Raw genomic sequence first — 56472 nt, forward strand, 5'->3', positions numbered from 1 at the left:
CCCTGGGCGACGGCGGTGGTGACCTCGGCGATCGCGCGGACCTGGGTGGTGAGGCGGCCGGCGAGCTCGTTCACGCTCTCGGTGAGGCCCTTCCAGATGCCCTCGGCGCCCTCCACCCGGGCCTGGCCGCCGAGCTGGCCCTCCGAGCCGACCTCGCGGGCCACGCGGGTGACCTCCGCGGCGAACGAGGAGAGCTGGTCGACCATCGTGTTGATGGTGGTCTTCAGCTCCAGGATCTCGCCCTGCGCGTTCACGTCGATCTTGCGGGTCAGGTTCCCCTTCGCGACCGCGGTGGTGACCTCGGCGATGTTGCGGACCTGGGTGGTCAGGTTGTTGGCCATGACGTTGACGTTGTCGGTGAGGTCCTTCCAGACCCCCGAGACGCCGCGCACGCGGGCCTGGCCGCCGAGCTGGCCCTCGGTGCCGACCTCGCGGGCCACGCGGGTGACCTCGTCGGCGAACATCGACAGCTGGTCGACCATGGTGTTGAGGGTGTCCTTGAGCTGGAGGATCTCGCCCTGCGCGTCGGCGGTGATCTTCTTGCTCAGGTTGCCCTGGGCGACCGCGGTGGAGACCGCCGCGATCTGGCGGACCTGGGTGGTCAGGTTGTTGGCCATGAAGTTGACGTTGTCGGTGAGGTCCTTCCAGACCCCCGAGACGCCGCGCACCTGCGCCTGGCCGCCGAGCTGGCCCTCCGAGCCGACCTCGCGGGCCACCCGGCTCACCTCGGAGGCGAACGAGGAGAGCTGGTCGACCATCGTGTTGATGGTGGTCTTCAGGGCGAGGATCTCGCCCTGCGCGTCCACGTCGATCTTGCGGGTCAGGTCGCCGTTGGCGACCGCGGTGGTGACCTCGGCGATGTTGCGGACCTGGTAGGTCAGGTTGTTGGCCATGAAGTTGACGTTGTCGGTGAGGTCCTTCCAGACCCCCGAGACGCCGCGCACGCGGGCCTGGCCGCCGAGCTGGCCCTCGGTGCCGACCTCGCGGGCCACGCGGGTGACCTCGTCGGCGAACATCGACAGCTGGTCGACCATGGTGTTGAGGGTGTCCTTGAGCTGGAGGATCTCGCCCTGCGCGTCGGCGGTGATCTTCTTGCTCAGGTCGCCCTGGGCGACCGCGGTGGAGACCGCCGCGATGGCGCGGACCTGGGTGGTCAGGTTGCCCGCCATGACGTTGACGTTGTCGGTGAGGTCCTTCCAGACCCCCGAGACGCCGCGCACCTGCGCCTGGCCGCCGAGCTGGCCCTCGGTGCCCACCTCGCGGGCCACGCGGGTGACCTCCTCGGCGAAGGCGGAGAGCTGGTCGACCATCGTGTTCACGGTGTTCTTCAGCTCGAACATCTCGCCGACCGCGTCGACGGTGACCTTCCGGCTCAGGTCGCCCCGCGCGACCGCGGTGGTGACCAGCGCGATGTCGCGGACCTGGGCCGAGACGCGGCTCGACATGGTGTTCACGGCCTCGGTGAGGTCGCGCCAGCTGCCCGACATGCCCCGCACGTTGGCCCGGCCGCCGAGCCGGCCCTCGGTGCCGACCTCGCGCGCCACGCGCGTCACCTCCGAGGTGAACAGGGAGAGCTGGTCGACCATCCCGTTGATCGCCTTGCCGAGGCGGCGCACCTCGCCCCGCGAGCCCCGGTCGAGGTCGATGCGGCGGGACAGGTCTCCCTTGGCCACCGCGTCGATCACGTCCGCGGCTCCGGTGACGGGCCCCACCAGGGCGTCGATCAGGGAGTTGACCGAGTCGACGCTCTCGGTCCACGAGCCCACGCCGGGGCCGGGGGAGAGGCGTTCGCCGAACCGGCCCTCCCGGACCACCTCGCGGCGGACCCGGTGGAGTTCGTTGGCCAGGTGCTCACGGCGGTCGGCGACCTCGTTGAGGAGCAGCCGGATCTCGCTCAGGATCCCGGGAGGCGCGTGCGGGACCCGCCGGCGGAAGTCTCCGTCCCTCCACGTGATGAGTGTCTGGAGGATCGGCTGCAGGTCTGATTCGCTGTAGCGCCTCTCCTCGACGTCGGGCATCGCGTCGGCCGTGGTCATTAGACCTCCTTGACTCCCGTGGGGGGCAACCGCGGGCAAGCCCAGTCTGTCACGATGCGCAACTCGTAGTCCCGACATCGATTTACCGCATGTCAGCCCGGAGTGTGGTAGTCAGGGAACAGTGACCAGTGTTCCCCGGGCCGTCCTGGCCGCGACCTTCGCCCCAGGAGACACGGCCGTGCCCGCGGCCAGGCGGTTCACCAGGGAGGTGATGACCGCCTGGGCCGCCGTGTCCGTGCTGGACGCGGCCGAGCGGCTGGCGGCCGAGCTCTCCGCCCAGGCCGTGGACGGCCCGTTCGAGGTGGTCTGGAACCACCTGGGCGACGGCGTGCAGGTCGAGGTGCGGCAGAAGAGCGTCCAGGAGGCGGGGCCCGGCAGCCCCGGCGTGGCGGTCGAGGAGTGGGGGGTGTCCTTCGCCGGGCAGCACCGCACGCACTGGGCCCGGCTCGCGCTGCCCGGCGCCTTCGGGCAGGTGACCACGGAGTGGGCCGAGGAGGAGCAGCGCCGCGGGCCGATCGGCTGGCTGGGCTTCCTCGCCGACGCCAGCGACCTGCTCGCCGGCACCCTCAACCCGGACATGGTGCCCGCGATCATCGCGCAGATCGCCGTCCCCCGGCTGGCCGCCTGGTGCGCGGTCTACATGTGGACCGAGAGCGGCGGGCCGCAGCGCCCGGCCTACCTGTGGCACACCGACGAGGCGCGCATCGACGGGCTGCGCGAGGAGCTGGCCGGCGTCCGGGTCCCGGAGACCGGGGGCTCGATGCAGCTCGGCGACTCGCACGTGCTGGTCGTCCCGCTCCTCGCCCGCGGGCGGGCGCTCGGCGCGATGTGCCTGGGCCGGTCCGACCGGTTCACCGACGACGTCATCCAGTACGCCGGCGACATCGGCCGCCGGGCCGCGCTCGCCATGGACAACGCCCTGCTCTACGCCCAGCAGGCCGAGGCCAACCGGGCGCTGCAGCGCAGCCTGCTCCCGCCCGACGAGCCCCGCGAGATCCCGGGGCTCGACTCCGCCGTGGTCTACGAGCCGGCGGGCGAGACCAACGAGGTCGGCGGCGACTTCTACGACCTGTTCGCGGCCGGGGACGGCAGCTGGCGGTTCGCGGTCGGCGACGTCTGCGGGACCGGGCCGGTGGCGGCCGCGGTCACCGGGCTGGCCCGCCACACGCTGCGCCTGCTCGCCCGCGAGGGGTACGGCGTGGCCGCGGTCCTGGGCCGCCTCAACCAGGCGATCCTGGAGGAGGGCGACCGGGCGCGGTTCCTCACCCTGCTGCACGGGGAGATCACACCCGTGTCCACCGGCCTGGAGCTGCGGCTGGTCTCGGCCGGGCACCCGGAGGCGCTGCGGCTGAAGCCCAACGGCGCGGTGGAGCCCGTGGTGACCTCCCAGTCGCTGCTGGGCGTCTTCCCCGAGGCGACGTTCGAGGCGGACCTGGTCCACCTGGACCACGGCGACGTGCTGCTCGCGGTGACCGACGGGGTGACCGAACGGCGCCAGGGCAGCAGGCTGCTCGACGACGACGGAGGGCTGGCCAAGCTGCTCGCCGAGTGCGCGGGCCTGTCGGCGGGGGCGGTCGCCGCGCGGATCCGCCGGGCGGTGCAGGAGTTCGCCCCCGAGCCGAGCGCGGACGACATGGCGATCGTGGTGCTGCGCGCCCGCTGAGTCCCCGCGCGGCGCCGGCGCCCGGCAGGGCGGCGCCGGGATCAGCCGGCCGGCTTCAGGTGCCTGCGGGCGAAGTCCAGCTGGGCCGCCATCTGGGCGATGCGCTCGGAGACGACGAGCGAGCCGTGACCGGCGTCGTACCGGTAGACCTCGTGCTCGTGCCCGCGTCCGGCGAGCCGGGCCACGTAGCTCTCGATCTGGCGGATCGAGCAGCGGGGGTCGTTCTCCCCGGCCAGGATCAGCAGCGGCGCCTCGACCCGGTCGACGTAGGCGATCGGCGAGCAGTCCGCGTAGCGCTCGGGCTGTTCGGCGGGCGACCCGCCGAACAGCGCGCGGTGGTAGGCCCGCAACGACTCGGGCTCGTCCTCGTACGCCACCAGGTGGTCGGCGATCGGCACCGCCGCGATGCCCGCGGCCCACGCCTCCGGCTGCGTGCCCAGGCCCAGCAGGGTGAGGTAGCCGCCCCAGGAGGCACCGGCCAGCACCAGCCGCTCCGGGTCGGCCAGGCCCCGCCGGACCATCGCCTCGCGGACCGCGGCCACGTCGGCCAGCTCCATGTGGCCGACCTCGCCGGCCAGGGCGTCCCGCCAGGCGGAGCCGTACCCGGTGGAGCCCCGGTAGTTGACCCGCACGACCGCGAAGCCGTGGTCCACCCAGGCCGCCACCTGCGGCACGAAGGAGTCGTCGTCCTGCGAGAACGGCCCGCCGTGCAGGAGGAACACCGTGGGGTACGGCCCGGCGCCGCGCTCGGGCCGGGAGACCAGGGCGTGGATGCGCCCGCCGGGACCGTCCACGTCCACGTCCTCGGCCGGGACGGACGGCGGTGCGGACGACCCCGCGTGGTTCACCACCACCTGGCCGTTGCTCGATCGGATCACCGGCGGGTGGGCGCCGCTGGACCAGGAGTACTCCACCGAGCCGTCCGGGCGGGGCGCGGCCGCGTCGATCATGCCGTGCCTGGTCTCGATCGGGGTGAGCACGCCTCCGGCCAGGTCGTAGCGGTGCAGGTGGGTGCGGCCGCGGTTGGCCCGGACCACCAGCAGGGAGCGGGCGTCGCCGTACCAGTCGGCGGTGATCTCACCGGGGTCGGGCAGCCAGATCTCCCGCTGCTCGTCGCTGACCGGGTCCCAGACCAGCGGCTCGCGGCGGCCCCGGCGCTCGTGCAGGGCGAGCAGCCGCCGGTCGCCGAAGACGGGGGCGAAGCGCAGGCCGACGATGCCGCTGCCGGGGCCGTCGCGCAGCTCGCCGACCGTCTCGCCGCACTGCCGTACCACCTTCAGCGAGGGGTGCCGGGCGTCGCCGTGCTCGCTGTGGTTGATCGCGATCAGGGCGCCGTCGAGGGAGACGGCGGCGACGGAGGCGTCCTCGGCGTGCTCGTAGACCACCTTCGCGGGGGCGCCCGGCCGTACGACGCAGACGGTGAAGCCCCTGCCGGGACGGGCCATGCCGATCACCGCGTCGCCCGTGGCGGCGAGCGCGATGCCGACGGGGTGGCCGGGTTCGAGGTCGACGGGCTCGTCCGGGCCGCCGGTGAAGGGCTGGCGCATCCAGCGGCCCCACTCGTCGCCGTCGGTGTCGGCGAACCACCAGATCCACTGGCCGGTGGGGTCGATCGTGCCGTGGGAGGTTCCCTTGGGGCGCGAGGTGACCTGGCGGGCGGTGTTCTCCGACCGGTCCCAGGCGTAGACCTCCCAGGCGCCGGAGGCGTTGCCGCGGTACACGGCGCGGGTGGGGGCCTGCCGCGCCCACACGGGGAGCGTCACGCGCGGCGCACGGAACCTGGCCTGCCAGCGTTCCTCCGCCTTCATATGGCGCGTCCCTCCGTCAAGGCGTCGATCGTGCCGGACGGATGCCGGCCCGCCGGATTACCGTCCAGTATGTCGTTCGTAGAGGTGATTTGCGCTGGGAATGTAGGAATTTCGGACTAAATGCCACTTCAGTAACATGCGTCACGAAGGTGCTTGTCAAGGAAGCCGCTTGATCATGGACGGCGTTCAAAGGTAGACAGGCGGAAAGAAGCAGTCACTTCGCTACTTTCGGTTAATTCTGTGATTTTCCTCCGTATGTCATTCGATTCCGTGTGCCAGGCGCTCGGCCCCATGCCCACGACGGCCTCGACCGCGGCGCGGTCCAGGGCCATCGGGAACTCGTGCGTGCTCCGGCCGGTCTCGGCGAAGTGGCCGCTGAGGCTCTCGGCCATCCGGCGCTCCTTCGACTCGTCCACCGAGAGCAGGCCCAGCCGCTCCACCAGCGGCTCCAGATGCCGCGACGTGGGAGTCACGACGACGAGCGCGCCGCCGCGCCGCAGCACGCGCGCGAACTCCGCCCCGTTGCGGGGGGCGAAAACGTTGATCAGGACGTCGACGGAGCCGCCGCGGACCGGGAGCGGCCGCCACACGTCGGCCACCACCGCCCCCAGCCTGGCGTGCGCCCGCGCGGCCCGCCTGGCCGCGTGCTTGGAGACGTCCAGGGCGATCCCGGCGGCCTGCGGCAGGCGGTCGAGCACCCGGGCCAGGTAGTAACCCGTCCCCGCCCCCGCGTCCATCACCACGGCGCGGTCCGCGTCCCGTCCGCCCGCGATCTCCCCCGGACCGCCCCCCGCGCCGCCGCCCGTCGTACCGCCGCCCCCCGCGCCGCCGTCTTCCCCGCCGCCGGGCCCCTCCCGCTCCGCCGATCTCCCGCCCGCCGTCCGCAGGGCCGTACGGCAGGCGTCGGCGACCGCGTCCGCGAGGGAGGCGAAGTACCCCGCCCCCAGGAAGCCGTCCCGGGCGGCCACCATGGCCGCGCTGTCGGCCGTCCCCGGGACCTGGGAACCGGTCAGCAGGCTGACGTAACCCTGGCGGGCGACGTCGAACGCGTGCCCCCGCGGGCAGCGCAGCGCCCGCTCCCCGGTCTCCAGTCCGTCCCCGCAGACCGGGCAGGCGAGGTGTTCGACGATGTCAGACAGCATGTCTTCATCATCCCGTCTCCGGAGGGCGCGACCGGACCGTCGTCCCGCGCCTCTACGATGGCTCGCCGCGCCATGAACCGATCATGGCGGTCCCGACGGGAGAGGAACCCGCCATGCCCGAGAGCCCCCCGGTGCCCCCCGCCGGGACGGCGGCGCGTCTGCGGCCCCGGAGGGCGGCGTGGTTCCAGTGGGCCGCCGCCTTCGCCGTCGCGGTCGCACCGGCCTTCTACTGGACGTTCATCGGCCCCGACTCCTACAGCTACGGCTACGGCTGGGTCGGCGAGCCTCCGAGGTGCCCGGGGCACGCGTTCATGGAGGAGCGCGGCTACGGGATCCTCGGCGCCGTCTACGAGGTGCCCTTCTTCGGGTTCGGCGGCTCGCCGCTCATGGCGGGGGCCCTCGCGGCGTGGCTGGCGGGGAACCGGCAGGGCATGCCGCGGATCGGCCGGACCGCCGCCCGCCTCGCCGCCGCCGTGATCGGCCTGATCACCCTGCTCCCCCTCCTGCCGACGGGGCTGGACATCGCGCTGAACGCCGAGTGCCTGGATGTGTGGGGCGGTCCCTTCATCGTCCTCACCGGCGTCGCGCCGGGGCTGACCGCCTCCGTCTCCGTGGCGCTCATGCTGCGCGCCGTACGGCCGCCGCACGCCCGCCGCTCCCACGCGGTCCGGGCCGCCCTGGTCCTGCTCATGCTGCCGCTCCCGGCCTTCCTGCCGGTCTCCGACACCGTTCCGGGCAAGGTGTCCGGTCGTGAGGAGTGCTTCTCCACCGGCCTCGGATTCCCCGAGGACGCCGCGGCGGAGGGCGGGGGCGCGGGGGACGGGGACCTCGAGAAGCGGTTCGTCTGCGTGGCGCGCGAGGGCCCGTGGGGGCAGGGAGGGGTTCCGGAGTTCGCCGGAATGCCCGACGAGCAGGTGCTCTCCTACGGCCGCCACCTCTGCGCCGCGGTGGTGCGGGCCGGCGGGGACGCGCGCGATCGCGCGCCGTACGCGTCGCTGGGGCTGACGTACGAGGTGGGGCTGGCCGAGTCGCTCAAACTGATCTGCCCGCAGGTGGTCGCCGTGGAGAAGGCCAGGGCCGAGCAGGAGCGCCTGGCCGAGGAGCGCAGGCAGGAGGCGCTCGAGGCCAAGTGCGCGGCGTATCCGCCGCACCGGCCGCGCATCCGGCCGGTGCGGCGGGCGGCGGGCGCCGTGCACACCGACTACAACGCCCTCGTCGCCCTTGAGGACGAGGACGTCGAGATGATCGAGGCCGCCCCCCTCTGGGTGGAGGGCCTCGCCGGGGCCGAGGCCGGGGTCCTCCAGGTGACGGTGGCCAACGAGTTCGCGACCGTCTGCGTCACGGCGGAGGCCTACGACCGGCGGCCCCCGCTGGAGCGGCGCGGCTGGGACCTGGTCAGGGAGATCCCCTACCGGAGCACCCGCGGGAAGCTGACGTTCGTCGACTTCTACGGGGGCAGGAGGCTCGTCAACCTCACCGTCGCGGGCAGGGGCGACTACCGGGTCCGCGTCCACGTGCGCGGGAGCGGGAAGGCGGCGGCGAACTGGGAGGAGGACGCCGTCGAGCAGTTCTTGATCATGGTTTATCCGGCTGGCGGCTCGTTTCGAAACGAATGACGTGCCGGCTGGTGACAGCCGCACCACCCGCGGAAGATCAGCGGCATGTCTTCCCCCGGCCTTGTTCCCGGCGGTCCATGGGAACGCACAGCCCCGGGATCGAACGCCCTGTCATCCGGACAGGCAGGTGAAGAAGCGGCGGATGTCCTCGCCGAGCAGGTCCGGGGCGTCGTGCGCGGCCCAGTGGCCGCCGCGGTCGAACTCGTGCCAGGACACGATGTACCGGTGGTCCCGCTCGGCGAGTCTCCGGACCGGGCGGAAGTCGTGGGCGAAGCTCGCCAGGCCGATCGGGAACGTGGTCGGGTTCGGATACGCCGAGGCGCGGTCGTTCTCGTGGTGGAAGCGGGCCGCGGACGCCGCGGTGCCGGTGAACCAGTAGATCGAGGCGTTGGTCAGCACCACGTCCAAGTCCACACCGGCCAGCGACCGGCAGATCCAGGCGAGCTGACCGGCCGGTGAGCCGGTCGGCCCGTGGCGGAGGACCCGCGGTCGCTCCTGCCGAGCCCCGTCGTGGACGGCGGCGCCGACGGAGGAGTGCGGGAGGTCCGGGTACCCCATGCCCTCCGGAGGAGGACCCTGCGACTCGGCGGGGTCACCGGAGGGGAAGATCTGGTTGACGTGCACGGCGATCACGTGTTCGGGATCGATCCGGCCGAGCACCGGCGAGATGACCGAGCCCGCGTCGTTCCCGTGCGCGCCGTACCGGTCGTAGCCGAGCCGCCGCATCAGCTCGGCCCAGGCCCGGGCGACGCGCACGGCGTCCCAGCCCTTCCCGCGGGTGCGCCCGGAGAAGCCGAACCCGGGGATGGACGGGATCACCAGATGGAAATCGCGTGACAGCGGCTCGACCAGGTCCAGGTACTCCACGAAGGTGCTGGGCCAGCCGTGCGTGAGGATGAGCGGCGTCGCCGCGGGGTCGGCCGAGCGCACGTGCACGAAGTGGACGGTCTGGCCGTCGATGACGGTCGTGAACTGCGGATAGGAGTTCAGTCTCGCCTCCTGCGCCCGCCAGTCGAAGGAGTCGCGCCAGCGCTCGGCGAGGTCCCGCACGTACGCCGGAGGCATGCCGTACCACCGGTCCGGCCGCACGGGGCCGGACGCCGGCCGGTCGGCCGGTTCCGCGGGCGGCGGTCCAGCGGTCCAGCGGGTGCGGTCCAGGCGGTCGCGTAGATCGTTGACGGCGGCTTCCGGGATCGCGATACGGAACGGCCTGATGTCCTCTGCCATGCCTCCACGATCCGGGTTCGGGCAGGCATGGCGGCAGTGCCTGGTGCACCGGTCCATCTGCCCATCGCATGACATCCACGTGCAAAATGCACATAATCATGAATTCCGCGGGTGATCGGGGGCCGGATGAGCAGGTTCGGCTGGACGCTCGTCCTCGCCATGATGTGCACCCTCGCCGTCGCCCGCGTGGGAGACTTCCTGCGCGAACCCCTCCCCGCCCGGGACACCGCGCTCGGTGTCGCCGCCATCGCGGCGGTCGCGGTCCTCCACGTGGTGATCGTCATGCGGCCGTGGCGGCCGCAGCTCCTGCTGGCGGCCCAGGCGTTCCTGGTCTTCGCGCCGTACCTCGCGCTCGGGAAGGCGTGGGGCCCCCTCTCCGGCTTCCTGGGCGCGGCGGTCCTGCTGACCGTGCCCGCCCCGCTGTCCTGGCCGCTGTTCGCGCTCACCACGGCCACCGACACCGCCATCGGCGCCTACCGCGGCTCCGATCCGCTCTCCGCGGCGGGCATCGCGATCGTCGTCCTCAACACCGGTCTCGGCATGTTCGCCGTCACCCACCTGGCAAGACGGCTCGACCAGGCGACCGGGCAACGTGAACGACTCGCCGCGCTCGCCGCTGAGCGCGAGCGGCTGGAGAGCGCGGCCCGCCTGCGCGGCACGCTCGGAGCCGAACTGTCCACGATCATCCAGCTGATCCACGACGGCCTGACCGCGCCGACCACGGGGCGGCTGGTCCGCGTGGCCGACCTCGGCCGTACGGCGCTGGCCACCGCACGCACGATCGTCGACGCCCAGCGCGTGGTGGTGCCGGCCGTGCCGCCGGCGCCGGACACCGACCGGACGGCGCGGATCCGGCCCCGCCTCGCCTGGTGGTTCCTGGTCCTCATGCTGGCCGACCACTCGGCCATCGCCGTGATCAGCCTCGCCCTGGAGCCCCGGACGGAGGCGGGCGTCTGGGCGCTGGCCGGCTCGTTGACGGCGGTCTCGGTGGGGCTGCAGCTGTATCACGGGGCTCCCCGCGCGCCCGGCTCCGAGCCGCGGGCCTGGCCGTGGACCCTCACCCTGCACGGACTCGTCGTGGTCATCGCCGCGGCGATCCCGTTCTGGTCGCCGCAGTCCATCCTGGCCCCGCTCCTCCCCGTGGCCGGCGCCGCCGTCGTCCGGCTGCGCCGCCTCTGGGCATGGGCGATCCCCCCGCTCTTCGCCCTCATGCCGACCCTCGTCTCCGGCCGGCACTGGACCGGTGCCGGCGACTACGTCTACTGGAGCGCGGGCGTCATCGTCATCACCATCCAGGTATACGCCCTGTGCCGCATCCCCGAAGTGACCCGCGAGCTCGAGGAGACCAGTGGCGACGTGGCCCGTGTCGCGGCCGTCACCGAACGCCTGCGCCTGGCTCGCGACCTCCACGATCTGCTCGGCATGAGCCTGTCGGGGATCAGCCTCAAGGCCGAACTCGCCGCCCGCCTGCTGCCGACGGACCCCGATCGCGCCCGGCGCGAACTCTCCGAACTGCTCGTCCTGGCCGAACGCGCCCGCGACGAGGTCCGCTCCCTCACCACCGAGCTCTTCCTGCCGGAGGAGCTCGCGGCCGCCCGCTCGATCCTGGAGGCCGCGGGCCTGCACGTCACCGTCTCGACGTCCGGACCGCCTCCCGACGCCCCGCTCCTGGCCGTCGCCCTCCGCGAGGCGGTGACCAACGTCATCCGCCACTCCGCCGCGCGCACCTGCCGCATCTCCGTGGTCTCGGTCCCCGGCGGGGTACGGCTGCGCGTCACCAACGACGGCCTCGCGCCGGCCGTACCAGAATGCCCGGGAACCGGGCCGGTGACCGCACCGGAACGCCGGGGGACCGGGCTGGCCGGCCTCACCGAGCGCATCACCCGGGCGGGCGGGCGGCTGGACGCCGGTCGGCGCGACAGCACGTTCACGCTCACAGCCAGCCTGCCGCAGTAGCGATGCGGATCGCGTCCACCCGGTTGCGCGCTCCCAGCTTGGTCACCGCCGAAGCGAGGTAGTTCCGTACGGTGCCATAGCTCAGGTGGAGCTGCGCGGACACCTCGCGCGGTGTCGCGCCGGACGCGGTCAGGCGCAGCACGTCGGCCTCCCGGGCGGTCAGCGGGCTGCCCGCCACGGCCAGCGCCGCGTAGGCGAGCTGCGGGTCGACCACCCGCCCGCCCGCGGCCACGGTGCGGATCGCGTCGGTCAGGTCCTGCGGCCGGGAGTCCTTCACCATGAAGCCCGCCACCTGCGCGGCGATCCCCCGGCGCAGGTTCCCCGGCTGTCCCACCGCGGTCAGGATCAACGTCCTGCAGTCCGGGAGCCTGTCGCGCAGCTCCGCCGCCGCCTGGAGGCCGTCCATCCCGGGCAGCTCGATGTCGATCACGGCGACGTCCGGCCGGTGCTCCAGGGCGGCGGGGACGATGCGGTCACCGGACTCGACGGCGGCCACGACCACCATGTCGCTCTCCAGCCCCAGCAGGCCGCACAGCGCCTCACGCAGGATCCGCATGTCCTCGGCGATGAGCACCCGAATCATCCGCACCTCATCGCTCAGATCGCACTCGGCAGCCGCATCCGCCGCAGCCTATCGACCTACGGGCCGCTTCCCCAGCGCACCGGCAGCGCCCGCCCGCCGCCCTGGACGGCGTCGGCGGCCGTAAGAGGCGATAAGCAGGACGCAAGCGACTTTCAAGTGGCTGCCGGTACAAATGGTGTTCATGAGGAAGAGAACTGTCATCGGTAGCGGGTTGCTGGCGCTCGTGCTCGCGGGAGGACTGACCGGGACGGCGCAGGCCGCCGCCGGGGACCGCGTGCACCACTGGGGCCCGGTCCAGTCCAAGAGCGGACACGGCGGTTACGCCAAGGCCGACGTGTGGCTGAGCGACTTCCGCTCCGAGCGGTTCGTCGTCTCCGGCAAGCTGTACGACCGCGACGGCCACTCCGGCCACTGCGCCTACATGCGGGTGCGGTTCCACTACAAGAGCGGCGGCACCGGCTGGTCGCAGGTCCGCTACACCTGCTCCACCAAGGGCAAGTCCTTCAAGCTGTCCTCCGACGGCGAGGTCACCCGGGCGGACGTGCGGGTCTGCCTGGTCAGCTACCGCACCAACGGCATCTTCAGCTGCTACACCGACCCCATCAAGGCCTCCACCGTCGCCAACTGGCCCCGGTGAGCCGGACCGGCTCCCGCCAGCCGAGAGGAGGGAGGTAGCGGAAAGTAATGCGACATTCACGTTGAGGTCAACGCGGTGTATCCTGGTTCCTGTGACCGCACAATGTACGTACGCTGACGTCGTGACCAAGGACGAGCGCATCAGCCTGCGAGTGGACACCAAGACGAAGAGGCTGTTCGAGGCCGCGAGCGAGGCGGCGGGTACCTCTGTGTCGGCGTTCATCTTGGATGCCGCGACCCTGGCGGCCCACCACGCGCTGGCGGACCGTACGGTCTTCCGGCTGAACGAGGAGCAGTGGGCGGCCTTCGACGCCATGATGAACCGGGAACCGCGCGACATGCCCAAGCTCCGTGAGCTGCTCAACACGCCGACCATCCTCGACGGGATCGAGTGAAGCTCACATCCGTCGAACTCCTCAACCGGGAGCACCGACTGGAGGAGTTCGACTGCGGTTCGCAGGCGCAGAACGACTGGTTGCGGCGTCACGCGTTGCAGTCCCAGTTCGGAGGGATGTCGCGGGTCTACGTGGTGCGCGATGTGGACGCCGACGAGGTGGTGGGCTACTACGCACTGGTGGCGGGGCAGATCAGGCCGGATGAGGTCCCGGCGCGGTTACTGAAAGGCGCTGGACTGCATGCCCAGCCCGTGGTGCTCCTGGCCCGGCTGGGCGTTGATCTTCGGGTGCAGGGCATAGGGCTCGGTCGGGCACTGGTTACGGATGCGATGCGCAGAGTGACATCGGTGGCGGACCAGATCGGCGTGCGCGCTCTGCTGGTTCACTGCGAGGACGACTCGGCCCGGGACTTCTACCTGCGGCTGGCGGAGTTCGACGTCAGTCCGGTGGATCCCCTCCATCTGGTTCTCCCGATCAAGAACATCCGGCGGTTCGGCGCACCGAAGAGCTGAGCCGATGCTCCGGGGGCCGAGGAGCAGCAGTGTGCCGTGCCGGTCCGGGCCGCCGAGCGTGTCCAGGTACGAGGCGGGCCGGACCCCCCGAATAGGAGATGAGTAGCGGGCCGGTGCGAGACACCGTCAGATGCTCTGGCGGATCTGGTCGAGGAAGGCGGCGTTGGAGGGCGTCTCGCGGAGGCGGTCGGTGAGGAGTTCCAGGGCCTGCTGCCTGTCCAGACCGCCGAGGGTGCGGCGGAGCCGCCAGGTGAGCCGCCGCTCCTCGGAGCCGAGGAGGATCTCCTCGCGGCGGGTGCCGGAGGCGTCCAGGTCCACGGCGGGGTAGAGCCGCCGGTCGGCGAGGTCGCGGCGCAGGCGCAGCTCCATGTTGCCGGTGCCCTTGAACTCCTCGAAGAGGGCGTCGTCCAGCCGGGACCCGGTCTCCACGAGGACGGTGGCCAGGATGGTCAGCGAGCCGCCGCCGCGGAGGTTGCGGGCGGCGCCGAAGAACCTGCGCGGGGGCAGCGTCGCGGCGGCGTCCAGGCCCCCGGAGAGGGTGCGGCCGCCGCCCGGGGCGAGGTTGTTGTAGGCGCGGGCCAGCCGGGTCAGCGAGTCCAGCAGCACGACCACGTCCCGGCCGCTCTCGGCCAGGCGCTTGGCCCGCTCGACGGCGAGCTCGGCGACGGCCGTGTGGTCGCGGTCGGCGCGGTCGAAGGTGGAGGCGGCGACCTCGCCCCGGACGGACTCGCGCAGCTCGGTCACCTCCTCGGGCCGCTCGCCGACGAGCACGACCATGAGGTGGACGTCCGGGTGGTTGCGGGAGACCGCGGCGGCCAGGTCCCGCAGGACCATGGTCTTGCCCGCCCTGGGCGGGGCGACGATCAGGCCGCGCTGGCCCTTGCCGACCGGGGCGAACAGGTCGACGATCCGGCCGGTCAGCGACTCGTCCTCCAGCCGGAGCCGGTCGCTGGGGTGGACCGGGGTCATGTCCGCGAAGTGCGGGCGCGTCCCGGGTCCCGCGCCGGTCCCGACGCCGTTCACGGCCCGGACCTCGACCAGCCGGTCGTACGGCCTGCGCGCGGTGGCGGCGACGTGGTCGCCGGGGCGCAGGCCGTACTGCCTGACCTGGGCGAGCGGGACCTTCACGTCATCGGGGCCGGGGAGGAACCCGCCGGTCCTGAGGTGGGCGATCTTGTCGCGGACGTCGAGGAGACCCGACACGGTCTCGGCGGGAGCGGGAGCGGGAGCGGGAGCGGGGCTGGGACTGGGGATGAGGGCGGAGGCGTCGCGCTTACGGGAGCGCGGGGGCCTCTTGGCGATGGTTTCCGTGGTCATGTGCGACCTTTCGGGAGGGAGCTCGAAGAGCTCGGGGAACGCGGAATGCGGGGAGTCCGGAGAACACCGGGGTGCGGGGACGGAGACCGTCCCGGGCATCGCGTCGGACGTGGACGCGCCGGGCGTGCGGGTGGAAAACCGTCTGCCATGACAGGCGCGGGTGGAAAACCGTGTGCCGCGACAGGCGCGGTCGTGGGAGAAAAGGGGCGGATCGTTCGCACGCGGCTTGGCCGGAAGTGCGTCACACCCGCTATCACAGTAACATGCCCGTCCACCGCCGCAAGGAGATCGCATGCCGTACCAGCCCATGACCGTCGCGGGTGTCGAGGTGTTCCCGCTGAGGGACGCCGTGGGGCCGATGGGCGAGAGCATCCGGCGGCCGCTGCCGGAGATGTTCCCCGGCGGCTGCCACCACGACGGTGACTGGGTCCTGCACTTCCGCTGCTACCTGCTGCGCGACGCGGCGGGCCGGACCGTGCTGGTGGACACCGGCATCGGACCGGAGGACTCGCCCGCCGCGAGCTGGGCCCCCGTCCCGGGAACGCTGGCGGCCGAGCTCGCGCGCGTGGGGACGGCTCCCGGGGACGTGGAGGCGGTGGTCATCACCCACCTGCACAGCGACCACGCGGGCGGGGCCGTGGCCGACGGCGCGCCCGCCTTCCCGAACGCCGAGTACGTCCTGCAGCGGGCCGAGATCGACGCGGCCTCCGGGGCGGTCCTCGACCGCATCGTCCGCCCGCTGGGCGAGCGGGTCCGGGTGGTCGACGGGGACGCGCAGATGTTCTCCGGCATCGGGGTGGTCCACGCCCCCGGCCACACGCCGGGCCACCAGATCGTCCGGGTGGGTGAGCTGGCCCTCACCGGTGACCTGCTGCTCCATCCCTCCCAGCTCGCCGACCCGAAGGTGCCCTACCTCTACGACGACGATCCCGAGCTCGCCACCAGGACCCGTATCGAGGTGCTGGACCGGGTCAGAGCGGAGGGCGGCCTGATCGGCACCGCCCACTTCCCGGAGCCGTTCACCCGGCTCTCCTGACGCCCTCCACCCGTCCGGCCGTCACTCCGACCTGGTTCTGTCATGGGGATTTCACGGTCCATTGACACTGGGAAAACGCTTTCCCTATGGTGTCCCCTGCATGCCTGCACGCATGTGTTCACTCCTGTGAACGGTGAGTACTCGCTGGGGGGAATCCAGAGCGCGGGTCGTGAGACCCGCTGGACCAGCAAGGAGCTCGGCAGTGAAGAGCAGATTCAGCAGGAGGGCGGCCGGCGCGGCCGTCGCCGGCGCGGTCGCCGCCTCCGGATGGGCGGTCGCCGCCTCGGCGTCCGCCGCCGCGGCCCCGGCACCCGGCGCGTACACGCTCGTCAACGTGGGCAGCGGCCTGTGCCTGGAGGTCCCCGGCGCCAGTGCGTCCGCCGGCGTGCAGCTCGCGCAGTCCGCCTGCGACGGCGCCTCCGAGCAGACCTGGAACCTGGTCGCCTCCGGCGGCGGTTTCCAGCTCGGGGCCGCCCACAGCGGCAAGTGCGCCGGCGTCGCGGGCGCCAGCACCTCCGCGGGCAAGGCCGTCCAGCAGGAGAACTGCACCGGCGCCGCCTCCCAGACCTGGAAGCCGACCGCCTCCGGCGCCGACTGGCAGGTCGTCAACGCCAACGGCGGCAAGTGCCTCAACATCAAGGACAACTCCACCGCCTCCGGCGCGCCGGTCCAGCAGAACTCCTGCGACTCGGCCGCGACCAAGCAGTGGAAACTGCTCCCGGCGGGCTCCGGCACCCCCACGCCCACCCCGACGGTGACGCCCACGGCGACCCCGACCGCGACGCCCACAGTCACCCCGACGGCGACCCCGACGGTCACCCCGACCGGCTCTCCGGGCAGCGCCGCCGGCCTGGTGGGCTTCGCGACCCTGAGCGGGCACGGCCGTACCGGCACGAACGGCGGGGCCGGCGGTGAGACGGTGACCGTCGGCACCTACGCGCAGCTCGCGGCGGCCGTCTCCGACGACGTGCCGCGGATCGTCCGGGTGTCGGGCACGATCACCGGCACCGGAGCCAAGATGCTGGACGTCGGCTCGAACAAGACCGTCATCGGTGTCGGGACGACCGCGACGATCAGCGGGTTCGGGCTCGACGTCAACGGCTGGGGCCCGGACGAGGTGGCCTGGGGCGGGGACCTCTGCGACCCCGCCGAGAAGGACCGGTTCACGCGCGTCCAGAACGTGATCATCAGGAACCTGACGTTCCGGAACTCCGCCGACGACTCGGTCAACGTGCAGTGCTACTCGCACCACGTGTGGGTCGACCACAACACCTTCCACACCTCCTACGACGGCTCGGTGGACGTCAAGCGCGGCTCCGACCTGGTGACGGTCTCCCGCAACCGGTTCATCGCCACGGACAAGTCGATGCTGCTGGGCCACAGTGACGGCAACGGCGCGCAGGACAGGGGCTACCTGCGCGTCACCTACCACCACAACTGGTTCGACGGGTCGAACACCCGCCACCCGCGGGTGCGCTTCGGCTACGCCCACGTGTTCGCCAACTACGTGGACGTCGAGGACTACTTCATCGGCCTGGGCGCGGGCGGCCAGGTCTACGCCGAGAGCAACCACGTGAAGGGCGCGAAGACCATCACGGAGGACTTCGGCGACACGAGGCTGACCTGGACGGGCAGCAACGTCTACGACGAGGCCACGATCACGCGGGCGCAGGACAGCGGCAAGACGCAGAGCGACTGGCTGCGCGCCGACGGCAGCGTCCCGCCGCCGCCGTACGCCTACTCGGCCGGTTCCGCGTCCTCCGCTCCGCCGGCCGCGGGCGCCGGCGTCGCCGGCGCGGACCTGATCCCGTAGCGGTCCCGCGTCCCGGCCGCCTCCCCGCGCGTCCTGACCGTGCGCGGGGAGGCGTCCCGTACGGGCCTCCCCCCTTCGCACCCTGACCGTGTGAAGGAGGGAGGCCCTGCTCTGACCGGCGCCCGGCCGCGGGCGGCCTCAGGCGCTCGGCTGGACGGCGAGCAGGCGGCGGGTGATGGTCCGGTAGCGCAGGACCTGCACCGCCCCGAGCACCCAGAAGGGATACTGTACGGCGAACGCCCAGCGGAAGGCCTCCGGGCCGGTTCCCCCGGCCAGGTCCAGGGCGATGCCGACCAGCGCGATGACCGACATCGACGCCACGAAGCCGCCGCCGTTGACGATGCCGCTCGCCGCGCCGATCCGGGCGGCGGGGTTGAAGGTCCTGGCGTAGTCGAAGCCGATCATCGAGCCGGGGCCGTTGGCGGCCAGGACCACCACGAGCACCACGAGCAGCCAGAGCGGAGCCCTGCCCGGCCAGGCGAGCACGGCGGTCCACGCCCCGGCGGTGGTGCCGATCACGCCGAGGACCAGCCGCGAGCGGTGGAACGGGAAGCGCCCGGCGAGATAGCCGAGCAGCGGCCCGCAGGCCATGCCGCACAGCGTCAGCGTGGACAGCAGCACGCCCGCCGTCTCGGGGGTGAGGCCCTGGGCCTGGACCAGGAACGGGTATCCCCACAGCAGCAGGAACGCCGCCGCCGAGCACTGGGTGGCCACGTGGGTCCACATGCCCAGGCGGGTGCCGGGTTCGGCCCAGGCGGCCTTCAGCCCCGGCGGCTCCTGCCCGTCCCGGGCCGGGCGGGAGTCGCGCAGGACCGCCAGGAGCAGGACCACGGCGACCGCGCCGAGGACCGCGGCGGCCAGGAACGTCGGCGTCCAGCCGTACGAGCGCAGGGAGTGGATCAGCGGGACCGCCGAGACGAGCGCGCCGAGCTGCCCGATGATGCCGGTGAGCTGGACCAGCAGCGGGTTGCGGCGCGCGGGGAAGTGCAGGTTCACCAGCCGGATCACGCTGATGAACGTCATCGCGTCGCCGCACCCGATCAGCGCCCGGCCCGCCGCACCGGCCGCCAGCCCGCCGGCGAAGGCGAAGACCAGCTCGCCGCAGGCCATCACGGCGGCTCCGACGACCAGCATGCGCTTGGAGCCGAGCCGGTCGACCAGCACGCCGACGGGCACCTGCATGCCCGCGTAGAACAGCAGCTGGAGCATGGCCAGCAGCGAGAGCCCCGACGGGCCCACCCCGAGGCGGGCGGCGGCCTCGATGCTCGCGACGCCGAGGGACTGGCGGTGGAAGACGGCGATGACGTAGGCCAGGACACCCGTGGCCCAGAAGATCATCGCTTTGGACCGTGGCGTCATGAGCTGAATATTACGTTTGCGAACTTTGTGAACGTGCTGAGGGGTGGCCTGTGTCGGTGCCGGGAGGTAGCTTTGAATCAGGCGCGGTCCCGCGCCCGACCCCCTTCACCGGTGCTCACGCCACCGGCTCGCGGGGGTAAAGGGGACCCTGGAGTTCTCGGGACGCCGGCTGCACATGCCCTGGATCCGGCGGGGCGGCGGGAGCGTGAGTCCCGGCGCGACGCCGTGTCAGGAGCATGGGATGACCAGCAGCAAGTCCTTCAAGAGCCGCGTCCGCACCCGCATGGCCAAGACCGGCGAGAGCTACGCCGCCGCCCGCCGCAACCTCGTTCCCGCCGGAGAGCCCGCGGACTCCCGCCCGGTCCCGGTGCCCGGTACCCCCGCCGCCGGGGAGCGGGCGGCCGTCCCGGAGGAGCGCGGAGCCGCCGCTCCCGTGCCCGGCGAGCCGCCGGTCGCCGCCCGTGGCGCGATGCTCCCCGACGACGTGGTGGTCGCGCGGACGGGCCGCTCCCACGACGAGTGGTTCGCCCTCCTGGACGGCTGGGGCGCGACCGCCCGCCCGCACGGGGAGATCGCCCGCTGGCTGGTCGAGGAGCACGGCGTCGGGGGATGGTGGGCGCAGAGCGTCACCGTCTCCTACGAGCGGGCGCGCGGCCTGCGGGCCGCTGGCCAGTCGCGCGGCGGCGACTTCTCGGTCGGCGCGAGCAAGACCGTCGACGCCCCCGCCGAGCGGGTCATCGAGGCCTTCACCGACGAGGACCTGCGCGCCCGCTGGCTCCCGGACGCCCCCCTGGAGATCCGCACCTCGCGCCCCGGCAGGTCCGTCACCGCCAACTGGGAGGGCCGGGCCGCCGTCACGGTCGGCGTGGTCGTCAAGGGGGAGCGGAAGACCCAGCTCGGCATCCAGCACGGCAAGATCCCCGACGCGGCGGCGGCCGCCGAGCTGAAGGCCTACTGGCGCGAGCGCGTCACCGTCCTGAAGAAGCTCCTGGAGAGCTGACCCGCGGTGCGCGGGCGGCGCGCCCTCAGGAGGGAGCGCCGCCCCCGCGCGGGCCGGGGTCCCGGGTCCGCGCGGCCGGCCCGTCCGGCGTCCCGCGGCGCCCGCCCCGCCTGGGATAGCGGATCAGGAGGCCGGCGTGGACGTCGTGGTCGCCGAGGGCGGCGTAGGTGTGCGGGACGTCCGAGCGCCAGGTGACGTACTCCCCGGGCCCGGCCGTCAGCGGGGCGTCGGCCGGCCCCGCGCGCAGGGTCCCGGCGAAGACGGTGAGGTGCTCGGTGACGCCCTCGGGGTGGGCGGGAGAGGTCTGGGAGGATCCCGCGGGGAAGACCAGGCGGTAGAGCTCGTAGGTGGCGCCCTCCTCCTCGAAGGCCTGCAGCAGCACGCCCTGGACGGCGGTGCCGTGCACCACGGGGCCGGTGTCGACGACGGCGGCCAGGCCCACCCCGAGCTGGGCGGTGACCGCCCAGAGGGTCTCCAGCGTCGGGTTGCGGGTGCCGTTCTCCAGGCCCGACAGCGTGGCCTTGCCGACCCCCGCCCGGCGTGCGAGTTCTGACAGTGAAATGCCACGCTCCTCCCTTAGCCTGCGGATCCGTCGCCCTACGGCTGAGGTGTCGGTATCCATGGCCGAACGGGAGTTTTGTGCGCCGGGCTTCATGAAGCTATCGTGCTACAGACGGCTGTTCCGTTTACGGAACGACCGGAGGGCGCCCGGTGGAACGGCGGACGGGCCGAGCCGTCCGCGGGGCGTTCGGCGGAACGACCGGAGAAGGGCGCCGGACGGAGCGGGTCGTCCCGCGCCGTCCCCGAGCATTCGGAGGATCACGGATGGACCGCCTGCTGCAGCCGGTGCTGGCCGGTGTGGTGACCGCGCTCGTCGGCTTCGCCAGCTCCTTCACCGTCGTGCTCGCCGGGCTCCGCGCGGTCGGCGCCGATTCCGGCCAGGCCGCCTCCGGGCTGCTCGCGCTCTGCCTGGCCGTGGGCGGGACGGCGATCTGGCTGGGCCTGCGGACGCGGATGCCGGTCGCCATCGCCTGGTCCACGCCCGGCGCGGCGCTGCTCGTCTCCACCGGCACGGTCGAGGGGGGATTCCCCGCCGCGGTCGGCGCGTTCGCCGTCTGCGGGCTGCTCATCACGGTCGCCGGGCTCTTCCCCGTCCTGGGCCGCTGGATCGCGGCCATCCCGGCCCCGGTCGCCGGCGCGATGCTCGCCGGGGTCCTGCTCGACCTGTGCGTCGCGCCCGTGCGGGCGCTGGTCGAGGTGCCGCAGCTCGCCGGCCCGGTCGTGCTGATCTGGGCGCTGCTCAGCAGGTTCGCCCGCACGTGGGCGGTGCCGGGGGCGCTGCTGGCCGCGGTCGCGGCCATCGCGCTGACCGGTCCCGGGCTGGGCGCGGTGGACGTGAGCCCGGTGATCGCGCTGACCGCGCCGTCGTGGAGCCTCCCCGCGATGATCAGCGTCGCGCTCCCGCTCTTCCTGGTCACGATGGCCGCGCAGAACGTGCCGGGCATGGCGGTCCTCGCCGGGTACGGCTACCGCCCCCCGCTGCGCGGCGTCCTCCTCGGCACCGGCCTGGCCACCGCCGCCGCCGCGCCCCTGGGCGGGCACGCGGTGAACCTGGCCGCGATCAGCGCGGCCCTGGCCGCCGGTCCCGACGCCGGCCCCGATCCCGCCCGCCGGTGGATCGCCTCCGTCACCGCCGGGATCTCGATGATCGTCCTGGGCGTCGGAGCCGGGCTGGCCACGGCCCTCGTGCTGCTCTCCCCGCCGGTGCTCATCGAGGCCGTCGCCGGGCTCGCCCTCCTCGGCGCGCTCGCCTCTGCGGTCACCGCGGCCGTCGCCGAGCCCGAGGGCCGGGAGGCCGCGGTGGTCACCTTCGTGGTCACCGCCTCGGGGATGACGCTGCTCGGGGTGGGCGCGGCCTTCTGGGGGCTCGTCGCGGGCGGGATGATGACGCTCCTGCACCGGAGGGGGAGGTCCGCGCGGGCCGTACCGGACCCGGACCCGGAGCGGGAAGAGACCCGGAACTGAGCCGGATCCTGCACGACCGCGTCGCCGGTGATCCCGTCTCATGAGCGCTTCCTCCGCGAGGCGGAGGCGGTCCGCCGGGTCCTCCGTCCTGTACGGCGCGCATCCCGGGCACCGGTACGGCGGCCGGCCGTACATGTCGCCTGAGCGGCTCTCCGGAGAGGAGGCGGGCCCGCCCTCCGAGCTGTTCGGCGGAGCCGGGAAGGTCCTGTCCGCCGGGCCCGGTCCGGCCGCGCTCTCACCTCGTACCGGGGTGCCTCCGCCCGGTGCGGGCGCCGCTTCCGGGGGCTGGGTGGGAACGCTCCTGGCCAGAGGTGGAAGATCCTGTACAGGATTCCGATGAGGGTGCCGGTTCTCGGAAATCCTCTGGTTGAGCCTGGGTTGACACGACAATCCCCTCGGAATAATTTGATGATCGCAAATCGGTGGTATATCGACAAAAGAGAAGGGGCTGAATGAAACTCACAAGTGTGCTCGTCGCCACAATGGTCGGAGCCGGAGTGGCTCTCTCTGCCGCTCCGGCTGCGATGGCCACGACTGGCGTTGCGAGCCAGTGCCTCCTTTACACGACCAAGCGGGGCGATACGCTCGCGAGTATTGCGTATAGGTACAACACAACCGTTCCATGGATCACGCACTACAATCCTCATGTAGAAGGCCTATCTGGCGCCCTCCCTGTGGGCACCCGCCTCCGTCTCTGCTGAGGAAAGAATCAGGATTTTCCTGATAGGAGATAGCTGATTCCAGTCAGGGGTTTGCGGCCCGGGTCCTGCCGGTCTCATCGCCGGGCGATCCGTTTCGGACGCCCGGTCGTCACCGGCGATCCGTGGGAGGCCGGAAGCCCTCCGCGCTCCTGGTCCCCGACGCGGACGGGACCGTCCTGACGGCGGCCACGGACGGCGGCCACGGACGGCGGCGTGCTCCTCCGCGCCGCCACCGGTCTGTGCATCCCCTGGCGGCACGGGATCCCGGAAGGCGGCGGCGCCGCCTTCCGGGACACGGGTGGCTCAGCCGACGGTGACCGGCACCCGCTCGCCGGGGACGGCGTCCGGCTCGTCCGGGCCCTCGTCGTCGTCGCCGGCCCCGTGCTCCAGGACCGGCAGCCAGCCGAGCCAGCGCGGCAGGTACCAGTTGGCCTCGCCGAGCAGCTTCATCGCCGCGGGCAGCAGCACCGCCCGCACGACCGTGGCGTCGATCAGGATGGCCGCGGCCAGGCCGATGCCCATCTCCTTGAAGCTGAGCATCGACATCGTGCCGAAGATCGCGAACACCCCGACCATGATGAACGCCGCGCTGCTGACCACCCCGGCCGTCGTCCTGATCCCGTGGGTCACCGCCTGCTCGGTGGGCATGCCCCGGTCGAACGCCTCGCGGATCCGGCTCAGGATGAACACGTGGTAGTCCATCGAGAGGCCGAAGAGGATGACGAACAGGAAGAGCGGCAGCCAGCTCACGATCGAGCCGGTGGACTCGAAGTTCAGCAGGTTCTCGCCCCAGCCGTACTGGAAGACCATGACCAGGACGCCGTACGCCGCGGCCACCGAGAGCAGGTTCAGCACGATCGCCGTCACCGCCACCACCAGTGAGCGGAACGACGCCAGCAGCAGCACGAAGGCCAGCAGCAGCACGAAGGTGAAGACCAGCGGCACGGACCTGCCGAGCTGGGCGTTGAAATCCATCACCCCGGCCACGCTGCCGTAGACGTAGGTCTCGGCGACCAGCCCGACGGTCGGCGGGACCACCCGTTCCCTGATCGTGCGGACGGCGTGCTCGGAGACCTCGTCGGAGGGGCCCTTGCCCTTCAGGCCGAGGTTGATGACCGCCACGGTCTTGTCCGGGTTCACCCTGACGCCGAAGAAGGCGGGGTCGATCTCGCCGGTGCCGAGCGCGAGCTCCCGGAAGCGCTCGACCTCCTTGCGGATGTGCGGCGCGGTCACGTCGTCGGCCTTCAGCACGACGGCGGCGGGGGCCTTGTTGCCGGGGAACGCCTCCTCGATCCCGCGGAAGGTGTCCATGACCGGGTTGCTGCCCTGCACGTCGGCGGTGCCGGGCTCGCCGGTGCGCAGGTCGAAGGCCGGGACCGCCAGGCCGATCAGCAGACCGCCGGCCAGCAGCACCGAGACGACCGGGCGGCGCAGCACCGCGGTGAGGACGGTGTTCCACACGCGGCCGCCGCCCTCGCGGCCGCCGAGCATCCGCCGCCAGGTGCGCCCGGTGAGCCTGCGGACGGCGCCGTGCACGATCCGGGCGTCGATCCTGTCGCCGATCAGGGACAGGACGGCGGGCAGCACGGTCATCGAGCCGATCATCGCGACCAGGACCACCAGGATCGTGCCCTGGGCGAAGCCCATGAAGGTGCCGTTGCCGGTCAGGAACATGCCCGACATGGCGACGATCACGGTGATGCCGGAGATCAGCACCGCCCGTCCCGAGGTCGCCGCCGCGATCTCCAGGGCCCGCTCCTTACCCCGGCCCCTGGCCCGCTCCTCGCGCTCGCGGCGGATGTAGAACAGCGAGTAGTCGACGCCGACGGCCAGGCCGATCAGCAGCATGAGGTTGGTGGTGGCCGAGTCGACGTGCAGGAGCTGGCTGGTCAGCGCGAGCAGGCCGATCGAGCCGAGGAAGGCGGTGAACGCCACCACCAGCGGGACCACGGCGGCCAGCAGCGCGCCGAAGGCGGCCAGCAGGATGCCGAACGTCAGGGGAACGGACAGCAGCTCGGCCCGGACCAGGTCGTCCCCGAGCACGTCACCGATCATCAGGCGGGAGCTCGCCTCTCCCGCCTGGCCGATCCGGAGGCCGGGGTGCCCCCGCTGGACCCCGGCCACGGCGTCGATCACCGGCTGGACCCGCTCCTTGGCGGTCCTCCCCTCGCCCTTCATGTCGAAGGTCACCAGCGCCGACCGCCGGTCCTGGCTGATCGGCGCGGGCTCCTGCGCGTCGTACGGCGTGCGCACGTTCTCCACCAGGCCGGTGGCCAGCACCGCCTTCCTGACGTCCTCGGCCACCGCCCGGAAGTCCGCCGGGGCGGTGGAGCCCTCGGCCCGGATCAGCACCGTCTCCCCGGCGACGTCGGGGAATCCCGCCGCGTCCAGGACGATCGCCGCCTTGCGGGACTCCCCGTTGTCGTCCTCCCAGGGCTCCATCCCCTTCGTGCCGACCGCGTTGCCCGCGAGGGTCGCCGTGACGACGAACCCCACCCAGATCAGTAAGGCGGCCCAGCGATGGCGCGCGCTCCACCCGCCCACCGCGGCGGCGATGTTCCTCCGGCGTGCCATTCCCCTGCTCCCTGCTCGTTTTTACTCATGAAGCTAGGGGCCGGAAGGGCGGGAGGCATCGTCCGGGAAGACCGTCCGCGGCTCGCCCGGTGTGGGTAGGTGAGGTCATACCTGAGATCTAGGGGACGTCCTAGGGGACAACCCCGACCCGGCCCGGGAGCCCACCCCGGCCCCGGCTCCCGCGGAGGCAGCAGAGGTCATGCGGCGGCCCGGACCCGGCGTTGACCGGAGAGGACGAGGGCGGCGGCGACCTGCGCGGAGTCCGCGCACAGCACTCCGCCGGTACGGGGCGCGGTCCGTACCGGCGGAGGCGGGATCGTGCGGAGCCGTGCGCGTCGCGGACGGCCCGCGGGCGGGTGCGGTTACCGGCCGTCCATCGTGCGCTGGTGCCGGCCGGCCACGAGCCGGTCGTTGCCCTGCCGGGGGACGTCGATCCGCGGGTGGGGGCCGGTGTCCTCGTCCCGGTCGTCGACGCCGTCGTGGTCCCGGTCGCGGCTCGCGGCCGGAGCCGGAGCCGGAGCCGGAGCCGGAGCCGGAGTGGATTCGAGCTTGCGCTCCAGTTCGCGCTTCTCCTCCTCCAGCCGGTTGACGCGGTCGCGCGCCTCCAGCCGGGAGTCGCGCAGCCGCCTGCGGTGGACGGCGGAGCGGCGCATGCCCGCCAGCAGCATGGCCAGGCCGAGCAGGAAGACCGCGCCGGTGGCGACCCCGGCGAAGAAGAACTCCAGCTGGGTGAACTGGAAGGTGCGGTCGAAGACCGTGAACGACGCGGTGGCGGTGGATGCGGCGGTCTCGTCCCAGGAGACCGCGATCACGGCCGCGCCCGCAAGCACGATCAGGAGAAGTCCCAGCACTATCATCGTTACTCACCTCGGGTGTGTATGTCGTGGAATCCCCGCTGCCCCGAGGGAGCCGGATTATTCACGGACGCGTCCTTCTCCGCCGCGGCGCCGCCGCCCCGGTCCTCCCGCCGGCCCGCCGGAGGGAGGCGTCCGGCCGGTCGGCGGCGGGCCGGACGGCATTCCGGGCGGGGGCGGATCCCTCTACGCTGACGTGATGGACCGCACCCGCCTCTACCGCAACGGCGTCCTGGTCAAGGAGAACTTCCCGATCGACGACGTGTCGGAGTGCGTCGGCGACCCCGGAGCCGTCGTGTGGTTCGACATCTGCACGCCCGTCAACGGGGACCTGGCGAAGATCGGCGAGGAGCTCGGCCTGCACGAGCTGGCCGTCGAGGACGCGCTGCACGACCGCCAGCGCCCCAAGCTGGACAGCTACGACAGCCACCTGTTCATCACCGCCTACGCCGCCCGGCTCGCGGACCGGCGGATCGAGCTCACCGAGCTGTCGATCTTCGTGACGAAGAACGCGCTGGTCACGGTGAGGGCGAGTCCCGACTTCGACATCGAGGCGGTGGTCCGGCGCTGGGACGCGGGCACGGACATGGTCAGGTACGGCGTGCCGTACCTGCTGCACGGCCTGCTCGACCACATCGTCGACGGCTACTTCGAGGTGCTTCAGCCGCTGGACGACCGGATCGAGGCGCTGGAGGACGAGCTCTTCGACGGCACGGCCGACGACCTGCGGGAGCGCAACCGCCAGACCTTCGAGCTGCGCAAGAGCCTGGTCGGCTTCCGCCGGATGGCGCTGCCGATGCGCGAGATCGTGGGAGGCCTGCTCCGCAGGGGAGAGGTGATCGACCCCGTGCTGGTCCCCTACTACCAGGACGTCTACGACCACGCCCTGCGCGCCGCCGAGTGGACCGACTCGCTCCGGGAGATGGTGGGCAACATCCGCGAGGCCCACCAGAACCAGCAGGGCTTCAAACTCAACGAGATCATGAAGAAGGTCACGAGCTGGGCCGCCATCATCGCGGTCCCCACCCTGATCACCGGCTTCTACGGGCAGAACGTGCCCTACCCCGGTTCCGGCGAGCCGGTCGGCTTCTGGATCTCGACGGGACTGATCGTCGCGGGCGGCCTCCTGCTCTACCGCGCCTTCAAGAAGCGTGACTGGCTCTGACGGCCGCCTCCCGGTCCTCCGGACGGAGGGCGCGGGAGGGCCGGGCCGGTGTCAACCGGGAGAAACCCGGGAATCAGTAAAGCCTGGGCCAGCAGACCGTGGTGGAGGGCGCCGGTGAGCACGCGGGGGGTGGCCGCCGCCCTGCTGGGCGCCCTGGTGCTGTTCTCCCTGGCGACCCGGGAGGACACCGGGGCGACGGTGAAGGGAGGGGCGCGGGTCCGGGCGGCGCCGCTGGACAACCCCGCCGGGGTGCGGCCGGGACTGGCCCCCGTCACCGCCAGGGCGGACCGGGCCGAGGCGGTGCGGCTGATCGGCAGGCTCCGGGTCGCCAGGATGGGATCGAAGGCGGGCTACACGCGGACCCGTTTCGGCAGGAACTGGACCGACGCCGTCTCCGGCGTGCCGTACGCGCGCAACGGCTGCCGCACCCGCGACGACCTGCTCGCCAGGGACGGCGAGCACGTCAGGTACCGCAAGGGGTCGCGCTGCGTCGTGGTCGCGATGGACCTGCGGGACCCCTACACCGGCAGGATCATCCGCTGGAGCAAGAAGCGCGCGGACGAGGTCCAGGTCGACCACGTCGTCCCGCTGTCCTACGAGTGGCGGATGGGCGCCCGGCGCTGGACCGCGGCCAAGCGGGCGCGGATCGCCAACGACCCGCTCAACCTCATGCCGGTGGACGGCGACGTCAACGAGGCCAAGGGCGGGCTGGGCCCGGCCCGCTGGCTCCCGCCGCGGCGGAAGGTCCGCTGCGCCTACGTCGTCCGGTTCGCCCAGGTCGCGCTGAAGTACGGCCTCCCGGTGACCCGCGCGGACAAGTCGGCCATGCTCGCCCAGTGCCGCTGACGCGGCGGCGCCGGGGAGCCGTGCGGCGGGAAGGCGCTTCCGGAGAGGGCGCCGGCCGGGGCCGGTGCTCCCGCGGGGTTCCGGACGCGGGGGCGGTCCTGGAGCGCGGGGGCGGCTCTTCTATCCTTCCTAGTCGAACCCGTGATCCGGCCAGGCGAAGGAACCCCCGTGACATCTTCGGCCCCGTCCGTCTCCCCGGCCCTCAGCGCCGCCGAGCTGACCGCTCTGCGCGACCGCGCGCTGGGCGACTACGCCGCGCTGGTCGAGCGCGGCCTCTCCCTCGACCTCACGCGGGGCAAGCCCTCGCCGCGCCAGCTCGACCTCGCCGCCGAGCTGCTGACGCTGCCGGCCAGGGGCCACCTCGCCGCCGACGGGACCGACACCCGCAACTACGGCGGCCTGCAGGGGCTCACCGAGCTCCGCGAGATCTTCAGCGGCCCGCTCCAGGTCCCGGCGGCCCAGCTGATCGCCGCCGGGAACTCCAGCCTCGCCCTGATGCACGACTCCGTCGTGCACGCGATGCTCAGCCCGCTCCCGGGCGCCGGCCGCCGCTGGGCGGACGAGCCGCGGGTCGCGTTCCTGTGCCCGGTGCCCGGCTACGACCGGCACTTCGCGCTGTGCGAGCGGTTCGGGATCGAGCTGATCCCGGTGCCGATGACCGCCGACGGCCCCGACATGGACGTCGTGGAGCGCCTGGTCGCCGAGGACGCCCAGATCAAGGGCATCTGGTGCGTGCCGAAGTACAGCAACCCGGACGGCGTCTGCTACAGCGACGAGACCGTGCGCCGCCTGGCGGGCATGACCGCCGCCGCGCCGGACTTCCGGATCTTCTGGGACAACGCGTACGCCGTGCACCACCTGACCGACACCCCGGTGGAGATCGCCGACCTGCTGGCGCTCTGCGCCGAGAGCGGCAACCCCGACCGGGCCTTCGTGTACGGCTCCACCTCGAAGATCACCTTCGCCGGCGCCGGCGTCGCGTTCTTCGGCTCGTCCCCGGCCAACACGGCCTGGCTGCTCGGTCACATGGCCAAGGGCACCATCGGCCCCGACAAGATCAACCAGCTCCGCCACGCGGAGTTCCTCCGCGACGAGGCCGGCGTCCTGGAGCACATGCGCCGCCACCGCGAACTGCTCCAGCCGAAGTTCGACCTGGTGCAGGCGATCCTGGCCAAGGAGCTGGGCGGGACCGGCCTGGCCTCCTGGTCCAGCCCGGCGGGCGGCTACTTCGTCAGCCTCGACGTGCTGGAGGGCTGCGCCCGCGAGGTGGTGCGCCGGGCGGCCGAGGCGGGCATCGCCCTGACCCCCGCCGGGGCCACCCACCCCTACGGCGACGACCCCCGCGACAGCACCATCCGCATCGCGCCCAGCTACCCCGGCCTGGAGGAGCTGGAGCAGGCCATCACCGGCCTGGCCGTGTGCGTGCTCCTGGTCGCCACCGAGAAGCTGCTGGAGCAGGCCGGGTGACCGCCGCGCCACCGGCCCGGGAGCGCGATCGTCTCGGGCCGGTCGGGCCGCGGTCACCCGGCCCGATGGACCGCCTCAGAGCGCTCCGGTCAGTTCGATCTTCCGCTTGAGGCCGTTGCCCTGCCGGTGCGGCCAGATCCCCTCGTGCTGGAGCCGCCCGACGACGATTCCCGGAGCGATGCCCAGCTCGTGGGCGAACTCCTTCACCGACTCCAGCGACCTGAGCTCGTGGAGCCGGGGGAGGTGGTCGGCCGGGATCAGTAGATCGGCCGCGAACCGGTCGGCCTGCTCCTCCCGGGGGTCGGCTCCGGACACGTCGTCCTCGATCCAGACATCGCTCTTCTCATGGAGCAGGATGTGGCCTATCTCGTGGAAGAACGTGAACCACAGATGGTCGTCCCGCTTGTAGCGCAGGCTCAGCAGGAGCATGGCCTTGTCAGGGGTCAGCCATTTCGTGGCGCCGCTGGCATGCGTACCGGTGATCTCCTCGACGAAGACGACGGCGACCCCGTGCCGGGCGCAGATGTCACGGGCCAGGCTGACCGCGATCTCCAGAGGCTGGGTCGTCAGACTGCGTAGTCCGGGGAGGGAGTCCTGCAGCCCTCGCCTGCTGAAGGGAGCGCACCTGACGTCGCGGGCGGCGAGCTCCCCGAGCCTCAGCCACGCCGCGACCGCTCCCGGTTCCGCTGTGAACGCCTTGGTCTGGCGGAACGATGCGGCGGGCCGCTCGTAGAGCTCGCGCCAGGTCGAGAGATGGGCGACGCCGAAGAACGCCAGGAGCTGGAGCACTCGGGAGATGTCGTCCACGGGCTCGCGGGGAAGCGCTCCGGCTCTGATCAACTGGCGGACGGGCATCCTGCCCAGCCATGGAACGCACTCCTTGAGCTCCTCGGTCTGCCGGAGTCGCTGCAAGGCGGACCGGTAGTCGGCTTCGAGCCGGTTCCAGAGCCGGGCGGGCATGCCCGTGACCAGCTCCAGCCGCTGTGCGATCTCCGCGCTCAGCGGGACGAGCCCCTGGATGAGCTGGTTGAGATGCTTGGTGCTGAGCCCCAGGCGCTTGGCGAGCTCGCGCTGGGTCATGCCGAGGCCGTCGAGATGCTCCCTGATGGTCTCGCCCGGAGGCACGGCGTAGTCGGGGGCTCCGGCACGGTGCAACGTGGCATCCGAGGTCATCTCGGGCCTCCTTCCTTCTCTCGGGTCACCCTCTGTGGTAGTCGACGATCTCAATGACCAGTGCCGCCTGCTCTTCGGACAATCCCTGCTCGATCTTCTCCTCCAGACTCATCAGCCGGAACACCAGGCGGTGCCCCTGGTGCAGATCCATGGCGTGACATCCTGCCCGGTCGCCCCGGAGAGGATGGCACCGGCCGGGCATCTGGAAGAGATCGTCCAGAGTCTCAGACACGCGGAGGGCCTGCAGACGCAGCTGGAGCTTCTTGGCGCCCTCTTCGCCGAACTGTTTCCGCATCTCTCTGGCGGAGGCGCATATGGCTTGGAGGCGGATATCTGCATAGAACACCTCCAAAACGACGCCTCCCTTGAGTATTTACCAGATAGGTAAACGTGTCACTGGCCAAAGGGATAACGTACCGTATCTTTCCCGATCCATGGAGTGATCATCGGTGAAGAGCGCCGGGCTGTGGAAAACGCCATGGCGGCTGCCGTTGCCGGAGACGCTCTCGGCGATCGGCTCTGGACGGGGCGGGTCCCCGGCCGTAGTCGCGGAGGTGCTGCCGCCTCTCCCGGCCGGGTACGGCGGGCATGCGCGTGCGACCATCGGGCGGACGCCGTACCGGGAGGGGAACTCCGGATGTCACACGATCGGGGGCTGCCTCGTCCTCCTGACGTGAACAGCGACGAAGATCTCGCGGCGGAGTTCGCCGCGATCCGGTCCCGGCTCGTCGGAGTCGCCTACGGGCTGCTCGGCAGCGTGGACGAGGCCGACGACGTGGTGCAGGACGCGTGGCTGCGCCTGGTCCGGGCCGACCGCGGGTCGATCCAGGACATCACCGGGTGGCTGGTGGTCACGGTCTCCCGGCTCGCCCTGGACGTGCTGCGCTCGGCGCGCGTGCGCCGGGAGCAGTACGTGGGGCCGTGGCTGCCCGAGCCCGTCGTGGCGGGCGGGGGCGCGGCGGGTGGCGACCCGGCCGAGCACGTGACGCTGGACGAGTCGATGAGCATGGCCATGCTGGTCGTTCTGGAGTCGCTCAGCCCGGCCGAGCGCACCGCGTTCGTCCTGCACGACGTGTTCGGCCTCTCCTTCGCCGAGGTGGGGCGGGCGGTCGGGCGCACGCCCGCGGCCTGCCGCCAGCTCGCGGCCCGGGCGAGGAAGCACGTCTCGGCCCGCGCCCCCAGGTTCGACGTGGACGCGGCCGAGCACCGCAGGGTGGTGGCGGCCTTCGCCGAGGCGTCGGCAGGGCGCGATCTGCCCGCCCTGCTGGCGCTGCTCGACCCGGACGTGGTGCTGCGGGGCGACGGCGGCGGGGTCGTGAGCGCCGCCCGCCGGCCGGTCCTCGGCGCGGGCAAGGTGGCCCGCTTCTGGCTCGGCACGGCCGAACGGTTCGGCGCCGCCGACGACCTGCGGCCCTCGACGGTCAACGGCCGGCCTGGGCTGCTGCGCTTCCACAGGGGCGCGCTGGTCGGCGTGATGGGGCTGACCGTGGCCGACGGCCGGATCACCGGGATCGACATCGTGATGAACCCCGAGAAACTGAGGAGAGTCGGATGAAGGCACGGATCGACATCGCGGGAGTGGCGCCGGAGGCGTACGAGGCGATGCTGGGCCTGGAGCGGTTCCTGCGCGGGAGCAGCCTGCCGCGCGCCACGCTGGAGCTGGTGAAGCTGCGGGCCAGCCAGATCAACGGCTGCGGTTTCTGCGTGGACTCGCACAGCCACGACATGAAGAAGGCGGGGGAGAGCGACGAGCGGCTCTTCTCGGTGGCGGCCTGGCGGGAGGCGCCGTACTTCACCGACGCCGAGCGGGCGGCGCTGGCCCTGACGGAGGAGGCGACCCGCCTGGCCGACCGGGGAGGGGCCGTGCCCGACCCGGTGTGGGAGGAGGCGGCCCTGCACTACGACGAGGAGACGCTGGCCGCGCTGGTGGTGGCGATCGCCACGATCAACGCGTGGAACCGGATCGGCGTGACGACCCGCATGGTCGCGGGGTCGCACCGCCGGGGCTGAGCCGTACCGCGCCGGGCCGTGCCCGCGCCGGGTGGTCCAGGCCCAGCAGAGCGTTGCGGACCTGCTCCGGATCGGTTCCCCGCGTCATGTCACTCTCCCTTCCGCCCGCGGGCCGGGCGCTCGGACGCGGGGCCCGCCGCGCGGTCGCCACCGGTCTTCTGCGGGCGCTTCGCCGGGTCGGACCGGGCGTCCTTGCCGACGCGGTCCGAGAGCTGCTGCTCGCTCAGCCCTTTCCTCTCCAGGTCCTTGCGGTGCCGGGCACGCTCTTTGTCATACGAGTGGCTGCCAGGACGAGGCATGGGGCATCACTTCCTTTCTCCCATCCCTCCGTCCGCTACCCGGCTCACCAGGGGCCACACCTCGTCCGGAAACGCTCAGGAGGCACCGACGCCCCGCACGGCGCACTTCCCGTACGGCGGGGCGCCTGCGGCAGGGCAGGGGCGCGCGGGGAGAAGCGATCCACCCGCGGCCGGATATCGGCCGGCGCAATCGGAGTGCTGAGCGTAACGCTTCCGCCACTACCGGTTAGTGTGGACCGGTCCGGTGTTCCGCGCGGTGACGGGGCACGATGATCGGACGGGGGAGGCGGTCTTGCGGGGAGCGGATCGTGAGGGTGCCCTGGTGGCGCTGCTCGACAGCGTCACCGCGGTGGCGAACACGGCGGACAGCCTCGAGCCGGCGGCGCGGGCGACGATGGCGGCGGTATGCGAGCTGACCGGCTGGCCGCTGGGACATCTGTGCGTTCCGGCGGGCCCGGAGCAGGAGTTCGTCTCCTCCGGCGTGTGGGTGGGCGAGACCGAGGAGTTCCCGGTGCTGCGCGAGGTGACCGCCCGCACCAGGTTCGCGGTCGGGACGGGCATCGTCGGCAGGGTCGTTGCCACCGGTGAGCCGGTGTGGTCGCTCGACGTGACCAGCGACCCGGACTTCGTCCGGGCCCGGCAGGGAGTCGAACTCGGGGTGGGGGCCGCGTTCGCGTTCCCGATCGTGGCCGCCGACGGGGTGGCGGCGGTGCTGGAGTTCTTCTCGCGCCGGGTGACGCCGCCGGACCCGCCGCTGCTGCGGGTGATGGCGAGTCTCGGCCACCATCTCGGGCGGGTGGTCGACCGGCAGCGGGCCGAGCGGGCCATGGAGGCCGGGCGGCTCCGGCTGGAGCAGATGATCGAGACCTCGGTGGAGGCGTTCGTGGCGATGGACGCCGCCGGGCGCATCGTCGGCTGGAACGCCGCGGCCGAGCGCATGTTCCGCCTCCCGCGTGAGCAGGCGCTCGGGCGGTCCCTGGCCGAGACGATCGTGCCGCCCCGCTACCGCATCGCCCACCGCGAGGGTCTGGGCCGCTTCCTCTCCACCGGGCAGCCGAAGGTGCTCAACCAGCGGTTCGAGATCACCGCCTGGCGGTCCGACGGCAGCGAGTTCCCGGTCGAGCTGGCGATCTGGCCCGTCCACGACGACGGCGACTGGATGTTCAACGCCTTCCTGCACGACATCACCGACCGCCGCCACGCCGAGGAGGCGCTGCGGCTCGCCTACGAGCGGGAGCAGAGCACCGTCGCCCGCCTCCAGGAGCTCGACCAGGCCAAGAACGACTTCATCGACACCGTCTCGCACGAACTGCGCACCCCGCTGACCACCATCGCCGGATACCTGGAGGTGCTGACCGGCGGCGACGCGGGACCGGTCCCCGACCACCAGGACCGGATGCTGCGCACGATGACGCGCAACACCGTGCGGCTGCAGGACCTGGTCGAGGACCTGCTGACCGTCAACACGATGGGTCTCAACCAGCCGGTCATGAAACCCGTCCGGATCCCGGTCCGCGAGGTCGTCGACCGGGCCGTCCAGACCGTCGAGGAGATCGCCCGGGGCCGCGGCCACATCCTCCACGTCCACGCCGACGCCGACGCCGGGCCCGTCAACGTCGACACCGACCACATCATCCGCGCGCTGCGGGCCCTGCTCTCCAACGCGATCAAGTTCTCCGAACCGGGCGCGCCGATCACGGTGCGGGCCTCGGTGACCGGAGGGACGGTCTCGATCGTCGTCACCGATGTGGGCATCGGCATCACCGCGGAGGAGCTGCCCCGGATCTTCGACCGGTTCTACCGCACCCGCATGGCCTCCGACCGGGCCGTCCAGGGCGCCGGGCTGGGGCTGACCATCGCCAAGTCCATCATCGAGGCCCACGGCGGCACCCTGACGGCCACCAGCACCCTCGGCGAGGGCTCCGCCTTCACCGTCACCCTGCCCGTCGGCGCGGCCCCCGGTTGACGGCGGGTGGTGTCCTTCCGGCCCTGCGGGCAGGGCCGCGGCGTCCGGCAGGATGATCGCATGGATCGTGAAGAGGTGGAGGCGTACTTCGACGGGCGGGCCTCCGGGTACGCGGGCCTGGACTGGCACGCCGGTCACGCCCGGGAGCTGGTGGAGCTGGCCGGGCTCGCCCCGGGGGAGCGGGTGCTGGACGCGGCGGCGGGCACCGGGCTGGTGGCGCTGGCCGCAGCCCGGGCGGTCGGCCCGGCGGGCCGGGTGGTCGGCGCGGACATCTCGGCCGGGATGCTGCGCGAGGCGGAGCGGCTGCTGGACGGGGCCGGGCTGAGCAATGTGACCTACGTGAAGGCCGACGCGACCCGGCTGGACGGTTTCGGGACGGGGTCGTTCGACGCCGTGCTGTGCTGCGCGGGGATGCTGTACCTGCCGGCGGGCCCGGCGCTGGCGGCCTGGCACCGGGTGCTGCGGCCGGGCGGGCTGCTGGGGTTCTCGGCCATGCGGGCGGGCTTCCCGCTCGTGGCCCGGCTGTTCCGCGAGTGCGCCGCGGAGTCGGGGCTGGCCCTCACCGACCCGATGGCCGAGGTGGGCGGGGAGGAGCAGAGCCGCCGGGCGCTGGCGGCGGCGGGGTTCGCCCTCGAACGGACGGTGTCCGGCACGGTCCGCCTGCAGCACGGGAGCGCGGCGGACGTCTGGCGGAGCCACGCGGTGAGCCCGCACTATCCGGAGGTCGCGTCGCTGGGCGCGGACGAGCGGGCCGCGTTCGAGGCGAGGTACGTCAGCCGGGCCGAGGCGCTGCTCGCCGAACCGGGCGCCTTCGACCTCCCGGTCCTGTACGTCTTCGCCCGCAAGGCCTGACCCTCCGTACGGCCGCCGGGAGAGCGGGCGTGCCGTGAGGGCGCCGCCCGCTCCCCCTCCGGTGCGTCTTACCGCGGAGTCGGCTCAAGCCGGCCCCCGCCCGCGGGCAGGCCGAGGTCGGCGGTGGGGACGCGGTGGGTCTCCCGGGCGGTGGCGACGGCGACGGCGCTGATCGCGCACAGGATCGCGGTGAAGATCGCGACGCCGGTCCAGCCCTGCAGGCCCAGCCAGCCCTCCGGGGTGACGATCCCGGCGGCGGAGGCCACCGCGAATCCGGCGATGGCGAAGCCGATCTGGGTGCCGATCGCCATGCCGGACAGCCGGACCCGGGTGCTGAACATCTCGCCGTACAGCGACGGCCAGATGCCGTTGGAGGCGCTGTAGACGACGCCGAGGGTGAGGATGCCGGTCAGGAAGATCAGGGGATAGTTCCCGGAGTTGATGGCCGCCAGGTAGAAGAAGATCATGATCGGGCTGCCGACGGCGCCGATCAGGAAGACGGGCTTGCGGCCGATGCGGTCCGACAGGGTCGCCCAGAGCGGCAGCGCCAGGAGGGCGACGGCGTTGGCCGCGGTGCTGACCCAGAGCATGGTGGCCTTGTCCAGGCCGACGGCGTCGCCGGTGGCGTAGTTGAGCGCCCAGACGGTGAAGATGGTGCTGACCGTGGCGATCAGGGCGGCGCACACCACCCGGAGCACACTGCGCCAGTGGTCGCGGAAGAGCACGGCCAGCGGGAGCTTCGGCACGGTGCCCCGGGCGACCTCCCGCTCGAAGGCGGGGGTCTCGTTGAGCTTGCGACGGATGATCCAGCCCGCCGCGGCGACGGCGACGCTGAGCCAGAACGGCACCCGCCAGCCCCAGCTCAGCAGCTGCTCCTCGGGGAGGGCGGCGACGGGGATGAAGACGAGGGTGGCCAGGATCTGGCCGAACTGCGTGCCGTTGAGGGTGAAGCTGGTGTAGTAGCCGCGGCGGTTCTCCGGAGCGTGCTCCAGGGTCATGGAGTTGGCGCTGGCCTGCTCGCCGGCGGCCGACAGCCCCTGCATGACGCGCAGCAGCACCAGCAGCACGGGGGCGAGGCCGCCGACCTGCTCGCGGGTGGGCAGGCAGCCGATGAGGAACGTCGACACGCCCATCAGGATCAGCGTGAACACCATGATCTTCTTGCGGCCGAACCGGTCGCCGACGTGGCCGAGGAAGAAGGCGCCGACCGGCCGGGCCGCGTAGGCGACCCCGAAGGTGGCCAGGGACTGGAGCGTCGCGGTGGCGGGGTCGGAGGCGTCGAAGAAGACCTTGGAGAAGATCAGGGCGGCGGCGCTGCCGTAGATGAAGAAGTCGTAGTACTCCAGCGCGCTGCCGATCCAGGCGGCGACGGCCGCCTTCCGGGGTGTGGCCTGGTGGACGGCTCGGGGAGACTCAGACTCGGTCACGATGGCTCCTTACAGTAGCCGCGTCGGTAGCCGGCAGCCCCCAGCCGGACCAATGTTACGAACTAGATAGTTAATTAACGTGGCTGCAATGGTGCGGTGGCCTGCATCACCTGTCAAGAGCCCTTCACGGATCGGATTCCGTGGCCTATAACTAACTCACTGGTTCGTACATTAAGGGTGAGACCCGCCACCGGCCATCCGGCTCACCCGCTGGAGGAGCAAGACCGATGAAACCGATGAAGTCATACCTGATCGGGCTGATCGGTTCCGGCATAGCGACGTCGCTGAGCCCGGCCCTGCACGAGAACGAGGCCGTCCACCACGGGCTGCCCTACGTCTACCGGCTGCTCGACACCGACGAGCTGGGCGAGGACGTGGGCGAGCTGGTCCGTACGGCACGCCGCATGGGCTACGACGGGCTGAACGTCACCCACCCCTGCAAGCAGGCCGTCATCCCGTACCTGGACGAGCTGTCGGCCGACGCGGCCACGCTCGGCGCGGTCAACACCGTGGTCTTCGACGGTGACCGGGTCGTCGGCCACAACACCGACTGGACGGGATTCGCGGAGTCCTTCGCGCGCGGCCTGCCGGACGCGCCGACGCGCCGGGTCGTCCAGCTCGGCGCGGGAGGCGCGGGCGCGGCCGTCGCCCACGCACTCCTCACCCTGGGGGCCGACCGGCTCACCGTGGTCGACACCGAGCCGGAGCGCGCCGCCCGGCTCGCCGCCGAGCTGGGAGAACGGTTCGGGGCCGGGCGGGCGGGCCACGCGGCCCGGAACGAGCTGCCCCGGTTGCTCGCGGACGCGGACGGCCTGGCCCACGCCACACCCGTCGGCATGGAGCACCACCCCGGCCTGCCGGTCCCGGCCGGACTGCTCCGCCCTGGCCTCTGGGTGGCCGACATCGTCTACCGGCCGCTGGAGACCGAGCTGCTCAGGCGGGCCCGCGCGCTCGGCTGCCGGACGCTGGACGGCGGCGGCATGGCCGTCTTCCAGGCCGCCCACGCCTTCCGCCTGTTCACCGGGCGCGCGCCCGACACCGAGCGGATGCTCGATCACCTGGTCGACCTGGTCGCCACCTGAGGAGGGATCATGCGCAAGTCCATCGCCACCGTGTCGGTGAGCGGCACGCTGACCGAGAAACTGGAGGCGATCGCCGCCGCCGGGTTCGACGGCGTGGAGATCTTCGAGAACGACCTGCTGACCTGCCCCCTGCCACCCGAGGAGATACGGCTGCGCGCCGCGGACCTCGGCCTCTCGATCGAGCTCTACCAGCCGCTGCGCGACTTCGAGGCCATGCCGGAGCCGGACCTGCGCCGGGCGGAGCGCAAGTTCCAGATCATGGAGCGGCTCGGCGCCGACCTGCTGCTGGTCTGCTCCAACGTCTCCCCCCGCGCCGCCGCCGACGACGGACTCGCCGCGGAGCAGCTCCGGCTCCTGGCCGAGCGGGCCGCGGGGCACGGCATCCGCATCGCCTACGAGGCGCTGGCCTGGGGGCGGTACGTGAACGAATACCTGCACTCCTGGCGGATCGTGCGCCTGGCCGACCACCCGAACCTCGGCGTCTGCCTGGACAGCTTCCACATCCTCTCGCGCGGCTCCGACCCGATCGGCATCGAGGCGGTCCCCGGCGAGAAGATCTTCTTCCTCCAGCTGGCCGACGCCCCGATCCTGGCCATGGACGTGCTGCAGTGGAGCCGCCACTACCGCTGCTTCCCCGGCCAGGGGGACTTCGACGTGGCGGGACTCCTCACCCACGTGCGGAAAGCCGGATACACCGGGCCGTTGTCCCTGGAGGTGTTCAACGACCACTTCCGGCAGGCCGACGCGCGACGGATCGCCGTGGACGCGATGCGCTCGCTGATCGCCCTGGAGGGCTCCGCCCACCCCGCCGAGGCGCCCACCGGCTTCGCCTTCGCGGAGCTGGCCACCGCGGAGGACCCGGCCGGACTGCGCGTCATGCTCACCGCCCTGGGGTTCACCCGCTCCGGCGTCCACGGCGGCAAACCCGTGGAGCTGTGGGAGCAGGGCCGGGCGCGGCTGCTGCTGAACCGCACGGGCGGAGGACCCGCGCCGACCGCGCTGACCGCGATCGGCCTGGAGAGTCCCGAGCCCGCCGACGCCGTCAAGCGCGCCGGATCGCTGCTCGCGCCGGTGCTGCCGCGCGAACGCGCGCCGGGGGACGCACCGCTGGACGCGATCGCCGCTCCCGACGGCACGCAGATCTTCTTCTGCCGCACGGCGCAGCCGTACGGCTGGCGCGAGGACTTCGCGCCGGGTGAGCCGGCGGCGGGTGAGATCACCCACCTCGACCACGTCGCCCTCACCCAGCCCTGGCACTACTTCGACGAGGCCGAGCTGTTCTACCGCAGCGTGCTGGGCCTCGCCCCGCAGGAGGGCCTCGAGTTCCCCGACCCGTACGGCCTGCTGCGCAGCAAGGCCATGACCGGCCCGGACGGCGGCCTGCGGATGGTGCTCAACCTCGCCCAGGTGGGCGCCGGGCAGACCCCCTCCCAGCATGTCGCCCTGGCCTGCGACGACATCCTGGCGGTCGCCCGCAGACTCCGCGCCGAGCACCCGGACCTGCTGCTGCCGATCCCCGGCAACTACTACGACGACCTGGAGGCCCGCCACGAGGCCGGCCCCGGGCTCCGCGGGCTCCGCGAGCTGGGCGTGCTGTACGACAGGGACGAGGACGGCGAGTTCCTGCACCTCTACACGGTCACCGTGGGGCGCGTCTTCTTCGAGGTCGTCCAGCGGGTGGGCGGCTACCGCGGCTACGGAGCCGTCAACGCGCCCGTCCGGCTCGCCGTACAGCACGCGCACGCTCACTAAGATGGACGGATGACCTCCCCTCCCGTCGCCTCGGAACGGCAGCGTGACGCCGACCGCACCAGGGCGGAGATCCTCGAGGTCGCCCAGCGGGAGTTCGCGCGGCGCGGGTACGCCGGGGCGCGCGTGGACGAGATCGCCGAGCTCATGCGCACCACCAAGCGCATGATCTACTACTACTTCGGCAGCAAGGAGCGGCTCTACATCGCGGTCCTGGAGAAGGCCTACACCGAGGTCCGGGAGGCCGAGCGGCTGGTCGACGTGGAGCACCTGGCCCCGGTCGAGGCCATCCGCACGCTGGCCGAGCTCACCTTCGACCACCACGACGCGCACCGCGAGTTCATCAAGCTCGTCGCGATCGAGAACATCCACCGGGCCGAGCACATCCGCAAGTCCGAGGTGCTGGCCAACCTCGGCACCCCGGTGCTCGACCTGATCGGGCGCATCCTGGACGCGGGCACGGCGAGCGGCGACTTCGCCACGGAGGCCGACGCCATCGACGTGCACATGATGATCAGCTCGTTCTGCTTCTTCCGCGTGTCCAACCAGCACACCTTCGGCGCCCTCTTCGGCCGCGACATGACCGCGCCGGAGCACCGCGCCAGGCTGCGCCGCATGGTGGGGGAGACGGTGGTGGCCTACCTGCGCGGAGCGGGCTCCCCGGAGCGGCCGCCGCGGTGACCGCGCCGGGCCCGGAACGGGCGGGGCCGGCCCCGCCGCGGGGGCCGTCCCCGTCGTCGATCACCGGATCGGGTCCCCGATCCGGGGACGGCCGCCGCAGGGCGCCGTGTAGGGCAGACGTTCGACCGATGAGACCTTGTCGTTGAACTTGTACGCCGGCCAGCCCAGGTCGCGCACCTCATGGTGGGGCGGGATACAGAAGGCGCGGTCCCTGTAGTTCTTGTCGTCGTAGAGGACCCAGGCCGCGTCGGTGTTGTTCCGCACCGAGCTCGCCTTGTCGGAGTCATGGCGGATCATCGCGGGATCGCTCTTCCAGTAGACCGCCGGGAAACCTCCGAAGTCGTCGTCGAAGTACAGCACGAGGTAGTCGTCGTAGTAGTCGTTGTGGCGGAGAGCCGCCTGGGCGGGCGGCGCGCTTGCGGTCAGTGCGACGGCGGCGGTCGCGATCGACAGCGTGAGGCGGGACGGCCTTCTCATGGATCCTCCTGCGGGTGAACTCGTCAGGAATCATGCAGGCAGGGACTTGGGCGCGGCTTGGGGCCCGCTAAAGCGCGCGGGCCGCTCCGCGGGTCCGCTCAGCCGGTCAGGGGGATCCGGAGCAGGCGCTCGCGGTCGCGGGGGTCGGCGGTGCCGCGGGCGAACCAGTCCGCGACCCGCCGCAGGGTGTCGTCGTCCGTGCCCGCGTCCAGCAGCAGTTCGGGTCCGATGAGGGCGGCGACCTCCTCGAAGGCGTCTCCGTGGTCGGTCAGCGTCCAGCCACGCCAGAGGTGCGCCGCCCACGCCGGGTCGAGGAGGCAGTCCAGCGCCCACCAGTCCAGGCGGCGGCCGGGGACGTCCAGGAAGGCCCCGTTCCAGGGGACCGACTCCAGGACCGCGAACCCGGTGGCCTCCTCCTGCTCGGATGCGAGCTCGGCGGGCCCGGCCAGCAGCGGCTCGGCCAGTCCGCTCGCCCAGCAGCCTCGGAAGGACAGGCGGTCGTTTCCGTCGCGGACGGCGATGAGAGCGGAGGCGACCTGGGCCGGGTCGTCCTCCTCGGTGGGGGCCTGAGCCCACCGGCCCGCCAGCGGCGACGGCGGTTCGTCCAGGTAGAGCACGGTGTCGTACGGCAGGCCGAGATACTCCATGATCTGGTACAGGCCGCGCGGCACCCATGTCACCGCCCAGCCGGGCCACAGGGCGGCCAGGATCCTGAGCCAGGCGCGGACCTCCCGCAGGCCGGTGCGGCGGTATCCGGCGATCTCGCGCTCGGTGTGGACGAGGAGCCGCCGCTCGCGCAGGTCGAGCAGGGCCACGGCCCGCCACCACACGGAGTTCATCCAGAAGGCCGCGTGGCCGCCCTGCTGCCGGCGGATGAAGGCGAGGGCGCCTTCCGGACCCCGGAGCAGGTCGCGGTGGAAGGTGGCGGCGCCGCCGTGCCGCGACCAGACCCGGTGCCCTCCGCGGTCGACGACGACGTAGTGGGCGTTGCCCGCGCTCATGACCGCCAGACTACGACTTCTCCCGCGGGCACCCTCATGTTCCGGTCGTCCTCGTGGCGTGGTCGGGCTCGTCCGGCCGGAGCGGTTCAGGAAACGGCCGGGCGGTGTTCAGCCGCTGACCGGCCGGTAGGTGAGGACGACGACGCCGGAGTCGAAGGCGGTGCTGCCGGCCGGTTCGATCGGGGTGGCGCTGGCGGGGCGGAACAGCGGCTCGCCCTCGCCCTTCAGGACGGGGTAGATCCAGACGCGGTACTCGTCCAGCAGGCCGTGCCTGGCCAGGTCGTCGGTGAGCCGGCCGCTGCCCCAGATCAGGATGTCCTCGCCGTCCTTCTCCTTGAGCTCGGCGACCTGGGCGGCCAGGTCGTCCCCGGGGATGGCGACGGTGGGATTCCAGGCGCCGGTGTCGACCGGCCGGGAGGCGACGACGTACTTGGTCATGGCGTTGACGTGGTCGGCGTAGGGGTTGCCGCCCATGTTCGGCCAGGCCTGCGCCATGCCCTCGTAGGTGACGCGGCCCAGCAGCAGCGCGTCGCAGCCGGTGGTCATGGCGAAGGCGTAGGCCATCGCGTCCTCGCTGTTGTGCTGCAGGGACCACAGGTGCGGGTTGTCGATGAAGCCGTCGAGGGTGCTGTACACGGAGGCGATGATCCTGCGCATCTCGGGGTCCTTCCGGGGCCGGTGACGATCAACTGGTACAGACGATATAGTCATGATTAGTGACCGTCAAGATTCTTGATTAAATTTTCCGGAGACCGTCACACGGAGCGACGACCCCCTCCCGGTCCGGGCGTGCCGACCGGCCGGCGATGGAGCCTGAGCCGGTCCCCGGCGGTCCGGCTCAGTCCACGTCGACGTCGTCGAGGAGCCGCAGGAGGCGCGAGAGGACGCGGATGCAGGCGGTGACCTCGGCGTCGGTCAGGTCGCCGTCGATCTGGCGCAGCACCGCGTGCTCGCGGTCGATCACGGCGGTGATGGCGGCCCGGCCCTCCGCTGTCAGCCGGATGAGCGAGGACCTCCGGTGCGCCGGATTGGGGGCGAACTCGACCAGGCCCCGCGCGGCCGCGTCGTTGGTCATGCGCTGGACGAACTGGCGGCTCAACGCCTGGGCCCGCCCCATCTGGGGGACGGTCATGGGTCCGTGCTCGCGGAGCAGGTTGAGCACGGCCCGGACCCCCACGGACAGCCCCTCGATGGGCGCGTCCTGCTCCACCTTGCGCTGGGCACGCCGGTACAGCGGCCCCACCAGGTCGAACACCTCGGTCAGCCGGTCGGCCAGTTCCCCGGGCTCCGGGCCGTCGTCCGTCTCTTTCACTCCATCATGATGACACCGAAGTTGTCATCTTCGGCCATTTATGACACCTTGGTTGTCATGAATGGTCTGTTCTGGCGTGACATCGGCACCGGCCGCCCCCTCGTCCTGCTGCACGGCGGCTTCACGGACCACGGCATGTGGGACGACCAGATTCCCGTCCTCGCCTCGCGGTACCGCGTCATCGCCCCCGACGCCCGCGGCCACGGCCGCTCCGCCAACGCCACCGAGCCGTACCGGCTCACCGACGACCTCGCCGCGCTCCTGCGCCACCTGGACACCGGCCCCGCGACCCTGGTGGGAGTGTCCATGGGAGCGGGCACCGCGGTCGACACCGCGCTGGAGCACCCGGAACTGGTCGGCGCCGTGGTGGTCAGCGGCGCCGGGACCAGCGAGCCGTACTTCACCGACCCCTGGACCGTCCGGTCCCTGGCCGCGTGGCACGCGGCGATGGCCGCGGGCGACCTCGACGCCTCGATCGAGGGGTTCATGCTCTTCGCCGCGGGCCCGCACCGCACCCTCGACGACCTCGGCCCCGAGGTCGTGAGCCGACTGCGCCGGATGGCGAGGGACACCATGTCCAAGCACACCGCCGGCGAACCCGACCGGCTCGTCCCGGTGCGCGGGACCTGGGAGCGCATCGCCGATATCGGCGTCCCCGTGCTGGCGGTCAACGGCACTCTCGACTCGCCCGACCACATCGGCATGGCCGAACGCCTCGCCCGCACCGTCGCCGACGGCCGCACCGCCTCGGTCGACGGGACCGCCCACTACCCCAGCATGGAGCGCCCGGACGTCTTCAACGAGATCCTCGGAGGCTTCCTGCGCACACTGTGACCATGCCACCGGCAGCGCCCGTTCGCGCACCGGCCCGCGTCATCGAAGAGCCGCCCGGACGCTCACTCGAACAGGTGCGGGTGCGCCCGGCTCCAGGCGATCCGGCCCTCCAACTCGGTCAGGAATCCGCTCGCGGCCCACGTGGCCTGCGGCTCGTGGCCCTGCTCCGCGAGACGGCGCACCAGGTCTGCGGTGTCGCGCTGGCGGTCGATGACGGCCTCGACCATGTCCTCGGCGGAGTCCAGCCCGTAGGAGGCGCAGAAGACCTCCATCCGGCGGCGCCGGTCGGGCGGCACCGGATGGCGCAGCCACCGCAGGCACTCGGCGTCGCCGCGGAAGGGGACCGTGTACTCCAGCGCGTAGGCCACATCATGCATGCGCGGCGCCGGGCGGGCGAAGTCCCAGTCGATGATCCCCACCGGCCGCGTGCCCCGCCAGACGACGTTCCAGGGGCCGAAGTCCCCGTGGCACACGACCGCGTCCTCCGCCGGACCGGCGGGTTCGGCCGACCAGACCGCTCCCGGCTCGGGCGAGAAGCCGGCGCAGGCGTCGTGGTAGTCGCGCAGCAGCCGGGCGAAGGCGGCCAGGCCGCGCTCGTCCACGACCTTGGCCCAGCCCGCCGGTCCGGCCTCGCCCTCGATGTGGGTGAGGACCTCGCGGCCCTGGTCGTCGATGCCCAGGGGCCGCGGCGCGTAGGGGAACCCGGCCCGCTCCAGATGGCGCAGCAGCGCGTGGACGGCGGGCGTCCAGGGCTGGACGGGCCTGCGGACGGTGTCGCCGATGCGGACGATCCGGCGGTGGGCGCCTTCCTGCATCACTTCCTCGTCCGCCACCCCGCCGACGTCAGCCATCCGGGCCGGGGCGGCGCAGCCAGCGCAGAGCCGCGTCGGCGCAGTCCTCGGGGCCGCTGTTGAAGGCGATGGCCGCGTCGGGCGCGTGCCGCCTGACCAGGTTGACCACCCTCTCGAAGAGTTCGAGCAGCGGCTCGTGCTTGCGGATGCCGCCCCCGATCACCACGCAGGCGTAGTCTTCGCGGGTCAGCGCCTGCGCGATCGTTCCTTCGGGGTCCTCGTCGAGTGCCACCAGGCACCAGTCGGCCTCGATGCCGTGGTCGTCGAACCGGGCCCGGCCGCGCGTGATCGCCGCCTGGAGCGGCTCCGGGTCCCAGCCCTGGAGCCTGGCGGGATCGAGACCGACCACCAGCACCCGTGCCACTGCCACACGTCCTCCTCGCTGAACGGTTCGCCGGCGTGATGCCCGAAGGCGCCGTCCGGGTCCGTCGGCCTCTCCCGGCGGGCGCCGGGTCTCGACGCCGGGGTCTCCGATCCGCAGCGCCTGCCGCGGACCGGACAGCCGGCAGGAGAGCCATGTCGACCGTACACGGACACGCACGGCCGTCAAATGAGCGGTCCGCACGCGGTCTCACGTGACGGGGCCGAGGAGGAGAGCGCTCGCTCCCCCCCGCGGGGGCGGTTTCGAAAACGCCTCCACCGGGGTGCCGCGGTAGGTATGTTTCCCTCCATGGTCCAGGAGGGACGGGGCGCGCCGAAGCATGAGCGGCGCAACGCATATCACCGGGGACGTGCGATGGCCGCCGCCGACTCGGCGGAGCGGCTGACCGCTCATGTCGACTGGGTCCGGTCCGTGCTGGCCGCGATCCCCGATCCGGTGGATCGGGATTGCGCGCGGGACGTGCTCTCCTCCGTTCTCCGTGATTTCGCGGAGAGGATGAGCCTCCCGCAGGGGACCGCCCCGGCTCCGGCCGCCGGCGAGCCCCCGCCGGGCGGACCTCGGCGCGGTGGCCTCCGCCTGCTCCCTCGGGTGCGGTGACCCGCGGAGAGGGACCGCCCGGGGCGGACGACGTCCTCCGCCGGTCCGATCAGAGCTGGCCGGTGGCCTCGCGCCACGCCCGCTCCTTCTTGATCCACTCGTTGTCCTGCGGGAACTCGTCGATCGTGGTGACCCGGCGGATCTCGGTCTTGAAGCCCGGACCGGTGATCGGCGAGCGCCTGGCCCACTCCACGGCCTCCTCCCTGGAGGCGACGTTGAGGATGTAGAAGCCGCCGAACAGCTCCTTGGTCTCGCCGTACGGGCCGTCGGTGACCACGGGCGGCTCGCAGGAGTAGTCGACGACCACGCCCTCGGCGGCGTCGGCGAGGCCTTCGGCGGCGAGCAGCACGCCGGCCCGGATCAGCTCCTCGTTGTACCGGCCGACGGTCGCGAGCATCTCGGTGAAGTCGACGTCGCCCATCGCGGTGAAGGCCTCGTCGGTCGCGCGCCAGATCAGCATGTACTTCATGGTCTCTGTCTCCCTGACTCGTCCGGGCCCTGCGGGCCTTTCTCACGCATAGGTCGAACGGGCGGCGCCGCGGATCGACACGACCGCGGATTTTTCCGGGGATCTTTTTCCCGACGGGCTCAGGCGGCGTACGGCGCGCCGTACGGGGCGTGAAAACGCGTTGCGATGGATCTCTCCGGAAACGTATGGTTTTGCGCTCGTGATCGCAGTGGTGGAGAGGGTCCTGCCTGCCCGGCTGGGGACAGGATTCCGATGGTTGCTCGCGTCGAGCTGGCTGACGAATCTCGGTGACGGCATCGCGGCGGCCGCGGGCCCGCTGCTGGTCGCGACGTTGACCCGCGACCCGCTGATGATCTCGTTGTCGGCGCTGGTGGGGTGGGCGCCGCCGCTGCTGTTCGGCCTGCACGCGGGCGTGTTGTCGGACCGGCACGACCGGCGCAGGATCGTGCTCGTCGCCAACGCCGTGCGGGCCGTGGTGCTGGCGGTGCTCGTCGCGCTCACGGTGACCGGCACGGTGACCGTGGCGACGGCGCTGGCGGCGCTCGCGCTCAGGGCCGTCGCCGAGGTGTTCGCCGACAACGCCACGGCCACGCTGACGCCCATGATGGTCGACAGGGACGATCTCGTCATCGCCAACGCCCGCCTGGGCACGGGGTTCATCACGCTCAACCAGCTCGCCGGGGCGCCGATCGGCGCGGCACTGTTCGGCCTGGGCTTCACCTGGCCGTTCGCCGGTCAGCTGCTCCTGGTGCTGGCGGCGATCACCATGGTCCGGCGGATCACGCTGCCGCCGCACGGCCGGCAGGCCGACACCCCCAAGCCCGACACCGTACGGGAGCTCATCGCCGGGTTCCGCTGGACCGTCCGGCACGCGGCGGTCCGCACGCTGGTGCTCACGATCCTGATCTTCAACTTCACCTTCGGCGCGGCCTGGTCGGTCCTCATCCTCTACACCCAGGAGCAGCTCGGCCTCGGCGCCATCGGCTTCGGCCTGATGACCACCGTCGGCGGGATCGGCGGCCTGATCGGCACCGGCCTGTACGGAGCCATCACCCGCAGGGTGAGCCTCGGCGGCCTGATGCGGATCGGGCTCATCATCGAGACCTTCACCCACCTGGGCCTGGCCCTGACCCATTCGCCGTGGGTCGCCGGGGGCATCTTCCTGGCCTTCGGCGCGCACGCGTTCATCTGGGGCACGACCTCGGTCGCCGTCCGCCAGCGCGCGGTCCCGCGCGACCTGCAGGGCAGGGTGGGCAGCGTCAACACCATCTGCGTCTACGCCGGTCTGGTGGTCGGCTCACTGATCGGAGGCGTCCTGGCCACCCGCTTCGGCGTCGCCGCGCCGTTCTGGTTCGCCTTCGCCGGCTCCGCGGTCTTCGTGGTGCTGCTGTGGCGCCAGCTCGTGCACATCGCCCACGACGACTGAGGCGCCCGATGGGGCGTGACCGCGGCGCGGGAACCTCCCCGCGGCGGCCTCTCCGGCGGTCAGCGGAGATCGAGAGCGAGCTCCGAGCGCAGGTACGCGTCGACCCAGGCCTGCTCGGCCGCCGGGCCGGGGCCGCCGGTCAGCGTCGCCGCGAAGGCCGTGACGGCCTGTGCGAGGCGGTGCAGGAGGAGACCGATCGCCTGGTCAGAGCGGTCAGCCGCGCCTCATGGCGAGGATCTCGCGTCCCCGCTCCGGGGTGATCAGCCGGGCGGTCCGGGGGTCGGCCAGCAGGGAGACCGGCGCGAGGTGGTCGTCGCTCATCGGACGCCACTCCGACAGGGCGCCGCGCAGGAGCGGCCAGGCGTCGTCTCCGGCGCGGTCGGCGAGGGCGGCACGCACCGCGGTGTCGAACTCCGGGTTGCCGAACCGGACCTGGAATCCGGGCTCGGCCTCCCGTGCCCGGTAGTCGGCGACCAGTCGCCGGACCGGGTCGGATCCCCGCTCCGCCAGACCGGCGAAGACGGAGCCGGTGAAGCAGTGGTCGGTGCGCTGGTGCTCGGCGAACAGAACGGGCAGGATCTCGGCCGACAGCAGGGCGGTGTCCGGGGTCCACGAGGGCTCGTGGCCGCGCAGCAGCATGAACTCGATCTGGCGGCTCGCGTCGCGGGCGCCCAGCATGGCCTGTAGCTGGAACAGCAGGATCCGGGCGCGGTCACGGCCGAAGCGCACGGACTCCTTCAGCGCCGCCAGCGGCCCGTCGATCTCACCGGCCGGGCTCGCCAGCCGGGCATGCTCGATCTTGGTGTCCTGCTCGCACCGAGTCTGGCTCTGCGGGCGGTCCAGAGCGTGGAAACCGGCGTGCAGGCCGTACATCAGCTCGGCGAAGGAACCGTGCCGCTCCGGCCCCACCGCCCGCCACGAGAACAGCTCGTAGGCGGCCCACCAGAGATCACCAGGGGAGGAGCCGGACTCCGGCCACTGCGGTCGCTGTGGAACGCTTCTGGGTGAGCTCACCACCACGGCGGAACGGGGAGTCAGATGGGAGACGGGTCACACCACGGCTCACGGGTTGAACAACCGGCCCGGAGCCGCCCTCCGAAATTCCGCAGAGTGCCATCGGGGGCCATCAGAGGCCGGGAAGTCCCGTTCAACCTTGACGGCAAACGATCGAGGGCCCGGTTCTCGGTCTTCGAGAACCAGGCCCTGAACTCGGGAAAACTGCGTCGGGGTGACAGGATTTGAACCTGCGACCTCTTCGTCCCGAACGAAGCGCGCTACCAAGCTGCGCCACACCCCGGTGCACGCCGTCTTGCTCGTGCTTGGGAAAGTCTAGCGGACTTCGTGGGTGCTTGTGTCACCCTGGGCGTCACCCCGGCGGCGGGGTACCAGAGTCAGCAGCGACGCCTCGGGGAAACAGGCGAAACGCACCGGGGCGTAGGGGCTGGTGCCGAGGCCGGCGGAGACGTGGAGATAGGCGGAGTCGTGGCGGCTCAGGCCCTTGACCCGGGCCCGGTCGATGCCGCAGTTGGTGACCAGCGCGCCGTAGAACGGGATGCACACCTGGCCGCCGTGGGTGTGCCCGGCGAGCAGGAGCTGGTAGCCGTCGGCGGCGAACAGCGTCATGTTGCGGGGCTCGGGGGAGTGCATCACGCCCAGGCGGAGGTCGGCGTCCTCGGGGGCGGGACCGGCGATCAGGTCGTAGCGGTCGCGGTCGATGTGGGAGTCGTGGATGCCGCCGACGGCCACGTCGAGGTCGCCGACCTTGATGCGGGCGGTGGTGTTGTTCATGTCCAGCCATCCGGCGGCGGCCATGCCGGCGCCGAGCTCCTCCCAGGGGAGGCCGGTGGTGTGTCGGCGGCTGTCGCCCTTGGACGTCCGCCACAGGTAGCGGGCGGGGTTCTTGGGCACGGGGGCGTACAGGTCGTTGGAGCCGTACACGAACAGTCCCGGGCGGGCGAGCAGCGGCTCCAGCGCGTGCAGGAGGGGCGGGACCGCGTCGGGGTGGGCGATGGAGTCGCCGGTGTTGACCACCAGGTCGGGCTTGAGGTCGCCCAGGGAGCGGACCCAGTTGATGAGCAGCCGCCTGCCGGGGGTGAGGTGCAGGTCGGAGAGCTGCAGGATGCGCACGGGACGCTGGCCGGGCTCCAGCACGGGCACGTCGAAGCGGCGCAGGCGGAAGGCGTTGCGCTCGATGACCGATGCGTAGGCGAGACCGGCCAGGCCGGCGCCGAGCAGGGACAGGGGTACCGCGGCTGCTTTCCTCACCTTTCCATCATGCCCGAGACGCGCCGGATATCCGGCCGCCGAGGGAAACCCGGGATACAAGCGGGCTGGTGAGACGGCAAGATGGACCGCATGAGCGCATTGAAGGACAAGCTGAAGGCCGATCTCACGGCCTCGATGAAGAGCAAGGACGAGATCCGGACCCGGACGATCCGCATGGCCCTGGCGGCCGTGAACGTCGAGGAGGTCTCGGGCAGGACGGCGCGCGAGCTGACCGACGACGAGATCGTCAAGGTCCTGACGAAGGAGGCCAAGAAGCGCCGCGAGGCGGCCGAGGCCTTCAGCGCCGCCGGGCGTACGGCGCAGGCGCAGGCCGAGGTGGACGAGCAGGCCGTGCTGGACGAGTACCTCCCGGCCCAGCTCTCCGACGACGAGCTCGGCGTGCTCGTGGACGAGGCCATCGCCGAGAGCGGGGCCTCCGGCCCGCAGGCGATGGGCCAGGTCATGAAGGTCCTCAACCCCAAGGTCGCCGGGCGCGCCGAGGGCGGCCGGGTGGCGCAGGCCGTACGGGCCCGCCTGAGCGCCTGAGAGCCGGGCGGTCCCGGGGCGCTGGACGGCCTGTCCGGGCGCCGGGAACGGCCGTCCGCCCCCGTCCGAGCCCGCCGCCTCTCTGCAGCCCGAGCAGGGCTTCGGAGCGCGGGAAACGCGAGAGCCCTCCCCGTCCGCGGGGAGGGCTCTCGCGTCGTCAGGCGGATCGCCGGGGACCGTCAGGGGATGATGGGGGAGCCGCCGTTCTCGCCCCAGTCCGGCGGCGGCTCGTCTCCGCCGCCGCCGTCATCGTCGCCGCCCCAGCCGCCGTCATCGTCGTCGCCGCCCTGGTCGTCGCCTCCGCCCCTGTCGGGCTTCTTGACGGGCTTGGGCGCGCACCGGCCGGCCGAGCAGCCGCCGAAGCGCTCCTGGTTCACCGGGGTGAACGAGGTCGCCTCGACGCCCTTCAGCGCGCCGAGCATGGAGTCCTTCCAGATCCGGCCGGAGATCGACGCGCCGTACACGTAGCTGTAGTAGCGCCCGCCGATGGTCACGCCGACCAGGTCGTGCTCGAAGGCGCCGCGCGGGTCGCCGAGGCTGACCGCGGAGGCCAGGTCCGGGGTGAACCCGGCGAACCAGGCCGCGGTGTAGGCGTCGGTGGTGCCGGTCTTGCCCGCGGCGGGGCGGCCGATGCCGCCGACCTCGGTCATCGTGCCCTTGGTGAACACGTCGGACATGATGTGCGCGGCCGCGTCGGCGACCTCCTCGTCCAGGACCTGCTTGCACTTCGGCTTGTACGGCGTGGCCTTGCCGTACCGGTCGCGGATCTCGGTGATGGCCATCGGCTTGCAGTAGGTCCCGCGGGCGCCGATCGTCGCGTAGGCGGCGGCGACCGTCACCGGGTCCATCTCGTTGATGCCGAGGGTGAAGGTCTCGAACTCCTTCAGCGGCTGCCCGTCGGCCCGCTTGATGCCGAGGTTCTTGGCCATCTTGATGGTCTCGCAGAGGCCGACCTCTTCTTCGAGCTTCATGAAGAAGGTGTTCACCGAGCCGAGGGTGCCGGTGGTCAGGGTCTTGAAACCGCCGCCGCCCTCGCTGGAGTTGCGCACCTCGTGGGAGGGCTCGCCGACCCGGTTGCCCTTGCAGTCGCGGAACGCGCTCTCGCTCGGCGCCCGGTACCCGGAGCCGGTGGCGAAGCCGTCGTTCAGCTTCATCCCCTGGTCGAGCGCGGTGAGCAGGGTGAAGGGCTTGAACGTGGAGCCTGCCTGGAACCCCGCGCCGCCGCCGTGCGCCACGTCGGCCGCGAGGTTGTAGCTCATCTCGTTCTTCTTCTTGTTCTGCCCGAAGTTCCGGCTGGCGGCCATCGCCTTGATGGCGCCGGTTCCGGGGACCACCATCGCCTGCGCGGCGACCGGCTTGTCGCTCGTCTTGACGTAGCGCGCGATGGCCTTCTCCGAGGCCTCCTGCGCCTGCGTGTCGAGCGTCGTCTTGACGGTCAGGCCACCGCGCTGGAGGAACTTCTTGCGCGCCTCGGGGGTCTTGCCGAAGTCCTCGTTGTTGAGGATCTCGTACTGCGCGTAGAGGCAGAAGTAGGGGTACTTGCTCTCCTCGCAGCCGCCCCGGGCCGCGACGTCCTTGAACCCGAGCTTCTTGGCCTTGGCCTCCGCGGCCTCCTGCGGCGTGATCTTGCCGAGCTCGGCCATCCGGTCGAGCACGATGTTGCGCCGCTCCAGCAGGCGCTGGCGGGCGTCCTTGCCGGTGTTCGGGTCGGTCCGGCTGGGGTTCTGCACGGCTCCCGCCAGCGTGGCGGCCTCCCACAGGGTCAGCTTGGACGCGGGCTTGCCGAAGAACCGCTTGGCCGCGGCCTGGATGCCGTGGGCGCCCGCCCCGAAGTAGGAGATGTTGAGGTAGCGCTCGAGGATCTCGGACTTGGTGTACTTCTCCTCGATGGCCAGCGCGTAGCGCAGCTCGTTGAGCTTGCGGGAGAAGGTGGGCGCGATGGCGGCCTCCTGCTCCTCCTTGCTCTCGGCGGCGGTGAACAGCACGAGCTTGACGTACTGCTGCGTGATCGAGGAGCCGCCCTGGACGACGCCGCCGCCGGAGAAGTTCTTCGCGGCCGCGCGGAGGGTGCCCTCCACGTCGAGCGCCCCGTGCTCGTAGAACCGGAAGTCCTCGATGGCGACGATCGCGGTCTTCATGACGTCGGCGATCTGGTCGAGCCTCACCGACTCGCGGTTCTCGAAGTAGAACTGGGCGAACTGCTTGCCGTCCTTGTCGAGGAGGATGGTCCTCTCGGGGAGGGGGGGCTCCTTGAGCTCCTCCGGCCGGAGGTTCAGCTCCTCCGTCGCGGACTGCACGGTCATGCCCGCGCCGCCCACCGCGGGCAGCGCGATGGCAGCGACCAGCACCCCCGCGGCGACGGCCGCGGCGATCAGCCGCAGCAGGCTTCCCACTGCCGATCTCTGATCTTTGCCTTGAGCTTGCACGAGTCCAAGAGTACGTCGGGTAGATGGTCCGAACGGTAACGGAGCACTATTTGCGCTTGGCTTGCTCCTGCCCGGAGAAGAGGTAACTAGTCATTCCCGGCCACATGACCGCCCAGGACCATGCGAGAAATTGGTCCCGCCGGGGTCTGTCCGCCCCAACGTCTGGTTGCGTACGGTCTCTTTCTGCGGCAACTGAATACCAGGCCCGACGACCGCGCCCGTCGGCCCCCAAGTCACGACTGACCACCTAAGGGGAGTGGGGTCGAATGTGGATCACGGATTGGACCTCCAATGCGGCTTGCAAGGGTGCGGATCCTGACGCGCTGTTCGTTCAGGGCGCTGCCCAGAACCGGGCGAAGCTGATCTGTCGAGGGTGCCCGGTCCGGACCGAGTGCCTCGCCGACGCGCTGGACAACCGCATCGAGTTCGGGGTGTGGGGCGGGATGACCGAGCGTGAGCGCCGGGCCCTGCTCCGCCGTCGGCCGGACGTCGACTCCTGGCGGGAGCTCCTGGAGTACGCCAAGGAAGAGTACGAGCGGACGAACGAGCTGATCGCCGGCTGAGCCCGCAGGCTCCCCCGCGACGCCCGTCCCCGGGAACCGGCCGGTCCTGCGCACAGCGGGACCGCGCGGGTCGCACCGTACGGGTCGCCGCGCGCGGGTCACCGTGCGCAGGTCACCGTGCGTGAGTCACTGCGCGGCCAGCAGCGCGCCCACCCGGCGCAGTCCCTCCAGATCGTGCACGTCCGCGGGCATCGCGGGGACCTGCGCCATCGGCACCGTGGGGTGCGCGGAGGCGAAGTGCTCCTGCTGGCGCTGCTCGCGAGCGGCCAGTTGCATCCGGCCCGCGTGCAGCCGGAGCGCCGCCGCGGTCAGCTCGTGCTCGCCGCGCGCCTCCAGGTCCTCGGCCGCGGCGGCGCTCCGGGCGGCCGAGAGCCCGCCCGCGGTCGGGAGGTGCACCCGGTTGACCACGAGGCCGGCCAGGGGCATGCGCTCGTCGGCCAGCCGCTCCACGAAGTAGGAGGCCTCGCGCATCGCGTCCCGTTCGGGGGCGGCGACGACCACGAAGGCGGTGCCGGGCGCCTGCAGCAGCCTGTAGGTCTGCTCGGCCCGGGCCCGGAAGCCTCCGAAGACCGCGTCCAGGGCGGAGACGAACGTCTGCAGGTCCTTGAGGACCTGCGCGCCCAGCAGCTTGGTCATGGCCCCGGCGACGAGCCCGAACCCCGCGTTGAGCAGCTTGAAGGCGCTGCGCCCGCCCGCCTTGGCGGGGGCGGTCAGCATGCGGATGAACCGGCCGTCCAGGAACCGGCCGAGCCGTTCCGGCGCGTCCAGGAAGTCCAGCGCGGAACGGGACGGCGGGGTGTCGACGATGATCAGGTCCCACTCGCCCGACCGGCGGAGCTGGCCGAGCTTCTCCATCGCCATGTACTCCTGGGTGCCGGAGAAGCTGGAGGAGAGGGACTGGTAGAAGGGATTCGTCAGGATCTGGCGTGCCCGTTCGGGGTCCGCGTGCGCCTCGATGATCTCGTCGAAGGTCCGCTTCATGTCGAGCATCATGGCGTGCAGCGTGCCCTCGCCCGTCACCCCCGCCACCGGCCGGGGCGTGTTGTCGAGCTCGGACAGGCCCATCGACTGAGCCAGCCGCCGTGCCGGATCCACGGTGAGGACGACGGCGTGCCGGCCGCGTTCGGCGGCCCGCAGGCCCAGGGCGGCCGCGGTGGTGGTCTTGCCGACACCGCCCGAACCGCAGCAGACGATGATCCGGGTGCCCGGGTCGTCAATGATCGCATCGAGGTCGAGAACCGGGACGTTCTTCACCATGCTCCCTGAATCACTCCCTGAGCCGCGCACGCCGCCTCCTTCGGCCGCGTCCGCGGTGCCGCCGCGCCCCTGGTGCGCGGTGCCGCCGTGTCCTCGGTCCGCCCGCTCACGCCGCCCCCTGGGCCCGGATCGACTCGGCCAGTTCGTACAGCCCGGCCAGGTCCACCCCGTCCGGCAGCAGCGGCAGCTCGTAGCGGGGCCGTCCGGCGGCGTCGAGCGAGACGCGCTCCTGACGCTCCAGCTCGGTACGGCGGGCGTGCTCGGAGATCTCCTGGGCGAGGGCCTCGGCCAGGGCGGCGGCGTTCGGGTCGCCGTCGGCCAGCCCGGCCGCCTTGAGCCCCAGCGCCAGCTCCATCGGGTCGAAGCGGCCCGCCGCGGCGGCGTCGAGAGCGGCCTCGGGCAGCCCGGAGGTCCGGACCATGTTGGTGAAGACGCCGCCGGCGGGCAGGCCCGCCCCGCGGAGCTCGGTGATCCCGTCGAGGGTCTCCTGGACCGGCATCTCCTCCAGGAGCGTGACGAAGTGCACGGCGGTCTCGGGAGAGGCCACGACCCCGCTCACGAGGTCGGCGTGGTTCTTGATGGGCCCGACCCTGGCAAGGCCGGCGACCTCGTTGGTGACGTTGAGGAAGCGCACGATCCGGCCGGTCGGCGGCGCGTCGAGCACGACCGCGTCGTAGATCCTCCGGCCGTCCTTGCCCTTGCGGCGGACGGCCTCGGTGGTCTTGCCGGTGACGAGGACGTCGCGGAAGCCCGGGGCGATGGTGGTGGCGAAGTCGACGATGCCCATCTTGCTCAGCGCCCGGCCCGCCCGGCGCATGCCGTAGAACATCTCGAGGTATTCGAGCATGGCCTCTTCGGGGTCGACGGCCAGCGCGTAGACGTCCCCGCCGCCGGGCGCGACGGCGACCCGCCGCTCCTCGTACGGCAGCGGCGGCAGGTCGAAGACCTGGGCGATGCCCTGCCGCCCCTCGACCTCGACCAGGAGCACCTTCCGGCCGTCCGCGGCGAGCGCGAGGGCCAGCGCGGCGGCCACCGTGGTCTTGCCGGTGCCGCCCTTGCCGGTGACGACGTGCAGTCGTACACCATCCCAGTCGGT

General features: G+C 72.1%; 50 protein-coding genes and 1 tRNA gene (2 of these 51 cut by a window edge). 24 read left to right on the forward strand and 27 right to left on the reverse strand.

Going from position 1 to position 56472, the window contains the following annotated elements:
* Positions 1 to 2036: the 5' end (the start) of a HAMP domain-containing protein gene (locus FHS22_RS01440; protein ID WP_184937603.1), read on the reverse strand. The gene continues 2152 nt to the left of window position 1, outside the view; only the first 2036 of its 4188 coding nucleotides appear in the window; the start codon lies at positions 2034 to 2036; its stop codon lies beyond the left edge, outside the window.
* A 121-nt stretch (positions 2037 to 2157) separates the two neighbouring features.
* Between FHS22_RS01440 and FHS22_RS01445 the strand changes: the two genes are divergently transcribed.
* A complete protein-coding gene (locus tag FHS22_RS01445; RefSeq protein ID WP_338047550.1) occupies positions 2158 to 3699 on the forward strand; it encodes a PP2C family protein-serine/threonine phosphatase in 1542 nt (513 codons plus the stop codon).
* Between the two features lie 41 nt (positions 3700 to 3740).
* Here the strand turns inward: FHS22_RS01445 and FHS22_RS01450 are convergent, their stop codons facing one another.
* Positions 3741 to 5507: a S9 family peptidase gene (locus FHS22_RS01450; RefSeq protein ID WP_184937605.1), complete on the reverse strand. Its 1767-nt coding sequence runs from the start codon at positions 5505 to 5507 to the stop codon at positions 3741 to 3743.
* Positions 5508 to 5680: 173 nt separating this feature from the next.
* A complete protein-coding gene (locus FHS22_RS01455) occupies positions 5681 to 6649 on the reverse strand; it encodes a putative RNA methyltransferase (RefSeq protein WP_184937607.1) in 969 nt (322 codons plus the stop codon).
* Between the two features lie 113 nt (positions 6650 to 6762).
* Here FHS22_RS01455 and FHS22_RS01460 point away from each other — a divergent pair, with 113 nt between their 5' ends.
* A complete protein-coding gene (locus tag FHS22_RS01460; RefSeq protein ID WP_184937608.1) occupies positions 6763 to 8265 on the forward strand; it encodes a hypothetical protein in 1503 nt (500 codons plus the stop codon).
* Between the two features lie 111 nt (positions 8266 to 8376).
* Here the strand turns inward: FHS22_RS01460 and FHS22_RS01465 are convergent, their stop codons facing one another.
* A complete protein-coding gene (locus FHS22_RS01465) occupies positions 8377 to 9492 on the reverse strand; it encodes an epoxide hydrolase family protein (RefSeq protein ID WP_184937610.1) in 1116 nt (371 codons plus the stop codon).
* A gap of 126 nt (positions 9493 to 9618) precedes the next feature.
* Between FHS22_RS01465 and FHS22_RS01470 the strand changes: the two genes are divergently transcribed.
* Positions 9619 to 11448: a sensor histidine kinase gene (locus tag FHS22_RS01470; protein WP_184937612.1), complete on the forward strand. Its 1830-nt coding sequence runs from the start codon at positions 9619 to 9621 to the stop codon at positions 11446 to 11448.
* Here FHS22_RS01470 and FHS22_RS01475 read toward each other — a convergent pair.
* Positions 11426 to 12031 carry a response regulator transcription factor gene (locus FHS22_RS01475; RefSeq protein WP_184937614.1) on the reverse strand — a complete coding sequence of 202 codons (606 nt, stop codon included), beginning with the start codon at positions 12029 to 12031 and terminating at the stop codon, positions 11426 to 11428. The genes FHS22_RS01470 and FHS22_RS01475 overlap by 23 nt on opposite strands.
* Before the next feature lie 181 nt (positions 12032 to 12212).
* Between FHS22_RS01475 and FHS22_RS01480 the strand changes: the two genes are divergently transcribed.
* The 3 genes from FHS22_RS01480 (at position 12213) to FHS22_RS01490 (ending at position 13574) form a co-directional block, all read left to right on the forward strand.
* Complete coding sequence (locus FHS22_RS01480) at positions 12213 to 12668, forward strand: hypothetical protein (protein ID WP_184937616.1); 456 nt, start codon at positions 12213 to 12215, stop codon at positions 12666 to 12668.
* A 121-nt stretch (positions 12669 to 12789) separates the two neighbouring features.
* A complete protein-coding gene (locus FHS22_RS01485) occupies positions 12790 to 13062 on the forward strand; it encodes a type II toxin-antitoxin system TacA family antitoxin (protein WP_184937618.1) in 273 nt (90 codons plus the stop codon).
* Positions 13059 to 13574, forward strand: a complete 516-nt coding sequence (locus FHS22_RS01490) for a GNAT family N-acetyltransferase (RefSeq protein ID WP_184937620.1) — start codon at positions 13059 to 13061, stop codon at positions 13572 to 13574. Before FHS22_RS01485 ends, FHS22_RS01490 begins: the two co-directional genes overlap by 4 nt.
* 126 nt (positions 13575 to 13700) lie before the next feature.
* Here the strand turns inward: FHS22_RS01490 and rho are convergent, their stop codons facing one another.
* On the reverse strand, positions 13701 to 14891 hold the full coding sequence (rho, locus tag FHS22_RS01495; RefSeq protein WP_184937622.1) for a transcription termination factor Rho: 1191 nt from the start codon (positions 14889 to 14891) through the stop codon (positions 13701 to 13703).
* 292 nt (positions 14892 to 15183) lie between these two features.
* Between rho and FHS22_RS01500 the strand changes: the two genes are divergently transcribed.
* Together FHS22_RS01500 and FHS22_RS39115 are read left to right on the forward strand one after the other, a co-directional pair.
* Entirely contained in the window at positions 15184 to 15927 is a 744-nt protein-coding gene (locus FHS22_RS01500; RefSeq protein ID WP_184937624.1) for an MBL fold metallo-hydrolase, read from the forward strand.
* A 202-nt stretch (positions 15928 to 16129) separates the two neighbouring features.
* The gene (locus FHS22_RS39115) at positions 16130 to 17740 is read left to right on the forward strand and encodes an RICIN domain-containing protein (RefSeq protein WP_184937625.1); all 1611 of its coding nucleotides are present in this window, start codon (positions 16130 to 16132) and stop codon (positions 17738 to 17740) included.
* A gap of 138 nt (positions 17741 to 17878) precedes the next feature.
* Here FHS22_RS39115 and FHS22_RS01510 read toward each other — a convergent pair whose 3' ends face one another.
* Positions 17879 to 19099: an MFS transporter gene (locus FHS22_RS01510; protein ID WP_260407563.1), complete on the reverse strand. Its 1221-nt coding sequence runs from the start codon at positions 19097 to 19099 to the stop codon at positions 17879 to 17881.
* Between the two features lie 241 nt (positions 19100 to 19340).
* On the opposite strand from FHS22_RS01510, the gene FHS22_RS01515 reads away from it, so the two are divergent.
* Positions 19341 to 20099 carry a DUF4287 domain-containing protein gene (locus FHS22_RS01515; RefSeq protein WP_184937627.1) on the forward strand — a complete coding sequence of 253 codons (759 nt, stop codon included), beginning with the start codon at positions 19341 to 19343 and terminating at the stop codon, positions 20097 to 20099.
* 25 nt (positions 20100 to 20124) lie between these two features.
* Here the strand turns inward: FHS22_RS01515 and FHS22_RS01520 are convergent, their stop codons facing one another.
* On the reverse strand, positions 20125 to 20721 hold the full coding sequence (locus tag FHS22_RS01520; RefSeq protein ID WP_184937629.1) for a helix-turn-helix domain-containing protein: 597 nt from the start codon (positions 20719 to 20721) through the stop codon (positions 20125 to 20127).
* Between the two features lie 203 nt (positions 20722 to 20924).
* Between FHS22_RS01520 and FHS22_RS01525 the strand changes: the two genes are divergently transcribed.
* The gene (locus FHS22_RS01525; protein ID WP_184937630.1) at positions 20925 to 22124 is read left to right on the forward strand and encodes a benzoate/H(+) symporter BenE family transporter; all 1200 of its coding nucleotides are present in this window, start codon (positions 20925 to 20927) and stop codon (positions 22122 to 22124) included.
* 1004 nt (positions 22125 to 23128) lie between these two features.
* On the opposite strand, the gene FHS22_RS01535 is transcribed toward FHS22_RS01525, so the two are convergent.
* Both FHS22_RS01535 and FHS22_RS01540 read right to left on the reverse strand, forming a co-directional pair.
* Positions 23129 to 25399, reverse strand: coding sequence for an MMPL family transporter (locus FHS22_RS01535; protein ID WP_184937632.1), 2271 nt, complete (start codon positions 25397 to 25399; stop codon positions 23129 to 23131).
* A gap of 362 nt (positions 25400 to 25761) precedes the next feature.
* Complete coding sequence (locus FHS22_RS01540; protein WP_184937633.1) at positions 25762 to 26256, reverse strand: hypothetical protein; 495 nt, start codon at positions 26254 to 26256, stop codon at positions 25762 to 25764.
* Between the two features lie 196 nt (positions 26257 to 26452).
* Between FHS22_RS01540 and FHS22_RS01545 the strand changes: the two genes are divergently transcribed.
* The 3 genes from FHS22_RS01545 to FHS22_RS01555 all read left to right on the forward strand — a co-directional run bounded on the left by FHS22_RS01545 (position 26453) and on the right by FHS22_RS01555 (position 29731).
* A complete protein-coding gene (locus tag FHS22_RS01545; protein WP_184937634.1) occupies positions 26453 to 27418 on the forward strand; it encodes a magnesium transporter CorA family protein in 966 nt (321 codons plus the stop codon).
* 114 nt (positions 27419 to 27532) lie between these two features.
* On the forward strand, positions 27533 to 28264 hold the full coding sequence (locus FHS22_RS01550; RefSeq protein WP_184937635.1) for an HNH endonuclease family protein: 732 nt from the start codon (positions 27533 to 27535) through the stop codon (positions 28262 to 28264).
* Positions 28265 to 28432: 168 nt separating this feature from the next.
* On the forward strand, positions 28433 to 29731 hold the full coding sequence (locus FHS22_RS01555; protein ID WP_184937637.1) for an aspartate aminotransferase type Ic: 1299 nt from the start codon (positions 28433 to 28435) through the stop codon (positions 29729 to 29731).
* Positions 29732 to 29806: 75 nt separating this feature from the next.
* Here the strand turns inward: FHS22_RS01555 and FHS22_RS01560 are convergent, their stop codons facing one another.
* Both FHS22_RS01560 and FHS22_RS01565 read right to left on the reverse strand, forming a co-directional pair.
* Positions 29807 to 30904, reverse strand: a complete 1098-nt coding sequence (locus FHS22_RS01560; RefSeq protein ID WP_184937639.1) for an ImmA/IrrE family metallo-endopeptidase — start codon at positions 30902 to 30904, stop codon at positions 29807 to 29809.
* 25 nt (positions 30905 to 30929) lie between these two features.
* On the reverse strand, positions 30930 to 31256 hold the full coding sequence (locus FHS22_RS01565) for a type II toxin-antitoxin system RelE/ParE family toxin (protein ID WP_184937641.1): 327 nt from the start codon (positions 31254 to 31256) through the stop codon (positions 30930 to 30932).
* 321 nt (positions 31257 to 31577) lie between these two features.
* Here FHS22_RS01565 and sigJ point away from each other — a divergent pair, with 321 nt between their 5' ends.
* The gene (gene sigJ, locus FHS22_RS01570; protein ID WP_338047551.1) at positions 31578 to 32459 is read left to right on the forward strand and encodes an RNA polymerase sigma factor SigJ; all 882 of its coding nucleotides are present in this window, start codon (positions 31578 to 31580) and stop codon (positions 32457 to 32459) included.
* The gene (locus FHS22_RS01575; protein WP_184937645.1) at positions 32456 to 32914 is read left to right on the forward strand and encodes a carboxymuconolactone decarboxylase family protein; all 459 of its coding nucleotides are present in this window, start codon (positions 32456 to 32458) and stop codon (positions 32912 to 32914) included. Before sigJ ends, FHS22_RS01575 begins: the two co-directional genes overlap by 4 nt.
* A gap of 89 nt (positions 32915 to 33003) precedes the next feature.
* On the opposite strand, the gene FHS22_RS01580 is transcribed toward FHS22_RS01575, so the two are convergent.
* The gene (locus FHS22_RS01580) at positions 33004 to 33213 is read right to left on the reverse strand and encodes a hypothetical protein (RefSeq protein WP_184937647.1); all 210 of its coding nucleotides are present in this window, start codon (positions 33211 to 33213) and stop codon (positions 33004 to 33006) included.
* Between the two features lie 322 nt (positions 33214 to 33535).
* On the opposite strand from FHS22_RS01580, the gene FHS22_RS01585 reads away from it, so the two are divergent.
* Together FHS22_RS01585 and FHS22_RS01590 are read left to right on the forward strand one after the other, a co-directional pair.
* On the forward strand, positions 33536 to 35179 hold the full coding sequence (locus FHS22_RS01585) for an ATP-binding protein (RefSeq protein WP_184937649.1): 1644 nt from the start codon (positions 33536 to 33538) through the stop codon (positions 35177 to 35179).
* 60 nt (positions 35180 to 35239) lie between these two features.
* Positions 35240 to 36031 carry a class I SAM-dependent methyltransferase gene (locus FHS22_RS01590; protein ID WP_184937651.1) on the forward strand — a complete coding sequence of 264 codons (792 nt, stop codon included), beginning with the start codon at positions 35240 to 35242 and terminating at the stop codon, positions 36029 to 36031.
* 68 nt (positions 36032 to 36099) lie between these two features.
* On the opposite strand, the gene FHS22_RS01595 is transcribed toward FHS22_RS01590, so the two are convergent.
* Positions 36100 to 37458 (reverse strand): MFS transporter, encoded by a 1359-nt coding sequence (locus tag FHS22_RS01595; RefSeq protein WP_184937653.1) that lies wholly within the window; start codon positions 37456 to 37458, stop codon positions 36100 to 36102.
* 236 nt (positions 37459 to 37694) lie between these two features.
* On the opposite strand from FHS22_RS01595, the gene FHS22_RS01600 reads away from it, so the two are divergent.
* Genes FHS22_RS01600 through FHS22_RS01610 form a run of 3 tightly spaced genes read left to right on the forward strand, consistent with a single transcriptional unit; the run spans position 37695 to position 40970 of the window.
* Positions 37695 to 38540 carry a shikimate dehydrogenase gene (locus FHS22_RS01600; RefSeq protein WP_260407564.1) on the forward strand — a complete coding sequence of 282 codons (846 nt, stop codon included), beginning with the start codon at positions 37695 to 37697 and terminating at the stop codon, positions 38538 to 38540.
* A gap of 9 nt (positions 38541 to 38549) precedes the next feature.
* The gene (locus tag FHS22_RS01605) at positions 38550 to 40292 is read left to right on the forward strand and encodes a bifunctional sugar phosphate isomerase/epimerase/4-hydroxyphenylpyruvate dioxygenase family protein (RefSeq protein WP_184937657.1); all 1743 of its coding nucleotides are present in this window, start codon (positions 38550 to 38552) and stop codon (positions 40290 to 40292) included.
* A gap of 9 nt (positions 40293 to 40301) precedes the next feature.
* Positions 40302 to 40970, forward strand: coding sequence for a TetR/AcrR family transcriptional regulator (locus FHS22_RS01610; RefSeq protein WP_184937658.1), 669 nt, complete (start codon positions 40302 to 40304; stop codon positions 40968 to 40970).
* A 60-nt stretch (positions 40971 to 41030) separates the two neighbouring features.
* Here FHS22_RS01610 and FHS22_RS01615 read toward each other — a convergent pair whose 3' ends face one another.
* The 4 genes from FHS22_RS01615 to FHS22_RS01630 form a co-directional block, all read right to left on the reverse strand.
* On the reverse strand, positions 41031 to 41447 hold the full coding sequence (locus FHS22_RS01615) for a peptidase inhibitor family I36 protein (RefSeq protein ID WP_184937659.1): 417 nt from the start codon (positions 41445 to 41447) through the stop codon (positions 41031 to 41033).
* Positions 41448 to 41545: 98 nt separating this feature from the next.
* Positions 41546 to 42448 (reverse strand): hypothetical protein, encoded by a 903-nt coding sequence (locus FHS22_RS01620; RefSeq protein ID WP_184937660.1) that lies wholly within the window; start codon positions 42446 to 42448, stop codon positions 41546 to 41548.
* Between the two features lie 108 nt (positions 42449 to 42556).
* Entirely contained in the window at positions 42557 to 43105 is a 549-nt protein-coding gene (locus FHS22_RS01625; RefSeq protein WP_184937661.1) for a dihydrofolate reductase family protein, read from the reverse strand.
* Positions 43106 to 43286: 181 nt separating this feature from the next.
* Complete coding sequence (locus tag FHS22_RS01630) at positions 43287 to 43760, reverse strand: MarR family winged helix-turn-helix transcriptional regulator (RefSeq protein WP_184937662.1); 474 nt, start codon at positions 43758 to 43760, stop codon at positions 43287 to 43289.
* Between the two features lie 57 nt (positions 43761 to 43817).
* Here FHS22_RS01630 and FHS22_RS01635 point away from each other — a divergent pair, with 57 nt between their 5' ends.
* Positions 43818 to 44594 (forward strand): alpha/beta fold hydrolase, encoded by a 777-nt coding sequence (locus FHS22_RS01635; protein WP_184937663.1) that lies wholly within the window; start codon positions 43818 to 43820, stop codon positions 44592 to 44594.
* Positions 44595 to 44656: 62 nt separating this feature from the next.
* Here FHS22_RS01635 and FHS22_RS01640 read toward each other — a convergent pair whose 3' ends face one another.
* The 3 genes from FHS22_RS01640 to FHS22_RS01650 all read right to left on the reverse strand — a co-directional run bounded on the left by FHS22_RS01640 (position 44657) and on the right by FHS22_RS01650 (position 46893).
* Positions 44657 to 45445 (reverse strand): aminoglycoside phosphotransferase family protein, encoded by a 789-nt coding sequence (locus tag FHS22_RS01640; RefSeq protein WP_184937664.1) that lies wholly within the window; start codon positions 45443 to 45445, stop codon positions 44657 to 44659.
* Positions 45438 to 45815 (reverse strand): hypothetical protein, encoded by a 378-nt coding sequence (locus FHS22_RS01645; RefSeq protein ID WP_184937666.1) that lies wholly within the window; start codon positions 45813 to 45815, stop codon positions 45438 to 45440. Before FHS22_RS01645 ends, FHS22_RS01640 begins: the two co-directional genes overlap by 8 nt.
* Positions 45816 to 46473: 658 nt before the next feature.
* On the reverse strand, positions 46474 to 46893 hold the full coding sequence (locus tag FHS22_RS01650) for a YciI family protein (protein ID WP_184937668.1): 420 nt from the start codon (positions 46891 to 46893) through the stop codon (positions 46474 to 46476).
* A gap of 256 nt (positions 46894 to 47149) precedes the next feature.
* Here FHS22_RS01650 and FHS22_RS01655 point away from each other — a divergent pair, with 256 nt between their 5' ends.
* A complete protein-coding gene (locus tag FHS22_RS01655; protein ID WP_221473082.1) occupies positions 47150 to 48319 on the forward strand; it encodes an MFS transporter in 1170 nt (389 codons plus the stop codon).
* Positions 48320 to 48532: 213 nt separating this feature from the next.
* On the opposite strand, the gene FHS22_RS01660 is transcribed toward FHS22_RS01655, so the two are convergent.
* The 3 genes from FHS22_RS01660 to FHS22_RS01670 form a co-directional block, all read right to left on the reverse strand.
* Positions 48533 to 49333 carry a hypothetical protein gene (locus FHS22_RS01660; protein WP_184937672.1) on the reverse strand — a complete coding sequence of 267 codons (801 nt, stop codon included), beginning with the start codon at positions 49331 to 49333 and terminating at the stop codon, positions 48533 to 48535.
* Between the two features lie 209 nt (positions 49334 to 49542).
* A tRNA-Pro gene (locus tag FHS22_RS01665) sits at positions 49543 to 49616 on the reverse strand.
* A 32-nt stretch (positions 49617 to 49648) separates the two neighbouring features.
* Complete coding sequence (locus FHS22_RS01670; protein ID WP_184937674.1) at positions 49649 to 50584, reverse strand: metallophosphoesterase; 936 nt, start codon at positions 50582 to 50584, stop codon at positions 49649 to 49651.
* Positions 50585 to 50674: 90 nt separating this feature from the next.
* Here FHS22_RS01670 and FHS22_RS01675 point away from each other — a divergent pair, with 90 nt between their 5' ends.
* Positions 50675 to 51130: a GatB/YqeY domain-containing protein gene (locus tag FHS22_RS01675; RefSeq protein ID WP_184937676.1), complete on the forward strand. Its 456-nt coding sequence runs from the start codon at positions 50675 to 50677 to the stop codon at positions 51128 to 51130.
* Positions 51131 to 51309: 179 nt separating this feature from the next.
* On the opposite strand, the gene FHS22_RS01680 is transcribed toward FHS22_RS01675, so the two are convergent.
* A complete protein-coding gene (locus tag FHS22_RS01680; protein ID WP_338047552.1) occupies positions 51310 to 53523 on the reverse strand; it encodes a transglycosylase domain-containing protein in 2214 nt (737 codons plus the stop codon).
* Between the two features lie 299 nt (positions 53524 to 53822).
* Between FHS22_RS01680 and FHS22_RS01685 the strand changes: the two genes are divergently transcribed.
* The gene (locus FHS22_RS01685) at positions 53823 to 54119 is read left to right on the forward strand and encodes a WhiB family transcriptional regulator (protein ID WP_184937680.1); all 297 of its coding nucleotides are present in this window, start codon (positions 53823 to 53825) and stop codon (positions 54117 to 54119) included.
* Positions 54120 to 54245: 126 nt separating this feature from the next.
* Here the strand turns inward: FHS22_RS01685 and bagB are convergent, their stop codons facing one another.
* Positions 54246 to 55376, reverse strand: coding sequence for an ATPase BagB (bagB, locus tag FHS22_RS01690; RefSeq protein WP_184937682.1), 1131 nt, complete (start codon positions 55374 to 55376; stop codon positions 54246 to 54248).
* 106 nt (positions 55377 to 55482) lie between these two features.
* Positions 55483 to 56472 carry the 3' portion of an ATPase BagA gene (gene bagA / locus FHS22_RS01695; RefSeq protein ID WP_184937684.1) on the reverse strand. It continues 15 nt past the right edge of the window, so the window shows 990 of its 1005 coding nt (coding positions 16-1005); its start codon lies off the right edge, out of view — the gene reads right to left on this strand; it ends in the stop codon at positions 55483 to 55485.

Origin of the sequence: Thiemannella venezuelensis (assembly GCF_014203605.1) — a bacterium.
GTDB classification, from domain to species: Bacteria; Actinomycetota; Actinomycetes; order Streptosporangiales; family Streptosporangiaceae; genus Planomonospora_A; species Planomonospora_A venezuelensis.

Coding starts and splice junctions, on each gene's coding strand:
- FHS22_RS01450 (WP_184937605.1), bottom strand. CDS start 5,507: ATGAAGGCGGAGGAACGCTGGCAGGCCAGGTTCCGTGCGCCGCGCGTG.
- FHS22_RS01455 (WP_184937607.1), bottom strand. CDS start 6,649: ATGCTGTCTGACATCGTCGAACACCTCGCCTGCCCGGTCTGCGGGGAC.
- FHS22_RS01460 (WP_184937608.1), top strand. CDS start 6,763: ATGCCCGAGAGCCCCCCGGTGCCCCCCGCCGGGACGGCGGCGCGTCTG.
- FHS22_RS01465 (WP_184937610.1), bottom strand. CDS start 9,492: ATGGCAGAGGACATCAGGCCGTTCCGTATCGCGATCCCGGAAGCCGCC.
- FHS22_RS01470 (WP_184937612.1), top strand. CDS start 9,619: ATGAGCAGGTTCGGCTGGACGCTCGTCCTCGCCATGATGTGCACCCTC.
- FHS22_RS01475 (WP_184937614.1), bottom strand. CDS start 12,031: ATGATTCGGGTGCTCATCGCCGAGGACATGCGGATCCTGCGTGAGGCG.
- FHS22_RS01480 (WP_184937616.1), top strand. CDS start 12,213: ATGAGGAAGAGAACTGTCATCGGTAGCGGGTTGCTGGCGCTCGTGCTC.
- rho (WP_184937622.1), bottom strand. CDS start 14,891: ATGACCACGGAAACCATCGCCAAGAGGCCCCCGCGCTCCCGTAAGCGC.
- FHS22_RS01500 (WP_184937624.1), top strand. CDS start 15,184: ATGCCGTACCAGCCCATGACCGTCGCGGGTGTCGAGGTGTTCCCGCTG.
- FHS22_RS01510 (WP_260407563.1), bottom strand. CDS start 19,099: ATGACGCCACGGTCCAAAGCGATGATCTTCTGGGCCACGGGTGTCCTG.
- FHS22_RS01515 (WP_184937627.1), top strand. CDS start 19,341: ATGACCAGCAGCAAGTCCTTCAAGAGCCGCGTCCGCACCCGCATGGCC.
- FHS22_RS01520 (WP_184937629.1), bottom strand. CDS start 20,721: ATGGATACCGACACCTCAGCCGTAGGGCGACGGATCCGCAGGCTAAGG.
- FHS22_RS01525 (WP_184937630.1), top strand. CDS start 20,925: ATGGACCGCCTGCTGCAGCCGGTGCTGGCCGGTGTGGTGACCGCGCTC.
- FHS22_RS01535 (WP_184937632.1), bottom strand. CDS start 25,399: ATGGCACGCCGGAGGAACATCGCCGCCGCGGTGGGCGGGTGGAGCGCG.
- FHS22_RS01540 (WP_184937633.1), bottom strand. CDS start 26,256: ATGATAGTGCTGGGACTTCTCCTGATCGTGCTTGCGGGCGCGGCCGTG.
- FHS22_RS01545 (WP_184937634.1), top strand. CDS start 26,453: ATGGACCGCACCCGCCTCTACCGCAACGGCGTCCTGGTCAAGGAGAAC.
- FHS22_RS01560 (WP_184937639.1), bottom strand. CDS start 30,904: ATGACCTCGGATGCCACGTTGCACCGTGCCGGAGCCCCCGACTACGCC.
- FHS22_RS01575 (WP_184937645.1), top strand. CDS start 32,456: ATGAAGGCACGGATCGACATCGCGGGAGTGGCGCCGGAGGCGTACGAG.
- FHS22_RS01580 (WP_184937647.1), bottom strand. CDS start 33,213: ATGCCTCGTCCTGGCAGCCACTCGTATGACAAAGAGCGTGCCCGGCAC.
- FHS22_RS01590 (WP_184937651.1), top strand. CDS start 35,240: ATGGATCGTGAAGAGGTGGAGGCGTACTTCGACGGGCGGGCCTCCGGG.
- FHS22_RS01600 (WP_260407564.1), top strand. CDS start 37,695: ATGAAGTCATACCTGATCGGGCTGATCGGTTCCGGCATAGCGACGTCG.
- FHS22_RS01605 (WP_184937657.1), top strand. CDS start 38,550: ATGCGCAAGTCCATCGCCACCGTGTCGGTGAGCGGCACGCTGACCGAG.
- FHS22_RS01610 (WP_184937658.1), top strand. CDS start 40,302: ATGACCTCCCCTCCCGTCGCCTCGGAACGGCAGCGTGACGCCGACCGC.
- FHS22_RS01615 (WP_184937659.1), bottom strand. CDS start 41,447: ATGAGAAGGCCGTCCCGCCTCACGCTGTCGATCGCGACCGCCGCCGTC.
- FHS22_RS01620 (WP_184937660.1), bottom strand. CDS start 42,448: ATGAGCGCGGGCAACGCCCACTACGTCGTCGTCGACCGCGGAGGGCAC.
- FHS22_RS01625 (WP_184937661.1), bottom strand. CDS start 43,105: ATGCGCAGGATCATCGCCTCCGTGTACAGCACCCTCGACGGCTTCATC.
- FHS22_RS01635 (WP_184937663.1), top strand. CDS start 43,818: ATGAATGGTCTGTTCTGGCGTGACATCGGCACCGGCCGCCCCCTCGTC.
- FHS22_RS01640 (WP_184937664.1), bottom strand. CDS start 45,445: ATGGCTGACGTCGGCGGGGTGGCGGACGAGGAAGTGATGCAGGAAGGC.
- FHS22_RS01650 (WP_184937668.1), bottom strand. CDS start 46,893: ATGAAGTACATGCTGATCTGGCGCGCGACCGACGAGGCCTTCACCGCG.
- FHS22_RS01675 (WP_184937676.1), top strand. CDS start 50,675: ATGAGCGCATTGAAGGACAAGCTGAAGGCCGATCTCACGGCCTCGATG.
- FHS22_RS01685 (WP_184937680.1), top strand. CDS start 53,823: ATGTGGATCACGGATTGGACCTCCAATGCGGCTTGCAAGGGTGCGGAT.
- bagB (WP_184937682.1), bottom strand. CDS start 55,376: ATGGTGAAGAACGTCCCGGTTCTCGACCTCGATGCGATCATTGACGAC.